56 protein-coding genes and 1 tRNA gene are annotated in these 51,942 nt (G+C 61.8%); 31 read left to right on the forward strand and 26 right to left on the reverse strand.

Going from position 1 to position 51,942, the window contains the following annotated elements; translation table 11 throughout:
- The 7 genes from HJC04_RS30060 to HJC04_RS30090 all read left to right on the forward strand — a co-directional run.
- On the forward strand, nucleotides 1-224 hold a 224-nt coding region (locus HJC04_RS30060), incomplete at its 5' end, for an aminotransferase class I/II-fold pyridoxal phosphate-dependent enzyme (RefSeq protein WP_221147753.1).
- A gap of 330 nt (nucleotides 225-554) precedes the next feature.
- Nucleotides 555-1,532, forward strand: coding sequence for a LacI family DNA-binding transcriptional regulator (locus tag HJC04_RS30065; protein ID WP_221147768.1), 978 nt, complete (start codon nucleotides 555-557; stop codon nucleotides 1,530-1,532).
- Nucleotides 1,533-1,586: 54 nt separating this feature from the next.
- Nucleotides 1,587-2,825 carry a sugar ABC transporter substrate-binding protein gene (locus HJC04_RS30070; RefSeq protein WP_221147754.1) on the forward strand — a complete coding sequence of 413 codons (1,239 nt, stop codon included), beginning with the start codon at nucleotides 1,587-1,589 and terminating at the stop codon, nucleotides 2,823-2,825.
- Nucleotides 2,826-2,898: 73 nt separating this feature from the next.
- Nucleotides 2,899-3,816: a carbohydrate ABC transporter permease gene (locus HJC04_RS30075; RefSeq protein ID WP_210632921.1), complete on the forward strand. Its 918-nt coding sequence runs from the start codon at nucleotides 2,899-2,901 to the stop codon at nucleotides 3,814-3,816.
- Nucleotides 3,813-4,676, forward strand: a complete 864-nt coding sequence (locus tag HJC04_RS30080; RefSeq protein WP_210632920.1) for a carbohydrate ABC transporter permease — start codon at nucleotides 3,813-3,815, stop codon at nucleotides 4,674-4,676. The genes HJC04_RS30075 and HJC04_RS30080 overlap by 4 nt, the downstream gene beginning before the upstream one ends.
- Nucleotides 4,677-4,811: 135 nt before the next feature.
- Nucleotides 4,812-6,734 (forward strand): glycoside hydrolase family 127 protein, encoded by a 1,923-nt coding sequence (locus HJC04_RS30085; protein ID WP_221147755.1) that lies wholly within the window; start codon nucleotides 4,812-4,814, stop codon nucleotides 6,732-6,734.
- Between the two features lie 11 nt (nucleotides 6,735-6,745).
- A complete protein-coding gene (locus tag HJC04_RS30090; RefSeq protein WP_221147756.1) occupies nucleotides 6,746-7,831 on the forward strand; it encodes an ABC transporter ATP-binding protein in 1,086 nt (361 codons plus the stop codon).
- Between the two features lie 18 nt (nucleotides 7,832-7,849).
- Here HJC04_RS30090 and dxr read toward each other — a convergent pair whose 3' ends face one another.
- Complete coding sequence (gene dxr, locus HJC04_RS30095) at nucleotides 7,850-9,040, reverse strand: 1-deoxy-D-xylulose-5-phosphate reductoisomerase (RefSeq protein WP_221147757.1); 1,191 nt, start codon at nucleotides 9,038-9,040, stop codon at nucleotides 7,850-7,852.
- 378 nt (nucleotides 9,041-9,418) lie between these two features.
- On the opposite strand from dxr, the gene HJC04_RS30100 reads away from it, so the two are divergent.
- Both HJC04_RS30100 and HJC04_RS30105 read left to right on the forward strand, forming a co-directional pair.
- Complete coding sequence (locus tag HJC04_RS30100; protein WP_210632916.1) at nucleotides 9,419-10,069, forward strand: hypothetical protein; 651 nt, start codon at nucleotides 9,419-9,421, stop codon at nucleotides 10,067-10,069.
- Nucleotides 10,070-10,129: 60 nt separating this feature from the next.
- Entirely contained in the window at nucleotides 10,130-10,420 is a 291-nt protein-coding gene (locus HJC04_RS30105; protein WP_221147758.1) for a BON domain-containing protein, read from the forward strand.
- A gap of 75 nt (nucleotides 10,421-10,495) precedes the next feature.
- On the opposite strand, the gene HJC04_RS30110 is transcribed toward HJC04_RS30105, so the two are convergent.
- Both HJC04_RS30110 and HJC04_RS30115 read right to left on the reverse strand, forming a co-directional pair.
- Entirely contained in the window at nucleotides 10,496-10,648 is a 153-nt protein-coding gene (locus HJC04_RS30110) for a hypothetical protein (RefSeq protein ID WP_210632914.1), read from the reverse strand.
- Between the two features lie 114 nt (nucleotides 10,649-10,762).
- On the reverse strand, nucleotides 10,763-11,020 hold the full coding sequence (locus HJC04_RS30115; RefSeq protein WP_210632913.1) for a hypothetical protein: 258 nt from the start codon (nucleotides 11,018-11,020) through the stop codon (nucleotides 10,763-10,765).
- Between the two features lie 146 nt (nucleotides 11,021-11,166).
- On the opposite strand from HJC04_RS30115, the gene HJC04_RS30120 reads away from it, so the two are divergent.
- Nucleotides 11,167-11,691, forward strand: a complete 525-nt coding sequence (locus HJC04_RS30120; RefSeq protein ID WP_221147759.1) for a DUF2937 family protein — start codon at nucleotides 11,167-11,169, stop codon at nucleotides 11,689-11,691.
- Nucleotides 11,692-11,783: 92 nt separating this feature from the next.
- On the opposite strand, the gene HJC04_RS30125 is transcribed toward HJC04_RS30120, so the two are convergent.
- Both HJC04_RS30125 and HJC04_RS30130 read right to left on the reverse strand, forming a co-directional pair.
- A tRNA-Arg gene (locus HJC04_RS30125) sits at nucleotides 11,784-11,860 on the reverse strand.
- A gap of 54 nt (nucleotides 11,861-11,914) precedes the next feature.
- Nucleotides 11,915-13,078 (reverse strand): M20 aminoacylase family protein, encoded by a 1,164-nt coding sequence (locus HJC04_RS30130; protein ID WP_210632911.1) that lies wholly within the window; start codon nucleotides 13,076-13,078, stop codon nucleotides 11,915-11,917.
- A gap of 157 nt (nucleotides 13,079-13,235) precedes the next feature.
- Here HJC04_RS30130 and HJC04_RS30135 point away from each other — a divergent pair, with 157 nt between their 5' ends.
- Both HJC04_RS30135 and HJC04_RS30140 read left to right on the forward strand, forming a co-directional pair.
- Entirely contained in the window at nucleotides 13,236-14,369 is a 1,134-nt protein-coding gene (locus HJC04_RS30135; protein WP_210632910.1) for a D-alanyl-D-alanine carboxypeptidase family protein, read from the forward strand.
- A 29-nt stretch (nucleotides 14,370-14,398) separates the two neighbouring features.
- Nucleotides 14,399-15,574 carry a GTP-binding protein gene (locus HJC04_RS30140; RefSeq protein WP_210632909.1) on the forward strand — a complete coding sequence of 392 codons (1,176 nt, stop codon included), beginning with the start codon at nucleotides 14,399-14,401 and terminating at the stop codon, nucleotides 15,572-15,574.
- Between the two features lie 60 nt (nucleotides 15,575-15,634).
- Here HJC04_RS30140 and HJC04_RS30145 read toward each other — a convergent pair whose 3' ends face one another.
- The 5 genes from HJC04_RS30145 to HJC04_RS30165 form a co-directional block, all read right to left on the reverse strand.
- Entirely contained in the window at nucleotides 15,635-15,859 is a 225-nt protein-coding gene (locus HJC04_RS30145) for a sulfurtransferase TusA family protein (protein ID WP_210632908.1), read from the reverse strand.
- Between the two features lie 5 nt (nucleotides 15,860-15,864).
- A complete protein-coding gene (locus HJC04_RS30150) occupies nucleotides 15,865-17,097 on the reverse strand; it encodes a murein L,D-transpeptidase family protein (RefSeq protein ID WP_210632907.1) in 1,233 nt (410 codons plus the stop codon).
- 196 nt (nucleotides 17,098-17,293) lie between these two features.
- Complete coding sequence (locus HJC04_RS30155) at nucleotides 17,294-18,247, reverse strand: acetyl-CoA carboxylase carboxyltransferase subunit alpha (protein ID WP_210632906.1); 954 nt, start codon at nucleotides 18,245-18,247, stop codon at nucleotides 17,294-17,296.
- Nucleotides 18,248-18,310: 63 nt separating this feature from the next.
- Nucleotides 18,311-19,264 (reverse strand): site-specific tyrosine recombinase XerD, encoded by a 954-nt coding sequence (gene xerD / locus HJC04_RS30160; RefSeq protein ID WP_210632905.1) that lies wholly within the window; start codon nucleotides 19,262-19,264, stop codon nucleotides 18,311-18,313.
- A 5-nt stretch (nucleotides 19,265-19,269) separates the two neighbouring features.
- Nucleotides 19,270-19,446 (reverse strand): hypothetical protein, encoded by a 177-nt coding sequence (locus HJC04_RS30165; RefSeq protein WP_210632904.1) that lies wholly within the window; start codon nucleotides 19,444-19,446, stop codon nucleotides 19,270-19,272.
- Nucleotides 19,447-19,594: 148 nt separating this feature from the next.
- Between HJC04_RS30165 and HJC04_RS30170 the strand changes: the two genes are divergently transcribed.
- From HJC04_RS30170 to HJC04_RS30180, 3 genes are read left to right on the forward strand one after another with little or no spacing between them, the layout of a single operon-like run.
- Nucleotides 19,595-20,182 (forward strand): shikimate kinase, encoded by a 588-nt coding sequence (locus HJC04_RS30170; protein WP_210632903.1) that lies wholly within the window; start codon nucleotides 19,595-19,597, stop codon nucleotides 20,180-20,182.
- Nucleotides 20,179-21,312, forward strand: coding sequence for a 3-dehydroquinate synthase (gene aroB, locus HJC04_RS30175; RefSeq protein ID WP_210632902.1), 1,134 nt, complete (start codon nucleotides 20,179-20,181; stop codon nucleotides 21,310-21,312). The genes HJC04_RS30170 and aroB overlap by 4 nt, the downstream gene beginning before the upstream one ends.
- Entirely contained in the window at nucleotides 21,309-22,622 is a 1,314-nt protein-coding gene (locus tag HJC04_RS30180) for an HlyC/CorC family transporter (protein ID WP_210632901.1), read from the forward strand. The genes aroB and HJC04_RS30180 overlap by 4 nt, the downstream gene beginning before the upstream one ends.
- 47 nt (nucleotides 22,623-22,669) lie before the next feature.
- Here the strand turns inward: HJC04_RS30180 and HJC04_RS30185 are convergent, their stop codons facing one another.
- Nucleotides 22,670-22,954, reverse strand: coding sequence for a BolA family transcriptional regulator (locus HJC04_RS30185; protein ID WP_210632900.1), 285 nt, complete (start codon nucleotides 22,952-22,954; stop codon nucleotides 22,670-22,672).
- 102 nt (nucleotides 22,955-23,056) lie between these two features.
- On the opposite strand from HJC04_RS30185, the gene HJC04_RS30190 reads away from it, so the two are divergent.
- The 5 genes from HJC04_RS30190 (at nucleotide 23,057) to HJC04_RS30210 (ending at nucleotide 28,566) form a co-directional block, all read left to right on the forward strand.
- The gene (locus HJC04_RS30190) at nucleotides 23,057-23,674 is read left to right on the forward strand and encodes a J domain-containing protein (protein WP_210632899.1); all 618 of its coding nucleotides are present in this window, start codon (nucleotides 23,057-23,059) and stop codon (nucleotides 23,672-23,674) included.
- Between the two features lie 309 nt (nucleotides 23,675-23,983).
- Nucleotides 23,984-24,976, forward strand: a complete 993-nt coding sequence (cobS, locus tag HJC04_RS30195) for a cobaltochelatase subunit CobS (protein WP_210632898.1) — start codon at nucleotides 23,984-23,986, stop codon at nucleotides 24,974-24,976.
- Nucleotides 24,977-24,989: 13 nt separating this feature from the next.
- Nucleotides 24,990-26,891 carry a cobaltochelatase subunit CobT gene (cobT, locus tag HJC04_RS30200; protein WP_221147760.1) on the forward strand — a complete coding sequence of 634 codons (1,902 nt, stop codon included), beginning with the start codon at nucleotides 24,990-24,992 and terminating at the stop codon, nucleotides 26,889-26,891.
- Nucleotides 26,892-26,915: 24 nt separating this feature from the next.
- Nucleotides 26,916-27,941, forward strand: coding sequence for an esterase-like activity of phytase family protein (locus HJC04_RS30205; RefSeq protein ID WP_210632896.1), 1,026 nt, complete (start codon nucleotides 26,916-26,918; stop codon nucleotides 27,939-27,941).
- A gap of 58 nt (nucleotides 27,942-27,999) precedes the next feature.
- Nucleotides 28,000-28,566, forward strand: coding sequence for an AAA family ATPase (locus HJC04_RS30210; RefSeq protein WP_221123582.1), 567 nt, complete (start codon nucleotides 28,000-28,002; stop codon nucleotides 28,564-28,566).
- A gap of 9 nt (nucleotides 28,567-28,575) precedes the next feature.
- On the opposite strand, the gene HJC04_RS30215 is transcribed toward HJC04_RS30210, so the two are convergent.
- Nucleotides 28,576-29,211, reverse strand: coding sequence for a VUT family protein (locus tag HJC04_RS30215; RefSeq protein ID WP_221147761.1), 636 nt, complete (start codon nucleotides 29,209-29,211; stop codon nucleotides 28,576-28,578).
- Between the two features lie 109 nt (nucleotides 29,212-29,320).
- Nucleotides 29,321-29,620 (reverse strand): 50S ribosomal protein L28, encoded by a 300-nt coding sequence (gene rpmB, locus HJC04_RS30220; RefSeq protein WP_003567078.1) that lies wholly within the window; start codon nucleotides 29,618-29,620, stop codon nucleotides 29,321-29,323.
- 237 nt (nucleotides 29,621-29,857) lie between these two features.
- On the opposite strand from rpmB, the gene HJC04_RS30225 reads away from it, so the two are divergent.
- Both HJC04_RS30225 and HJC04_RS30230 read left to right on the forward strand, forming a co-directional pair.
- Nucleotides 29,858-30,637, forward strand: coding sequence for a DUF3108 domain-containing protein (locus HJC04_RS30225; RefSeq protein ID WP_210632893.1), 780 nt, complete (start codon nucleotides 29,858-29,860; stop codon nucleotides 30,635-30,637).
- Nucleotides 30,638-30,667: 30 nt separating this feature from the next.
- Complete coding sequence (locus HJC04_RS30230) at nucleotides 30,668-31,558, forward strand: DMT family transporter (RefSeq protein ID WP_221123583.1); 891 nt, start codon at nucleotides 30,668-30,670, stop codon at nucleotides 31,556-31,558.
- 3 nt (nucleotides 31,559-31,561) lie between these two features.
- Here the strand turns inward: HJC04_RS30230 and HJC04_RS30235 are convergent, their stop codons facing one another.
- Both HJC04_RS30235 and gloB read right to left on the reverse strand, forming a co-directional pair.
- On the reverse strand, nucleotides 31,562-31,984 hold the full coding sequence (locus tag HJC04_RS30235) for a cupin domain-containing protein (protein WP_210632891.1): 423 nt from the start codon (nucleotides 31,982-31,984) through the stop codon (nucleotides 31,562-31,564).
- On the reverse strand, nucleotides 31,984-32,754 hold the full coding sequence (gene gloB / locus HJC04_RS30240) for a hydroxyacylglutathione hydrolase (RefSeq protein WP_210632890.1): 771 nt from the start codon (nucleotides 32,752-32,754) through the stop codon (nucleotides 31,984-31,986). The genes HJC04_RS30235 and gloB overlap by 1 nt, the downstream gene beginning before the upstream one ends.
- A gap of 53 nt (nucleotides 32,755-32,807) precedes the next feature.
- Here gloB and HJC04_RS30245 point away from each other — a divergent pair, with 53 nt between their 5' ends.
- From HJC04_RS30245 to HJC04_RS30260, 4 genes are all read left to right on the forward strand, one after another.
- Nucleotides 32,808-33,584: a class I SAM-dependent methyltransferase gene (locus HJC04_RS30245; protein ID WP_210632889.1), complete on the forward strand. Its 777-nt coding sequence runs from the start codon at nucleotides 32,808-32,810 to the stop codon at nucleotides 33,582-33,584.
- A gap of 110 nt (nucleotides 33,585-33,694) precedes the next feature.
- On the forward strand, nucleotides 33,695-34,804 hold the full coding sequence (hisC, locus tag HJC04_RS30250) for a histidinol-phosphate transaminase (RefSeq protein ID WP_221123586.1): 1,110 nt from the start codon (nucleotides 33,695-33,697) through the stop codon (nucleotides 34,802-34,804).
- Nucleotides 34,801-35,727, forward strand: a complete 927-nt coding sequence (locus HJC04_RS30255) for a prephenate/arogenate dehydrogenase family protein (RefSeq protein WP_221147762.1) — start codon at nucleotides 34,801-34,803, stop codon at nucleotides 35,725-35,727. The genes hisC and HJC04_RS30255 overlap by 4 nt, the downstream gene beginning before the upstream one ends.
- Nucleotides 35,728-35,736: 9 nt before the next feature.
- Nucleotides 35,737-36,156, forward strand: a complete 420-nt coding sequence (locus HJC04_RS30260; RefSeq protein ID WP_221147763.1) for a GNAT family N-acetyltransferase — start codon at nucleotides 35,737-35,739, stop codon at nucleotides 36,154-36,156.
- A gap of 28 nt (nucleotides 36,157-36,184) precedes the next feature.
- Here HJC04_RS30260 and HJC04_RS30265 read toward each other — a convergent pair whose 3' ends face one another.
- Nucleotides 36,185-37,201, reverse strand: coding sequence for a DUF2125 domain-containing protein (locus HJC04_RS30265; RefSeq protein ID WP_210632885.1), 1,017 nt, complete (start codon nucleotides 37,199-37,201; stop codon nucleotides 36,185-36,187).
- A 49-nt stretch (nucleotides 37,202-37,250) separates the two neighbouring features.
- Here HJC04_RS30265 and HJC04_RS30270 point away from each other — a divergent pair, with 49 nt between their 5' ends.
- Nucleotides 37,251-37,781 (forward strand): gamma-glutamylcyclotransferase, encoded by a 531-nt coding sequence (locus HJC04_RS30270; RefSeq protein ID WP_210632884.1) that lies wholly within the window; start codon nucleotides 37,251-37,253, stop codon nucleotides 37,779-37,781.
- Here HJC04_RS30270 and HJC04_RS30275 read toward each other — a convergent pair whose 3' ends face one another.
- From HJC04_RS30275 to ftsE, 4 genes are all read right to left on the reverse strand, one after another.
- Nucleotides 37,782-38,579 carry a 1-acyl-sn-glycerol-3-phosphate acyltransferase gene (locus HJC04_RS30275; RefSeq protein ID WP_210632883.1) on the reverse strand — a complete coding sequence of 266 codons (798 nt, stop codon included), beginning with the start codon at nucleotides 38,577-38,579 and terminating at the stop codon, nucleotides 37,782-37,784.
- Between the two features lie 87 nt (nucleotides 38,580-38,666).
- The gene (locus HJC04_RS30280; RefSeq protein ID WP_210632882.1) at nucleotides 38,667-39,383 is read right to left on the reverse strand and encodes a YdcF family protein; all 717 of its coding nucleotides are present in this window, start codon (nucleotides 39,381-39,383) and stop codon (nucleotides 38,667-38,669) included.
- A 66-nt stretch (nucleotides 39,384-39,449) separates the two neighbouring features.
- On the reverse strand, nucleotides 39,450-40,469 hold the full coding sequence (locus HJC04_RS30285) for an ABC transporter permease (RefSeq protein WP_210632881.1): 1,020 nt from the start codon (nucleotides 40,467-40,469) through the stop codon (nucleotides 39,450-39,452).
- Nucleotides 40,462-41,121: a cell division ATP-binding protein FtsE gene (ftsE, locus tag HJC04_RS30290; RefSeq protein ID WP_064805284.1), complete on the reverse strand. Its 660-nt coding sequence runs from the start codon at nucleotides 41,119-41,121 to the stop codon at nucleotides 40,462-40,464. The genes HJC04_RS30285 and ftsE overlap by 8 nt, the downstream gene beginning before the upstream one ends.
- Nucleotides 41,122-41,327: 206 nt before the next feature.
- Here ftsE and HJC04_RS30295 point away from each other — a divergent pair, with 206 nt between their 5' ends.
- The 3 genes from HJC04_RS30295 to HJC04_RS30305 all read left to right on the forward strand — a co-directional run bounded on the left by HJC04_RS30295 (nucleotide 41,328) and on the right by HJC04_RS30305 (nucleotide 43,148).
- A complete protein-coding gene (locus HJC04_RS30295; protein WP_221147764.1) occupies nucleotides 41,328-41,981 on the forward strand; it encodes a hypothetical protein in 654 nt (217 codons plus the stop codon).
- A 129-nt stretch (nucleotides 41,982-42,110) separates the two neighbouring features.
- On the forward strand, nucleotides 42,111-42,653 hold the full coding sequence (gene hpt / locus HJC04_RS30300; protein ID WP_064805282.1) for a hypoxanthine phosphoribosyltransferase: 543 nt from the start codon (nucleotides 42,111-42,113) through the stop codon (nucleotides 42,651-42,653).
- Between the two features lie 135 nt (nucleotides 42,654-42,788).
- Entirely contained in the window at nucleotides 42,789-43,148 is a 360-nt protein-coding gene (locus tag HJC04_RS30305; RefSeq protein WP_010028815.1) for a response regulator, read from the forward strand.
- A gap of 145 nt (nucleotides 43,149-43,293) precedes the next feature.
- Here the strand turns inward: HJC04_RS30305 and HJC04_RS30310 are convergent, their stop codons facing one another.
- From HJC04_RS30310 to argH, 4 genes are all read right to left on the reverse strand, one after another.
- Entirely contained in the window at nucleotides 43,294-45,963 is a 2,670-nt protein-coding gene (locus HJC04_RS30310; RefSeq protein WP_221147765.1) for a TIGR02302 family protein, read from the reverse strand.
- 268 nt (nucleotides 45,964-46,231) lie between these two features.
- Nucleotides 46,232-47,500 (reverse strand): diaminopimelate decarboxylase, encoded by a 1,269-nt coding sequence (lysA, locus tag HJC04_RS30315; protein WP_210632878.1) that lies wholly within the window; start codon nucleotides 47,498-47,500, stop codon nucleotides 46,232-46,234.
- Between the two features lie 12 nt (nucleotides 47,501-47,512).
- Nucleotides 47,513-47,707: an LPS translocon maturation chaperone LptM gene (gene lptM, locus HJC04_RS30320; RefSeq protein WP_003582619.1), complete on the reverse strand. Its 195-nt coding sequence runs from the start codon at nucleotides 47,705-47,707 to the stop codon at nucleotides 47,513-47,515.
- A 153-nt stretch (nucleotides 47,708-47,860) separates the two neighbouring features.
- A complete protein-coding gene (argH, locus tag HJC04_RS30325) occupies nucleotides 47,861-49,264 on the reverse strand; it encodes an argininosuccinate lyase (RefSeq protein WP_221147766.1) in 1,404 nt (467 codons plus the stop codon).
- 24 nt (nucleotides 49,265-49,288) lie between these two features.
- On the opposite strand from argH, the gene tlpA reads away from it, so the two are divergent.
- A complete protein-coding gene (gene tlpA / locus HJC04_RS30330) occupies nucleotides 49,289-49,951 on the forward strand; it encodes a thiol:disulfide interchange protein TlpA (protein ID WP_210632876.1) in 663 nt (220 codons plus the stop codon).
- 177 nt (nucleotides 49,952-50,128) lie between these two features.
- Here tlpA and HJC04_RS30335 read toward each other — a convergent pair whose 3' ends face one another.
- Nucleotides 50,129-51,010, reverse strand: a complete 882-nt coding sequence (locus HJC04_RS30335) for a 3-hydroxybutyryl-CoA dehydrogenase (protein WP_011426994.1) — start codon at nucleotides 51,008-51,010, stop codon at nucleotides 50,129-50,131.
- A gap of 147 nt (nucleotides 51,011-51,157) precedes the next feature.
- On the reverse strand, nucleotides 51,158-51,942 hold a 785-nt coding region (locus tag HJC04_RS30340), incomplete at its 5' end, for an electron transfer flavoprotein subunit alpha/FixB family protein (RefSeq protein ID WP_221147767.1).

Raw genomic sequence — 51,942 nt, forward strand, 5'->3', positions numbered from 1 at the left:
CGGTGATGGTCGGCGATGCCGCCAAGTGCAAGTGGATCTCCGACCTGCTGCTCGACAATTGCGGCGTCTATGTCCAGCCGATCAACTATCCCACCGTGCCGAAGAAGACCGAGCGGCTGCGCATCACTCCGACACCGCTGCATTCCGACGCCGATATCGCCCATCTGGTCGACGCCCTGCATTCGCTTTGGTCGCGCTGCGCGCTGGCAAGGCACGTCGCCTGATCTAACGATCGCCTGGGTTCTCACGCGACGAATCAGAACCTCCCATCGGAGGTTCTGACGCCGATTGTTGTTCGTATTCATTAGCTGGATAAGATTATCAGCGCTGCCCTCTAGGGGCGAATGACGCAATGCGGTCCCATGGATTCGCATCGGCCGTTTCCACGCCTTCCTTCCTGCGATCCACGCCTCACTGCTCCGTCTCTCGAAATGCATGAGAAAACCTTTTCTCACTTGACAGAGGGATTGGTAAAAGCTTTTCTCAAACCAATTCAGAAGGAGGAAGGCCTGAACATATCGGGAGGAAAAAGGGGCAGGATCACCATCCATGAGGTGGCGTCGGCTGCCGGCGTGAGCATCTCGACGGCGTCGAAGGCGCTCAACGACACCGGTCGGATGGGAGCGGAAACACGCGAGCGGGTGAAGCGGATCGCCGGCGAAATCGGATATCGGCCGAATGCGCTGGCGAGAGGTCTTCTCAGCAAACGCAGTTTCACCATCGGGCTGCTGACGAACGACACTTACGGCCGTTTCACGCTGCCTGTGATGGCGGGCATTTCTGACGCTCTCGTCGATCATGGCGTTTCAGTTTTCCTGTGCGCCATCGAAGACGATCCGGCGCTCGCCCAGATCCATGTCGACGCGATGCTGGACAAGCAGGTCGACGGAATCATTGCAACCGGCAAGCGGCTGGACAAACGTCTGCCCGTCGACCTGTCGAATTTGCATGTGCCTGTCGTCTACGCCTTTACGGAGGGGACGCAGAACAGCGTTACGTTTCGTTCGGATGATGAACAGGGTGCGAGGCTGGCGGTGGAATGGCTCGCGACGATCGGGCGGCGGCGGATTGCCCATATCACCGGGCCGGAAGAGTTCTTTTCGGTGCGGGAGCGGGCCGGCGCCTATCATCAGGTAGCGGGCCACCGCGAGCCGGTGCGCTATGGCGTCTGGTCGGAAAGCTGGGGCCATGAGGCGGTCGAACAGCTCTGGAAGAGGCCGGGAGAAAAACCGGATGCGCTCTTCTGCGGCAACGACCAGATCGCCCGGGGTGCGGTGGATGCGCTGCGCGAGCGCGGCGTCAAGGTGCCGCAGGACGTCTCGGTGATCGGCTTCGACAATTGGGAGATTGTCGCGGCCCAGACGCGGCCGCCGCTGACGACGGTGGATATGGAGCTGAAGGAGTTGGGGCGGCAGGCCGGATTGACGGTGCTGGCGCTTGCGGAAGGACGGCCTGTCGAGCCGGGAGTGAGGAAGTTGCCCTGCCGGCTCGTCGTCCGGCGGTCATGCGGAGGTAGGACCCCCGAGGAATGATAATCAGGGAAATGAACAAGGCGCGAGGAGATGCGCCATATTGGGAGGAGTGTCATGATCAAGCGTCTATTGGCGGCGACCGGCATCGCTACCTTGTGCCTGGTGTCGGCTGCATCGGCTGCCGAGAACGTCGAAATGTGGGTCCGATCGGGGATTGGCGATGCCTTTAAGAAGGTCGTCGAAGCCTATAATTCCAGCCATGAGAACAAGGTCGTGATGACCGAAGTGCCGTTCTCCGAGCTGGTGCAGAAATATGCGACGGCAATCGCCGGCGGACAGGCGCCAGATGCCCTGTCGATGGACCTCATCTACAATCCTGCCTTTGCCGCGGCCGGACAGCTGGAAGACCTGACGGATTGGGCGAAGTCGCTTCCCTATTTCAACTCGCTTTCGCCGTCGCATGTCCGCCTCGGCACCTATCAGGACAAGATTTACGGGCTGCCGCTTTCCGTCGAAACATCGGTCTTCGCCTGGAACAAGGATCTCTACAAGAAGGCCGGTCTCGACCCGGAAAAGGCGCCTGATAACTGGGACGAAATCACCGCCAATGGGGAGAAGATCCGGGCTCTCGGTGACGATACCTACGGCTTCTATTTCTCCGGCGGCGGCTGTGGCGGCTGCATGATCTTCACCTTCACCCCGCTCACCTGGGGTGCCGGCGCCGATATCCTGTCGGCCGACGGCAAGAAAGCGACGCTCGATACGCCTCAGATGCGCAAGGCCATCGATATCTACCGCAACATGGTCAAGAAGGACCTGGTGCCGGCGGGTGCGGCCAGCGACAACGGTACGAACTTCCTGACCTTCACCAATGGCAAGATCGGCCAGCAAAGCCTCGGTGCCTTCGCTATCGGCACACTGGTGACTCAGCATCCCGAGATCAATTTCGGCGTGACCCTCATTCCCGGCGTCGACGGCAAGCCGTCGTCCTTTGCCGGCGGCGACAACTTCGTCATTACCAAGGGCACGAAGAAGATCGACGCGGTGAAGGAGTTCCTTGAATATATCTATTCGATGGACGGCCAGAAGATCATGGCGAAATATGGCAGCCTACCGACACGCGGCGACATCGCCGACAAGGTGCTTGAGGGCCTCGACCCGCGAATGCAAGTCGGCCTCAAGGCGATCAGTGTCGCCAAGACCCCTTATACGCTGCAGTTCAACGACCTCATCAACAGCGCCAATGGTCCGTGGGCAAGCTTCACCAACGCGGCGATCTTCGGCGACGACGTCGACGGTGCGTTCTCCAGCGCCCAGTCGGAAATGCAGTCGATCATCGATAGCGGCCAATAACTCTCCCAAGGCCGCGGCCGGGGAGCGGTGGCAGCTTCCCGGCCAATTTCCATAGACAGATGCGGAGCGATTGATGACCGGTTCCGGTTCAGAGACCCTATTGCCTCGGCGCAAGCGTCGGCGCAGATCCAACTGGCGCGGCCTTGCCTACATCGCGCCGGCGATGGCGCTGGTCATCGTCTTCTTCGTCATGCCGGTTCTCTTCACTGGGTGGATGAGCCTTCATAACTGGCCGCTGATGGGAGCGTCGCGCTGGATCGGCTTCAACAATTATTTCCGCATGTTCAACGATACTCGTTTCATGGCGGCACTGAATTTCACCGCCTATTACACCGTGATCGTCACCATCGCGATCTTCGCCATCGCCTTTCCGCTGGCAATCTTCGTCGAGAGGGATAGGCAGTTCGTCAGCGCCTACCGCACGATCATCTTCCTGCCTGTTGTGGTCGGCCTTGCCACAGCCTCGCTGCTCTGGGTCTGGCTTGCCAATGTCGATAGCGGTTTCATCGGCCCGGCCTTGAAGGCACTCGGTCTTCTGGAAAAGAGCCCCAATCTGCTTGCGACCTTCGACACAGCCTTCCTGACTGTTGTGGTGATGGTCGTCTGGAAGATCGCCGGCTTCACCATGATCATTCTGCTGACCGGGCTGCAGGCCATTCCGTCCGAGCTGACGGAGGCAGCCCGCATCGACGGCGCCGGCCGCTGGCAACGTTTCCGGCATCTGACGCTGCCGCTGATGCGTAAGACGATCGCGCTGGCGTTGATCGTCTCGGTCACCGGCTCGATCCTCGCCTTCGACCAGTTCTACATCATGACGGCCGGTGGACCGCAGAACAAGATGATCTCGGTGGTCTATTACATCTTCAACCAGTCCTTCGTTTCGTTCAATCTCGGTTACGGCGCAGCGCTTTCGATCGCGCTTCTCGCCATCCTGGTCGCCATCAGCATCGTGCAGCTCTGGCTGCTTCGCGTCGGGGAGGAGCGTCCATGACGACGTCAAGGCAACGCCGCGCCCGCAAGGCCATCCGTACGAAATCGGCCTATCATCTCACCGGCATCGCCATCTCGATCTTTTTCCTGGCGCCCTTCGCGATCACGCTGCTCGCCTCCTTCCGGCCGGGTACCGAAGCCAGCCTGCCGCCCTTGCCGCCGTGGCCGACATCCGGCGTCAGCTTCGATGCCTATGCGCTGCTCGATACGTTCGGGGCCGGCATCTGGCAGCACATGATCAATTCGCTGTTCGTTTCGGTGGCGACCGTCGTGCTGACCGTCGTCGTCAGCCTGCTCGCCGGCTACGGTTTCTCGCGTTACCGGTTTCCGATGAAGAATGCACTCTTTGTGCTGATCATCGCCACGCTGATGATCCCGTTCCAGTCGATCCTGACGCCGCTCTTCATCATCCTGGCAAAACTCGGCCTCAACAATTCGCTGCTCGGGCTGACGCTCGTCTATGTGACGCTGCAGCTGCCCTTCTCCGTCTTCATGATGCGCAACGCCTTCGATGCTGTGCCGAAGGAGATCGAAGAGGCCGCCCGCATCGACGGCGCGCGCGACCTCAGGCTGCTGGCGCGCGTTCTGTTGCCGCTGGTACTTCCAGGCGTCGCGACGGTGGCGATCTTTGCCTTCCTCAATGCGTGGAACGAGTTTCTCGCCGCGCTCGTGCTGCTTTCCAGCAATGAGAAATACACCCTGCCGGTGCTGATGACGGCGGTCCGCGCCGGGCGGCTCGGCGCCATCAACTGGGGAGCGGTGCAGGCCGGTGTCGTCGTCATGACGATCCCCTGCCTGATCGTCTTCCTGCTCCTGCAACGCTACTACATGCGCGGGCTGATGGCCGGCGCGGTGAAATGACCTCGAACAGGATGATTTAAGGCCGGGTCGGTCCTTAAATTCGAATCCTGTTCTAAATTAGAGAGTTAGAGCATGATGTCGTCCGGAAAAACCGCTCACACTTTTCGGCATCATGCTCTAGGGAAAGTGGAGCCCATGACCAAGTCAAGCAACGACCGCCAGTTTCGCCCCGTCGCCGTTCCCGATGTCGAGCTCGGCGGCTTCTGGGGCAAGTGGCAGGATGCCGTCTGCAATTCGACCGCCGAGACCCTGCTCGACCGCTGCGTCGAAGCCGGGATGTTGAAGGCGATCGACGTCAGCCAGCCGAGCCCGGGCGTCGTCATTCCCATCCAGCCCTGGGGCGGGACGACGCAGATGTTCTGGGATTCCGACCTCGGCAAGTCGATCGAGACGATCGCCTATTCGCTTTATCGCCGGCCGAACCCGAAGCTCGAGGCGCGGGCCGACGAGATCATCGACATGTATGAAAGGATGCAGGACAAGGACGGCTATCTGAACGCCTGGTTCCAGCGCGTCGAGCCATCCCGCCGCTGGACCAACCTGCGGGACCATCACGAGCTCTATTGCGCCGGCCATCTCATGGAAGCCGCGGTCGCCTATTATCAGGCGACCGGCAAGCGCAAGCTGCTCGATATCATGTGCCGCTACGCCGATTACATGATCAAGGTTTTCGGTCATGGCGAGGGGCAGATACCAGGCTATTGCGGCCATGAGGAAGTCGAGCTGGCATTGGTCAAACTTGCCCGCGTGACCGGCGAGAAGAAATATCTCGACCTCTCGAAATTCTTCATCGACGAACGCGGCACCGAGCCGCACTTCTTCACGGCCGAGGCTGCTCGCGATGGCCGCAGCGCTGCCGACTTCCATCAGAAGACCTATGAATATGGCCAGGCGCACCTGCCGGTACGCCAACAGACGAAGGTCGTCGGCCATGCTGTGCGCGCCATGTATCTCTATTCCGGCATGGCCGATATCGCCACCGAATACAAGGACGACAGCCTGACGACGGCGCTGGAAACGCTCTGGGACGATCTGACCACCAAGCAGATGTACATCACCGGGGGCATCGGCCCGGCCGCGTCCAATGAAGGCTTCACCGATTATTACGACCTGCCCAATGATACAGCTTATGCGGAAACCTGCGCCTCTGTCGGTCTGGTCTTCTGGGCAAGCCGCATGCTCGGGCGCGGGCCGGACCGGCGCTATGCCGACGTCATGGAGCAGGCGCTCTATAACGGCGCGCTGCCGGGTCTTTCCACAGACGGCAAGACCTTCTTCTATGACAACCCGCTGGAAAGTGCGGGCAGGCACCACCGCTGGAAATGGCACCATTGCCCCTGCTGCCCGCCGAACATCGCCCGTCTGGTGACGTCGATCGGCTCATACATGTATGCAGTTGCCGATGATGAGATCGCCGTGCATCTCTACGGCGAAAGCACCGCCCGGCTGAAGCTTGCCAATGGCGCCGAGGTGGAGTTGGAACAGGCTACCAACTATCCGTGGGACGGCGCCGTCGCCTTCACTGCCAAGCTGAGAAAGCCGGCCCGGTTTGCGCTGTCGCTGCGCATGCCGGACTGGGCGGAGGGCGCAACCCTCAGCGTCAACGCGGCGATGCTCGACCTCGGTGCCCATGTCCGCGATGGATATGCGCGGATCGACCGCGAATGGGCGGACGGTGATAAGGTGGCCCTCTACCTGCCGCTGGCGCTTCGCCCGCAATATGCCAATCCGAAAGTGCGCCAGGATGCCGGCCGCGTCGCCTTGATGCGCGGTCCGCTCGTCTATTGCGTGGAAACAACGGACAATGGCAAAGATCTCAACGCCATCGTTCTGCCCCGCGAACTCCCGGCTGCCGAAACCGTCGTGCTGAAGGACCTCAATGATGCCGTCGCCCTCGATCTCAAGGTCGAGCGTGAGGAAACATCGAATTGGGGCAATTCGCTCTACCGCAAGGCGCCGGCCGAAAGGCGGGTCGCCACCGCACGCTTCGTGCCCTATCATCTCTGGGACAACCGCGCGCCCGGAGAGATGCTTGTCTGGGTCCAGGCGGACAAGTAGGTCGTTTGGGGATGACGAACGGTATGGGCAACAAGAGCGTCGTCCTTCAGGACGTGCGAAAGAGCTATGGCAATCTGCAGGTGGTGCACGGCATAGACCTGACGATCGAGGAGGGCGAATTCGTCGTTTTCGTCGGTCCGTCCGGCTGCGGAAAATCGACGTTGCTTCGCATGATCGCTGGCTTGGAGGATGTGACCGATGGGGAGATCGAGATCAAGGGACGGCTCGTCACCGATCTCGATCCATCCGAGCGCGGCATCGCCATGGTCTTTCAATCCTACGCGCTCTATCCGCATATGAGCGTGCGCGAGAACCTCGCCTTCGGACTGAAGATGGCGCGCACCAGTCCCGCCGAGATCGAGATGCGCGTCAAGGCAGCCTCGGCGATCCTGAAGATCGACCATCTGCTCGACCGACGCCCCGGACAACTTTCCGGCGGCCAGCGCCAGCGTGTGGCGATCGGCCGGGCGATCGTGCGCGAGCCGGATGTTTTTCTGTTCGACGAACCGCTGTCCAATCTCGATGCGGAGCTGCGTGTGTCCATGCGCATCGAGATCGCCCGCCTTCATCGCGAGCTCGGCAACACGATGATCTATGTCACGCATGACCAGACCGAGGCGATGACGCTCGCCGACAAGATCGTCGTGCTGCGCGACGGCCGCGTCGAGCAGGCCGGAACACCGCGCGAAATCTACGAGAATCCTTCGAATACATTCGTGGCGGGTTTCATCGGCTCGCCGAGGATGAATCTCCTGAATGCCCGATGGAGCGAAGACGGTCTGGTCGACGTTGCCGGCGGGCGCGTCGAAAGTGGCCTGCTGCCGAAAGAAAGGCCGGCCGGTGCAGCCGTGACGCTCGGTCTGCGGCCGGAGCATCTGAAGGTGGCGCCTGAGCTCACTGGCAGCCTGACGGCAAGGGTCGATTTTTCGGAATATCTCGGCGGAACGCAGTATCTCTACTGCCAGCTCAGCGATGGCCAGTCGCTCACCGTCGAGCACCGGTCGCCGACCAGCATTGCGGCCGGCGAAGAGGTCAGCCTGCAGTTCGAGCCGCCGAATTGCCGATTGTTCGACGAGGGCGGCAATCGGCTGCGTTAGCTGCGCCCAAGCGAGCTCTCACCCGACGAGATCGAGTTTCATCAGCGCCGCCGCTCGCTGCCGGGCTTGCCGGTCGGCGTTGAAAACGTCGTCCATGCCGGCAGCCGGCGGCAGGCCGGCCAGGTCGTCCATGACCCTTTCGGTGACTTCGGCCATGGCGAGGAAGGAGAGGCGCCCATCGATGAAGGCCTCCAGCGCCACTTCCTTGGCGCCGTTCAGCACCGCGCCCTGAACGCCGCCGCGCGTCATCGCAAGACGCGCCAGCCGCAAGGCGGGGAACCGCACCTCATCCGGCGCCTCGAAATCAAGTCTCGCGAGCCTGGCGAAATCCAGCCGCTCGACCGGCAGGTTCGGCCGGCGCGGAAAAGACAGCGCATAGCCGATGGCGGTGCGCATGTCAGGTGCGCCGAGCTGGGCCAGCACCGAGCCGTCGGTATAACCGACCATGGAATGAATGATCGACTGCGGATGGAAGATCACCTCGATCTGCTCGGGCCTCAGCCCGAACAGATGGCGGGCCTCGATCATTTCCAGCGCCTTGTTGAACATCGAGGCGCTGTCGATCGAGATCTTCAAGCCCATCGACCAGTTCGGATGGGCGCGGGCGGTTTCCACCGTCACATCGGCCATCTCCTTCAAGGAGGCGGTACGGAAGGGGCCGCCCGAGGCGGTCAGGATGACACGCTCGACGGCATGGCGCTGGTTTTCTTCCAGCACCTGGAAAATCGCATTGTGCTCGCTGTCGACGGGAAGCAGCCTGCCGCCGCCGGCGCGGATCGCCCCGATGAAGAGATCGCCGGCCGAGACCAGACATTCCTTGTTGGCAAGGGCGATATCGGCGCCACGGCGTGCAGCGGCAAGCGTCGGCGCAAGACCCGCGGTGCCGACGATTGCCGCCATCACCCAGTCGGCCTCTCGGTCGGCTGCTTCCATGAGGCCGGATTTTCCCGACGCGACCGCGATGCCGCTGCCGGAAAGTTCGCTCTTCAGCGCTTCATAATGCCGGTCGTTTGCGGTCACCGCCAGCCGCGCGCCGAAGGATCTGGCCTGCCGGGCGAGCAGCTGGACATTGCCGTTGCCTGTCAGAACGGAAATTTCGAAGTTCTCCCGCCCGCCCAGATGTTCGACAACATTGAGGGTATTACGGCCGATCGACCCGGTCGAGCCGAAGATGCTGAGGCGCCGCGGCGCGGTTTTGCCGGTCATCATTTGGAATTTCGCGAAAAATGTCTCTCGTGGGCTCAGGCTCTACTAGGGTTTGGAGGGTGCGGCAAGTGTGCGGTGCAGCAGATATCAGCCCTGTAGGGGTTTACAGAGCGGCAGCGGGATGGGATCCTTATGACATTCCTGAAGGGATGTGATTCCCCTGCGGCCTCTCGTCGGCGCATGGGTAATCGGGGCGCTGCGGCGGCTATTGAAAAACGGGCACTTGGCTGCCCTCGGCTTTTTCGGCCAACATTAAATCGAGGATGACATCGGGATGAACGGCTTGGCCGTGCTGCCCGTTCGCGTTCGCTGCGAGCACTTTGGTGCGGTATCGTGCCATTCGATGAGCCGGCACGTGTCAGGGCAAAACGATCGGATCACATGACGATATTCAGAATAGCCATCATTCTTCTTGCCACCGTGCCTTCGCTGAGCGTGGCTGCAAAGGCGGACGACCTGCTGATCTGGTCGCCTGCCAAAGTGTCGGATCGATCGTACAAGGCGACAATGGGTTTTCGTCTGCCGGCGGAATGGGAAACGAGCGCTGGTGCCGACGTCGCATTGGCAGCGACAAAAGCCGGTGCGCCGCTGCCCGATTCCGAACAGGCCATGCTCTGGGGCAGGATCACCAAGACGAGCGTCACGCCGGCAGGCCAATCGCAGCAGGGGGCCAGGGTCAGCGTCGATACGCTGCGCGGCAGCGGCGCGCTGACACTCAGCCGCTCGCGCAGCTGGATTCTCTCGGATTCGCTCGACATGCAATCGAGCCGCTCCGTCAGCGTCCGTTACGATCCGGTCGACGCCAGGGAGACTTCGGTGACGGCGTCACAGGCGCTGAAGCTGATCCATCCCTGGACTGGAACCTCGCTTTCGGCCGGCGCGGGCGTCAGCAATGCGAGCGGCGACTTCTCGAGCACGGTGGCGGTCAACCAGGCGATCCTGCCGAACCTCAACCTCGATGCCTCGGTCAGCAATCCGTTTTCTCCCGATGAGGCCGGCAGCGTCAATCTCCGTTATCGCGTCAGCTGGTAACGCAGGAAACCAAACGAGGCCGATGGCGTTTCTTCTTCAGGTCTTTCGGAGGAACGGAATATGGTTTTCAAAGAGCCGACATTTCACGGGCTTGCGCCCGAAGTGGAAGCGGAGATCGCCAATCGCGCATCTCTCGAGGCCGCCGTCGCCAATGCTTTGGCAATTGCCGGCGGCATCGATGCGTCGGATGTGGAAGTGACGATGGAGGAAGACCAGGTCGTGTTGACAGGCACCGTCGGTACTGTCGGGGAGATCGAGCGGGCAACCGCCGTCGCCAGGGCAGTCGAAGGCGTGACTGCGGTGCAGAACCGAATCCTGCTCGGCGGGTCTGCTGTGGGAGAGCCGCACTGACATTGTCGAAACTTGCCCGCGCTTGCGAGCGCCGGCCTTGCCGACGCTATCACGGCGTTACGCCGGCTTGGCCGGTTAACCGGCGAATCGCTCGACGAGGAAGGATGAGCCGGCCGAGCGATCGGTCTTCGCTGTTGTCACCGGTCCCTGCGGGTGATAGGCGATGGCGAGCAGCAGAGCGCTGACGGCGACATAGGCGATTGCCAAAAGAGTCATCTTGATACGCATGATGAGTTCTCCCGTTTTCGCGATAAACGCGGCCGATGTTGCGAAGTTCCTCTTGGCGAAATCAAAGGAAAAGCCCGACCCCAATGCCCGGGCTTTTCATGCATAGACACTGCCTTATCGGCAGATCCGGGTCTCCTTGATGATCGTATGGCCGTGACGGCGGATTCTTTCCGTCTTGGTGAAGCAATCCTCGGAGACGCGGCGCATCATGTGATGGCGGTAGTAGGGGCGGTAGCGATAATAGGGCCCTTCCGAATCGCTATAATAAGGACGCGGGTTATCCGTGGTGATAGTGACACTTGCCGCCTGGGACGGCATGGCGGAAAGGACGGACGCTGCAGCGAGCGTGCAAGCAAGAATGAGCTGTTTCATGACGAGCCTCTCTTTCTGAGTTGGTCATAGTTTCAACTCGCCGGAAGCGCCGCCGGTTCAATCACATAGCGTTACCGATTGTGTCGAAGGCAGAAACCTTTGCGGCCGCGGATCGTTAGCGCAGGGAACAGCCGGAGGCCACGATCGTGGGACAGATTGCAAGGATCATCGCCATTGCCGCCGGACTTGCCGGCGGCACGGTCTTTTCGCAGGCGCCGGAATTTGCGCAGCAATATCGCCAGCGGATCGGCGGGGCGATCGATGAACTGCGTATCATCGTCGAGGACTTCAACCGCCAAGCCGCTCAGCACCATCTCGACCGCCGGCAGGCGCTGAACGCCTATGCCCAATCCTCCGACGATTTCCTGCGCGACCGCGGCGTCTCGATGCAGAGCACGATTACCCGTTACGAAGCACTGCAGTCGCAGCAACTGAAACTCGGCACCGCCGCCCCGGTCGCCAAGCCCTTCGTGCTGCTGAGGAATGCGGATGATGTGGTTTTCGCCAATACCTGGCGCGACTTCGTGCCTGGAGTGCCGATGAGCTTTGCCGGCCTCGTCTGGGGCGTAATCGGTTTTGCCGGCGGATGGGTGGTGGCGGCGCTGCCGGGGCTAGGGGCACGGCGGATCATAAGGAGACGAGGAGCCTATCGTCAGGTACCGCGAGCTTAATACGGGGCAAAGCCGTTCGGCGGTGATCTACAAGACGAGATCAGTCATTCCACCCATTCCCGCAGTGGCCATATGGCTCATCGCTTGAAAAATGGTGATCCCGGCGCGATTCGAACGCGCGACCCCCAGATTAGGAATCTGGTGCTCTATCCTGCTGAGCTACGGGACCACTTGGATGCCATGCATACAAAAGGCTTGGCGCGAAGCCAAGCCTTAATTCTTGTCAAAGGCCGAGGCGTTGTTCGGCAAGGCGGACCCAGTAGGAGATGCCGTGGGCTATGGCTTCGTCGTTGAAGTCGTAGGCCGGGTTGTGGAGGCCGGCGCTGTCGCCGTTGCCGATGAAGATGAAGGCGCCAGGGCGGGCGTTCAGCATATAGGAAAAATCCTCGCCGCCCATCATCGGATCGATTTCGGCATTGACGTTCGCCTCACCGGCAATGGCGCTGGCGATGGCGACGGCATGCTCGGTCTCATCGGGATGGTTGATGGTGACGGGGTAGTTGCGATTGAAGCTGATCTCGGCCTCGGCGCCATGGGCTGCGACCAGGCCTTCGATAATCTGCCGGAAGCGCGTTTCGGCAAGTGTGCGCATGTCGGCGTCCAGCGTGCGGACTGTGCCGGCGAAGGTCGCGTCATTGGGGATGACGTTATGGGCAAAACCGGCATTGAACTTGGTCACCGAGACGACGACCGAGCTGATCGGATCGGCGGTGCGCGAGGCGATCATCTGCAGGTTGGCGACGATCTGGGCGGCGATGGCGATCGGGTCGATCGTCCGGTGCGGCTGGGCGGCGTGGCCGCCGCGGCCCTTGATGGTGACGGTGAATTCGTCGGTCGCCGCCATGATGGCGCCCTTGCGGATCGCAAACTGTCCCACAGGCAGGCCCGGCAGGTTGTGCATGCCGTAGACCTCTTCGATTTCGAAGCGCTCCATCATGCCATCCTTGACCATCAGATTGCCGCCGCCGCCGCCTTCTTCGGCGGGCTGGAAGATGACGGCGACATTGCCGTTGAAATTGCGGGTTTCGGCGAGATATTTCGCGGCGCCGAGCAACATGGCGGTATGGCCGTCATGGCCGCAGGCATGCATCTTGCCGGGTGTCTTCGAGGCCCAGGGCTTGCCGGTGACTTCGGTAAGCGGCAGGGCATCCATGTCGGCGCGCAGGCCGATCGTGCGGCGGCCTGCGCCGTTGCCTTTGATCAGGCCGACGACCCCGGTGCGGCCGATGCCGGTGACGATATCGTCGACCCCGAATTCCTTGAGTTTTTCAGCGACGAAAGCGGCCGTGTTTTCCACTGCGAAAAGAAGCTCGGGCCGGGCGTGGATATGGCGGCGCCATTCGGCGACTTCGTCCTGCAATTCCGCGGCTCTGTTCAAAATCGGCATATTGGCGTTCCTGTTATCAAATCCCGACAATCACTCGTCGCTTCAAAAGGGCGTGAGGCCCATGCAAATACTTCGTCAATGACCTTTGCCATGTCATAGCCATATAGGCTAGATAGATGAAGGTTGCGAGATTTTCCGGACATCTGAAGGACGAACCGTGTCGACGAGCCACTTCCGTTTGTTTGCCGCCATGCGGCCGTTTCGTTTCATGATTGCCGCGACTGCCGCTTTTGTCGCCTCGGTTTCGCTCGTTCAGGCCAATCCGCATATTCTCGTCGACGTGCAGACAGGCCGCGTACTCGAACACGAAGAAGCCTTCCGCAAGTGGTATCCGGCCTCGCTCACCAAGCTGATGACCGTCTATACCGTCTTCGATGCGATCCGCGCCGGTCAAATCAGCCTCGATACGCCCATCGTCATGAGCAAACGCGCCGCCGCCCAACCGGCCGCCAAGATGTATTTCAAGCCGGGCCAGAAGCTGACGCTCGACAGTGCCTTGAAGATCCTGATGGTGAAGTCAGCCAACGACATTGCGGTTGCGGTCGCAGAAGCCATTGGCGGTACGCAGGAAGGTTTCGTGACCCGGATGAACGGCGAGGCACTGAAGCTCGGCATGACGGATTCGCACTTCGTCAATCCGAACGGTCTGCCCGGCAAAGGCCAGTACACCACGGCGCGCGACCTTGCGGTGCTGACGGTGGCGCTGCGCCGCGAGTTTCCGCAATATGCCAGCTATTTCGCGCTTGAAGGATTCACCACCGGCCAGCAGAACGTCCCGAACCTCAACATGCTGATCGGCCGTTTCGCTGGCGCCGACGGCATGAAGACCGGTTTCATCTGCGCCTCGGGCTTCAACCAGATTGGTTCGGCGACGCGCAACGGCCGCACGCTTGTTTCCGTCGTGCTCGGCACGGACAGTCTCGCGGCGCGTGCCGATGCGACGGCGAACCTGTTGCAGAAGGGCTTTACGACGCAGTTTCCCGGCAGCGACACGCTCGGTTCGTTGAAGCCCTACGGGCCGGGACAAGACCAAGTGACCGACATCACCGCCGATATCTGTAGCGCCAAGGGCGCCAAGATACGCAGCGAAACGCGCGACGAGGTCGGCCGCATGAAGGTGCACTCGCCCTATATTCTGGAAATGGACCACGACCCGCAATTCGTCTTCGCCGGGCTCATTCCGGGGCAGGACCCGCAGCCGCCGCAGCAGCCGGAAAAGGTGGCGACCGGCGATACGGCTGGCGGCATCGCCAACGTGCCGGTGCCGCTGCCGCGCCCGACCGCGTTCTAAGACAAGATGGCTTCCAAGGTAAGGCAGATATGAGCGCGTTCAACGACAGGATTCCGGTCACCATTTTGACCGGCTTTCTCGGCGCCGGCAAATCGACGCTGCTGAACCGTATCCTCAAAGACCCCGACATGAAGGATGCGGCTGTCATCATCAATGAGTTCGGTGATGTCGGCATCGACCATCTGCTGGTCGAAAGTTCCGGCGATTCGATCATCGAATTGTCCGATGGCTGTCTCTGCTGCACCGTGCGCGGCGAGCTTGTCGATACACTGGCGAACCTGATGGACGCCGTGCAGACGGGCCGCGTCAAGCCGGTGAAGCGCGTCGTCATCGAAACGACTGGCCTTGCCGATCCGGCGCCCGTCATGCAGGCGATCATGGGCAATCCGGTCATTGCCACAAATTTCGAACTCGACGGCGTCGTGACGGTCGTCGATGCGGTCAACGGACTGCAGACGCTCGACAATCACGAGGAAGCACGCAAGCAGGCGGCCGTCGCAGACCGGCTGATCGTCTCGAAGACATCGATGGCCGGCGCAACGGCGGAGCTGGAACAGCGCTTGCGGACGCTCAATCCGCGCGCGGCGATGATGGATGCCGACGGCGCCGAGGCCGGCAGCGCCGCCGTGTTGGTGAACGGGCTCTATGATCCGGCGACGAAGATCGCCGATGTCGGCCGCTGGCTGCGGGATGAGGATGCGCATGAGGCGCATCACCACGCTCACGGCCACGGTCAGGCTCACGATGGCGATCACCGTCACCACCACCATGGCCGCCGCCATGATCACGGCCATGCGGGTCAGGATCCGCACGACGTCAATCGTCACGATGCTTCTATCCGGTCTTTCTCCATCGTCGAAGAGAAGCCGATCGATCCAATGGCGCTCGAAATGTTCGTCGATCTCTTGCGCTCGGCTCATGGCGAAAAGCTGCTGCGGATGAAGGCGATCGTCTCCGTCTCCGACCGGCCGGAACGGCCGTTGGTGCTGCACGGCGTCCAGAGTATCTTCCACCCGCCGGTGCGGCTGCCGGCGTGGCCGGATCCGCAAGACCGGCGCACCCGTATGGTGCTGATCACCAAGGACCTGTCTGAGGCCTTCGTGAAGGATCTCTTTGACGCCTTCCTCGGCAAGCCGCGGATCGACACACCGGATCGTCAGGCGCTGTCCGACAATCCACTCGCCATTCCGGGTTTGCGAATCTAATAGCGCGCCGCGTCGTTCCTATCGCGTCCGATTCTCAGGCCGATGCGCTGGCGACATGTTTTACCGCTTGCGGATCAGGAAGCGATGACCGCTCTCAGTCTTTTCCGTCTCGATCAGGTCGTGGCCGTCCTCATTGCAGAAATGCGGCATGTCGATCACCGCCAGCGGATCGCTGGTGTCGACGAGGATGAGCGTGCCGCTTGCCAGGGCGGCAAGCTTCTTGCGTGTCTTCATCACGGGCAATGGGCATTTCAGGCCGCGAAGATCATAGAGAACGGGGTTCAAGCCGTTCAGTTCCGCGCCCAGAATTTCCAGAACGGCTTCTTTGCCGCGGCTTCTGCCGTCTCCTGCGGTTCGGGCGCGGGCGCGGCATAAGCGAGCGGATTTTGCATCGGCACCGGCACGACCGCAGGTGTCGCGGCGGCGACGCTCGTTGCCTGCGGCTGGGCCGGCGTTGCGGGTGTGGCGCCGGCCGCGGAGTTGGCGGTGAGGCTCTGCGTCGTGCGCTTGGCCATCAGCTCTTCGAGTTCGGCGACCTTGACCATGCGGCCGGCTTCGAGCGAGGTGCCAGTCGGGGCATAAGCCAGTTCTCGGCCCTTGCGCGTCTTGGCGACCACGGCTTTGCGCTCGGCTTCGGACGGGTCGTACCAGGCCATGCCGTCATATTTGCTCATCGCCTTGGCATATTCGGCGTCATAGGTCTTGCCGTAGGAGGCAAGGGCTGCTGTCAGTGCCGGCGGCGTCGACATGGCAGGGCATTTGCCGGCGGCATTGAAGGCCCCGCCATCGGTTGCCTGCTGGTTGAAGACGTATTTCTTCTCGCAGACATTGACCTCGGGCGGGCGCTTCGTCACTTCGAAATTGTCGTAGCCGACCTTCAGCATCTTCCAGAAGTCATTGTTCGGGTCGAGACGATGCTTGACCATGTTTTCCGCCGTCATGCGGAACGGAAACGCCTGCAGCTGCACCGTCGACTGGCCGCCCTTGAAAGCGTCGCGGGCAAAGGCGTAGATCTCCAGCACCTGCTGGTCGGTCATCGAATAGCAGCCCGAGGACGAGCAGGCGCCATGGATCATCAGATCGGAGCCGGTGCGGCCGTTCACCGCGTCGTAGCGGTTCGGGAAGCCGGTGTTGATCGCCAGATAATATTTGGAATTCGGGTTCAGGTTGGCGCGTGTCAGCTCGTAGAAGCCTTCCGGCGCCTGCCGGTCGCCGGTCTTGACCTTCGGACCGAGGCGGCCGGACCAGGCGCAGATCTTATAATCGGCGATCTTGTCGAAACGGTTGTCGGTCTTCGCTTTCCAGATCTCCATTGCACCTTCTTCCTTGAAGATGCGGATCATGATGGGCGAATTGCGGTCCATGCCCTTGGCGGCCATGGCGTTGAGGATATGGGGAGGAAGCGGCTGCTCGACCTTGTTCTTGACCTTGGAGAGATCGACCTGCGCGGTTTCCAACGCGTCATTGCAGCCGGTGAGAGCCAGCGCCATGAGGGAAACATAGGCAAAATGACGTATGCGCATCCAAACTAGCCCATAAAGATAGTGCGACCCGGTCCGCCTATGGAGTTCGGGCATTGGAAGGAATCATAGGCGGCTTATACTTTATAAAACCTTACCAGCCTATGACGTGCCTCGAACATCCCCGCAAGCGCGAATGTTACAGATAATATCAATGTGGCCAAGATTTGGCCCCAATCGCTGAAAAGCGCAACTTGCCTTAGAGGTTGCGCCCCATATTGAGGAATTTCTGACGCCGCTCATTGCGCAGCTGTTCGCCGGAACGCGATGCCATTTCGCCGAGCGCATTGGCAATCACGTCGCCGGTTGCGGCGATGACGCTGTCGGGGTCGCGATGGGCGCCGCCGAGCGGCTCGGAAATGATGCCGTCGATGACGCCGAGCGATTTCAGGTCTTCGGCGGTGATCTTCATGTTGGTGGCCGCTTCTCGGGCGCGGGTGGAATCGCGCCAGAGGATGGAGGCCGCCCCTTCCGGCGAAATGACGCTGTAGATCGAATGCTCGAGCATATAGACCCTGTTGCCGGTGGCAATCGCGATCGCGCCGCCCGAGCCGCCCTCGCCGATGACGACGGAAACGAGGGGAACCTTGACGCCGAGACACATTTCCGTCGAACGGGCGATCGCCTCGGCCTGGCCGCGCTCCTCGGCGCCGACACCGGGATAGGCGCCGGCCGTATCCACCAGCGAAATCACAGGCAGGCCGAAACGGTCGGCCATTTCAAGAATGCGGATCGCCTTGCGGTAGCCTTCAGGGCGTGGGCTGCCGAAATTGTGCTTCAGGCGCGTCTTGGTGTCGTTGCCCTTTTCCTGGCCGATGACGGCGACGGGCTGGCCGCGAAAGCGGGCGAGGCCCGCCTGGATGGCGGCGTCCTCGGAAAACTTGCGGTCGCCGGCAAGCGGGGTGAATTCCTGAAACAGCGTCTTGGCGTAATCGATAAAATGCGGGCGCTGCGGGTGGCGGGCGACCTGCGTCTTCTGCCAGGCATTGAGCTTGGAATAGATTTCGACGATCGCCTCGCGGACGCGAACCTCCAGCCTTCCGATTTCATCGGTGGTGTCGATGCTCTCGTCTTCCGTTGCGAGCTTCTTCAGCTCGATGATCTTGCCTTCGAGGTCGGAGATCGGCTTTTCGAAGTCGAGATAATTGTGCATGAGGTGCGTTTCCGTTCCTTGTGCCGCGGGGCGTTTTCCTGGCTCCGCCCCTTGTCGCCGGTCCTATTCGTGCTTTTTCGCCTGTTTGGCAAGGGGGTGATGCGTCTGGACGAGCTGCTGCAGCCGCTCTTCGAGGACATGTGTGTAGATCTGTGTGGTCGAAATGTCCGAATGGCCGAGGAGTTCCTGCACGACACGCAGATCGGCTCCGTTGGCAAGCAGGTGGCTGGCAAAGGCGTGGCGCATGACGTGCGGCGAGATCAGCGACGGCGTCAGGCCGGCGCGGATCGCCAGGTTCTTGAGGTCGCGTGCGAAGACCTGGCGCGGCAGATATCCCTCCTTGGAGGCGGCGGGAAACAGCCAGGCGCTTTCCAGCGGCTCCTTCGCCGCGGCGGTTTCGGCCGCCAGCAGGCGCCCATACGACTTCAGGGCTGCGATCGCCGAATGCGACAGCGGCACCAGCCGCTCCTTGTTGCCCTTGCCGCGGATCATCAGGAAGCGGCCCTCCTGGTCGAGCACGCGGGCGGGAAGCGAGACGAGTTCGCTGACGCGCATGCCGGTGGCATAGAGCAGCTCCAGCAGCGCCAGCATGCGCAGGCGCTGCAACTGGCCGGGGGCCGGATCGTCGGCCTCGGCCTGCGCTTGGGACAGCAGGCGGCCGACCTCCTCGACCCCCATCGTCTTCGGCAGCGGACGCCCCTTCTTCGGCGCGTCGAGAACACCGGTGGGGTCGTCGGTCCGCAGGCCCTCGGCATAGAGGAACTTGTAGAATTGCCGCATGGCGGCAAGCCGGCGTGCCTGCGAGGAAGGCTTGAAGCCCTGGCGCGCCAGCGAGGCGAGATAGGCGGCCAGGTCGGTCGAGGCGGCTTCGGTCAACCTTATGCTGCGGCCATTCAGGAAAGCGCTGACATCGTCGAGGTCGCGCTGGTAGGATTGCAGGGTGTTGGCGGCAGCGCCACGTTCGGCGCTCATCATTTCCAGGAAGGATTCCACGTGGACGCGGCTTAGATCCATCATCTCACTCACTTCCCTGTCGTGTTGATCGTGCCCGTCGCCGGCGGGTTGACCCGCTCGGAGGGAATACGGATCGTCACGTCGCGCTGCTGCGGCTCGACGAAGGTCACGAGCGCCCACATCGCTCCGTAAACCGTCCCGGCGAGGATCGCGCAGAAGAACAGGAAACGGAACAGGGTCGGCATCCGGCAACTCCTTCATGCTCTGCTTCTGTTATAAGAAGCGTATTCGCAAGTGCAAGAAGCGCTATTCAAGCCATGATTCCCTTGTCCGCGACTTGACGCTCCACCTGCATTTGTCGATACGGTTTGCAAACAAAGTGTGAATGGACCGATGAGTGAACCGCTGCTGACCGTTGCTGACAGCCTGAAAGACAGAGCTCGCGCTGCGCTCGGTTCACGCAATCTGGTCCTCGTCGGGCTGATGGGCGCCGGCAAATCCTCCGTCGGGCGCATCGTCGCCAGCCAACTCGGCATTCCCTTCATCGACAGCGATCATGAAATCGAGCGGGTGTCGCGCATGACGATCGCCGAACTTTTCGCAGCCTATGGCGAAGAAGAGTTCCGGGCGTTGGAAACGCGGGTGATGAAACGGCTCCTCAAGGGTGGACCACGTGTCGTCTCCACCGGCGGCGGCGCCTTCATCAACGACCGCACGCGCAGGCATATCAAGAAGGGCGGCCTTTCGATCTGGCTGAAGGCGGACCTCGACGTGCTTTGGGAGCGGGTCAACAAGCGTGACACGCGGCCACTGCTCAAGACCGAAAATCCGAAGCAGACCCTCGAAAACCTGATGAACGCGCGTTATCCGATCTATGCGCAGGCAGATCTCACCGTACTCTCGCGTGATGTGCGCAAGGAAATCATGGCAGACGAGGTGCTGAAGGCCGTGGTCGAACAGAAAGAAAGTGCAGCATCATGAATGCGATAAGCTCCACCTCATCAGTCCAGACGGTGCATGTGCCGCTCGGCGAGCGCGCCTATGACATCCTGATCGGGCCGGGGCTGATTGGGCGGGCCGGCGCCGAGATCGCCTCGCGTCTCAAGGCCCGCAAGGCGGCGATCATCACCGACGAGAATGTCGCACCGCTCTATCTCGAGACCCTCGCCGCAAGCCTGAATGCGGCAGGTATTGTCTCGGCCGAGGTCGTGCTGCCGGCCGGCGAAAAGACGAAGAGCTTCGAACACCTCATCGATGTCTGCGACAATGTGCTCGAAGCCCGCGTCGAGCGCAACGACTGCGTGATCGCGCTGGGCGGCGGTGTGATCGGTGATCTCTCTGGCTTTGCGGCCGGCATCGTCCGCCGCGGCGTGCGCTTCGTGCAGGTGCCGACTTCGCTGCTGGCGCAGGTCGATTCCTCCGTCGGCGGCAAGACCGGCATCAATTCCCCTCGCCATGGCAAGAATCTGATCGGCGTCTTCCATCAGCCGGACCTGGTTCTGGCCGATACGGAGGTGCTGAATACACTGAGCGAGCGAGAATTCCGCGCAGGTTACGCCGAGATCGCAAAGTATGGGCTGATCGACAAACCGGATTTTTTCGCCTGGCTGGAAGCGAACTGGAAGTCGGTGTTTACAGGCGGCTCCGCCCGCATTGAGGCCATCGCTGCCAGCTGCCAGGCGAAAGCCGATGTCGTCGTTGCCGACGAGCGGGAGACCGGCCAGCGGGCGCTGCTCAATCTCGGCCATACGTTCGGCCATGCGCTGGAAGCGGCGACCGCCTATGACAGCCGCCGCCTCGTGCACGGTGAAGGCGTGTCGATCGGCATGGTGCTGGCGCATGAGTTTTCCGCACGAATGAATCTTGCGAGTCCCGACGATGCACGGCGCGTCGAGCGGCATCTGAAGGAGGTCGGCTTGCCGACTACCATGGCCGAAATTCCTGGCGAGCTGCCGCCGGCGGAATCGCTGATGGAGGCGATCGCACAGGACAAGAAGGTCAAGAGCGGCAAGCTCACCTTCATCCTGACGCGCGGTATCGGCCAGTCCTTCGTCGCCGACGATGTTCCGGCATCCGAAGTGCTCAGTTTTCTCAGGGAAAAACATCCTTGACGACGATCGAAGGCGTTCTGACATTTGTCGCGGCCTATTGGCCGGAGATCCTTTCGATCATGGCGCTCGTACTGATGTCCGCCTTCTGTTCCGGCACGGAGACTGCGCTCACCGCCGTTTCGCGCAGCCGTATCCACACGCTTGAGGTCAACGGCGACGAACGCGCCGGCCTCGTCCGTCAGCTGATCGAACGGCGCGACCGGCTGATCGGTACGCTGCTGATCGGCAACAATCTTGCCAACATCCTCTCCTCCTCGATCGCCACCAGCCTCTTCCTCGGGCTGTTCGGCAGTTCGGGCGTGGCGCTGGCGACGCTCGCCATGACCATCATCCTCGTCATCTTCGCCGAAGTGCTGCCGAAGAGCTGGGCGATCTCGGCGCCGGAACGCTTCGCGCTTGCCGTCGCATTTCCCACGAGACTCTTCGTCGCCATCGTCGGCCCGGTGTCCTCCTTCGTCAACGCGCTTGTGCGGCGGATCCTGGCGCTGTTCGGCATCAATCTTTCGCGGGAAGTTTCGATGCTGACGGCGCATGAGGAGCTGCGCGGCGCCGTCGATCTCCTGCACCGCGAGGGATCGGTAGTGAAGGCCGACCGCGACCGCCTCGGCGGCGTGCTTGACCTCAGCCAGCTGGAACTCTCCGACATCATGGTCCATCGCACCAAGATGCGGGCGATCAATGCCGACGATCCGCCGGAAGCGGTGGTGCGCGCCATTCTCGAAAGCCCCTATACGCGCATGCCGCTGTGGCGCGGCACGATCGACAACATCATCGGCGTCGTCCACGCCAAGGATCTCTTGCGGGCGCTTGCCGAACCGCACATGGAGCCGCAGAATCTCGATATCGTGAAGATCGCGCAGAAGCCCTGGTTCGTGCCGGACAGCACCAATCTCGAGGACCAGCTCAACGCCTTCCTGCGACGCAAGCAGCATTTCGCCGTCGTCGTCGACGAATATGGCGAGGTTCAGGGCATCGTCACGCTGGAGGATATTCTCGAGGAAATCGTCGGCGACATTTCCGACGAGCACGATATCGAGATGCAGGGCGTGCGCCAGGAGGCGGACGGCTCGGTCGTCGTCGATGGCAGTGTGCCGATCCGCGATCTCAACCGCGCGCTCGACTGGAACCTGCCCGACGAGGAGGCGACGACCATCGCCGGCCTCGTCATCCATGAATCGATGACCATCCCGGAAGAGCGTCAGGCCTTCACCTTCTACGGCAAACGTTTCGTCGTCATGAAGCGGGAGAAAAACCGCATCACCAAGCTGCGCATCCGCCCCGCGCAGGAAGACGATACGAAACCGGTGTGATCCGGTTGGATTGCCTGCGCCTTATACCCATATAGGCTGCTGGGCCGCTACCAGCGGGTGGGTTCACCCGGTGCCGCCGGTTCGACGGCCAGCGCGTGCAGGCCGGCATCGAGCTCCGGTTTCAACAGGTCGGTGATCGCCCGGTGGCGCGCCAGGCGGGAGAGGCCGGCAAATTTTGCCGAAACGATCCTCACCCGCATGTGGGTTTCGCCGGTGCCTGTGATGTCAGGCTGGTGGCCGGCATGCAGATGGCTTTCGTCGATGACGCTCAAGCGTTCGGGTGCGAAGGCTTCGACAAGTTTTTCTTCGATGCGGGATCGCAGGGTCATCATCCGGTCTTGCTGCTTCGCGAAAAGGGTTCCCACCAAGCCAGCAACATTCCCATTTGTCAATTCTTGTTGTCGCCTCGCGACAGCCTCATAATTAGCGCCGCCATGAGACTTGATTCCAAATATTTCGATCGCATCCGCACACGCCGCAAACGCGAGCAGGAGGCAGAGCAGGCGCCGCCTACCTGCCAGTGGGACGGCTGCGACAAAAAAGGCTCGCATCGCGCTCCGGTAGGGCGCAATGCGGAAGGCCAGTTCTTTTTGTTCTGCTTCGAGCACGTCAAGGAATACAACAAGGGCTACAATTATTTCTCCGGCCTTTCGGACGGCGAGATCGCGCGCTACCAGAAAGAGGCGATCACCGGCCATCGGCCGACATGGACCGTCGGCGTCAACAAGGCGGCGAAGGACAGTCCGCTGCATTCCGAGGTACGCTCCGGCGCCTATACACGCGTTCGCGATCCCTTCGGCTTCGTCAAGGAAGGCGGCAAGGGCAACGGCCCGCGCTTTCCCCAGGCACGCAAGCTGAAATCGCTCGAAAGCAAAGCCTTCGACACGATGGGTCTGCATGCCAACGCGACGTCGGCAGAGATCAAGAGCCGCTACAAGGAGCTGGTCAAGAAGCACCATCCGGATGCCAATGGCGGTGACCGCGGCTCGGAAGAGCGCTTCCGCGCTGTCATCCAGGCCTATCAATTGTTGAAGCAGAACGGTTTTTGTTAATTCCCGTCCTTGCTCTTGGGCTTCAATCGGGTATGGTCCAAATCGGCTGAGGCCGCAGGCAAACGCGGCTCCTATCTGCGTGTTTTCCCGACATCGCCTCGGCCGACCTTCCGGACGCGGCGTTTCTTGTCCGGGACTCTTTCAAGAATGCTCGCACGCGGTCATCATCCCGCCGAGGTTTCGTTTCAGTCCCGGAGAAGTATCGCCGACGTTCCGACCTGGACGGGCGCGGAATAAAATCGCGGCGTCACGGTTGCGACATGGCCTGAGACAGTTTGGCCGGGTGGCTTCACCCGCCTTGGAGACATGATGAGCAAGATCGACCTCGATATTTCAGAACTGCCCGACACCACCGTTTCGGTCCGCGAGACCTTCGGCATCGATTCCGACATCCGCGTTCCCGCCTACAGCAAGGGTGACGCCTATGTGCCGGATCTCGATCCCGACTACCTGTTCGACCGCGAGACGACGCTCGCCATTCTCGCAGGCTTCGCGCATAACCGTCGAGTGATGATCTCCGGCTACCACGGCACGGGCAAATCCTCGCATATCGAACAGGTGGCGGCGCGCATCAACTGGCCTTGCGTGCGCATCAACCTCGACAGCCATGTCAGCCGTATCGATCTGGTCGGCAAGGACGCGATCGTCGTCAAGGACGGGCTGCAGGTCACGGAGTTCAAGGACGGCATCCTGCCCTGGGCCTATCAACACAATGTCGCGCTCGTCTTCGACGAATATGATGCCGGCCGTCCCGACGTGATGTTCGTCATCCAGCGCGTGCTGGAATCGTCCGGCCGCCTGACGCTGCTCGACCAGAGTCGCGTCATCCGGCCGCACCCCGCTTTCCGCCTGTTTGCCACTGCCAATACGATCGGCCTCGGTGACACCACAGGCCTCTATCACGGCACGCAGCAGATCAACCAGGCGCAGATGGACCGCTGGTCGATCGTGACGACGTTGAACTACCTGCCGCATGATCACGAAGTGAACATCGTCGCCGCCAAGGTGAAGAGCTTCGGCAAGGACAGGGAAGGGCGCGATATCGTCTCGAAGATGGTTCGCGTTGCCGATCTCACGCGCGCCGCCTTCATGAACGGCGATCTTTCGACCGTCATGAGCCCGCGCACGGTCATCACCTGGGCCGAGAATGCCGAAATCTTTGGCGACCTCGCCTTTGCCTTCCGCGTCACCTTCCTTAACAAGTGCGACGAGCTGGAGCGCCCGCTGGTCGCCGAGCACTATCAGCGCGCCTTCGGCGTGGAGCTGAAGGAAAGCGCCGCCAACATCGTCCTCGGAGCCTGAGGCCCGACCGACCATGGCAGCTCGCGGTGACAATTCGAAAGCAAAGCCCGGTGCGCCCGTCGACGTCGAGCCGTTGCGCCGGGCGATATCCGGTTGCGTCCGCTCGATCGCCGGCGACGGCGATGTGGAGGTGACCTTCGCCAATGAACGGCCTGGTATGACCGGCGAGCGCATCCGGCTGCCGGAGCTTTCCAAGCGGCCGACGGCGCATGAGCTGGCGGTCACCCGCGGGCTCGGCGATTCCATGGCGTTGCGCCTCGCCTGCCATGACGAGAAGATGCATACGACCATGGCGCCGCAGGGCTCGGACGCCCGGGCGATCTTCGATGCGGTCGAGCAGGCGCGTGTCGAATCGATCGGCACGCTGCGCATGGAGGGCGTGGCGGCGAACCTGCGCTCCATGACGGAAGAGAAATATGCCAAGGCGAATTTCACCGGTATCGAGCGCCAGGAAGACGCGCCGATCGGCGAAGCCGTCGCCATGATGGTGCGCGAGAAGCTGACCGGCCAACGTCCGCCTGAAACCGCCGGCAAGGTGCTCGATCTCTGGCGCGGTTTCATCGAAGACAAGGCGGGGGCTGAACTCGCTAACCTGTCGGGCGCGATCAACGACCAGCAAGCCTTCGCCAAGGTCGTCCGCAACATGCTGTCGGCGATGGAGATGGCCGAGGAGTATGGCGACGACGACAGCGAAGCCGACAATGACGATCAGTCGGAGCAGGAAGAACAGCCGAGCGGCGACGAGCAGGATCAGGACGAAGTCGACGAGGATGCCGGCACCGATGCCGCCCCCGTCGAGGACAGCGAAGTCTCCGACGAGCAGATGGAGGACGGCGAGACTGAAGGCGCCGAAATCTCCGACGACGACATGATGGAAGAGGGCGAGGACGATTCCGAAACGCCGGGCGAGACCCGCCGTCCGAACACGCCTTTTGCCGATTTCAACGAAAAGGTCGATTATCACGTCTATACCGAAGAGTTCGACGAGATCATCGCCGCCGAGGAACTCTGCGACGCCGCCGAGCTGGAGCGCCTGCGCGCCTTCCTCGACAAGCAGCTGGCGCATCTGCAGGGCGCGGTCGGGCGTCTTGCCAACCGGCTGCAGCGCCGCTTGATGGCGCAGCAGAACCGCTCCTGGGATTTCGATCTGGAGGAGGGTTATCTGGATACGGCCCGGTTGCAGCGCATCATCATCGATCCGATGCAGCCGCTCTCCTTCAAGATGGAGCGCGACACGCAGTTCCGCGACACTGTCGTCACGCTGCTCATCGACAATTCCGGTTCCATGCGCGGTCGGCCGATCACCGTGGCTGCCACCTGCGCCGACATTCTCGCCCGGACGCTGGAACGCTGCGGCGTCAAGGTCGAGATTCTCGGCTTTACGACAAAAGCCTGGAAGGGCGGGCAGGCGCGTGAAACCTGGCTCGCCGGCGGCAAACCGCAGACGCCCGGTCGTCTCAACGACCTGCGTCACATCATCTACAAGTCGGCCGACGCACCCTGGCGGCGCGCACGCGCCAATCTCGGGCTGATGATGCGCGAAGGGCTGCTCAAGGAAAACATTGACGGCGAGGCGCTGATCTGGGCGCATAACCGCCTGCTCGCCCGCCGCGAGCAGCGCCGCATTCTGATGATGATCTCGGACGGGGCGCCGGTCGACGATTCGACGCTGTCGGTCAATCCGGGCAATTATCTCGAACGGCATCTGCGCGCCGTCATCGAGCAGATCGAGACGCGCTCGCCTGTCGAAATGCTGGCGATCGGCATCGGTCATGACGTGACACGCTACTATCGCCGAGCCGTGACGATCGTCGATGCGGACGAGCTTGCCGGGGCGATGACCGAACAGCTTGCCTCACTCTTCGAAGATCAATCCGCCCAGCCGCGCGGCGGCCGGTTGCGCCGTGCCGGCTGACGCTCCTGCAAGGAAACACGTGGAATGATGGTCAAGCGCCTCTGCCGCGCGGCATCGGTCTCGCTGTGCCTCGCAGGGGGCGCTCCCGCGGCGATGGCCGGCGACGAAATCCCCGTCATTAGCCGGCAAATTACCGATTTCAGGATCGGATCGTCGCAGACGAAGTTCGGATCGCTGGAATTTCTCGGTGGGCTGGAGATGGTTTCCAGCCGCGCGCTGTTCGGGTCGCTGTCCTCAATCCGTTTCCGGCCGGACCAGAAACACTTCGTCGTCGTGCTCGATACCGGCCAGTGGCTGACCGGCAGCATCGAGCGCGATGCCGGGGGCAGGCTTTCGGGCCTTTCTCAGGTCGAGATTACCCCGATGAAGAACCGCGCCGGCCGCAGCCTCGAGGGCAAGGGCTATATGGATGCCGAGGGCCTGGCGCTCGACGGCGACCGCATTTTGGTCTCTTTCGAGCAAGATCATCGCGTCGACGCCTATCCCGATCCCGGCTTTGCGGAATCGCGCGCGATCGCGACCCTGCCGATCCTCATCCCGCGCACGATGCTGAGCGATAATCGCGGTATCGAAACCATTGCCGTGGCGCCCGCCTCCAGTCCGTTGAAGGGCGGCATGGTCATTGTCTCCGAGCGCGGTCTCGATAGCGAGGGCAACCGGATGGCGGCCATTCTCAGCGGCCCGCTGAAAGGGGTGTTCTCGATCAAACGCGACGGCAGCTTCGACGTTACCGACGGCGCCTTCCTGCCGGACGGCGACCTGCTGCTCCTGGAGCGGCGGTTCAATATGGCCGAAGGCATCGGCATGCGGCTTCGACGCATCAAAGGCGCCGATATCCGGCCGGGGGCCGTCGTCGATGGCGAATTGCTGATCGAAGGCAATTTCAACTCACAGATTGACAATATGGAAGGACTTGACGTGTTCCAGGCCGCCGACGGCACGGTCAATATCATTATGGTGTCGGACGACAACCACTCGATCCTGCAGCGCAATCTGATGCTGGAATTCCGGCTCTCCGATCGCCACGTGCTCAGCGCGGCGTCAGATTGACGTCACATGCATCGGCTATCCCATGGTCGCATCGAGAGCAGTTTTCGGAGGGACAGTCGTGGTGCATGTTCATATCATGGGTGCCTCCGGTTCCGGCACGACATCGCTCGGCCATACGCTTGCCGAACGGCTTGATATCGCCCATCTCGATACCGATGATTTCTTTTGGCTGCCGACCGATCCGCCATTCACGACGCCGCGCGACGCCGAAGAACGCATAAGACTGCTTCTTGCCGAGGCGGCACGGCATGACGGCTGGATCCTCTCCGGATCGGCGCTGAAATGGGCGAGGCAGATCGAGCCGTTCTATGATCTGATCGTGTTCCTCAGGATTGAGCCGGAGCTGCGGATGGCGCGCATCCGTGCGCGGGAGATTGCCCGCTACGGAGACAGGATCGGGCCCGGCGGCGATATGGAAATCAAGAGCGGGGAATTCATGGAATGGGCGGCAAGTTACGACACGGCTGGCCCGGAACGTCGCAGCCTCGCGGCGCATGAGCAATGGTTGGAAACGCAGACGGCCCCAGTCCTGCGGCTCGATTCGTCACGAGAGATCGATGATCTGGTTGCAGAGGTTCTGCTGCATCCCGCCATCGCCGCCGGCGCGGTCCGGCAGCGTCGTTGAAACCATCGTTTAGCCGACGCGCACAGGCTGCATCGGCCGCAACACGTTCATGAGCGCGCCATAGGGCAGCAGCATGACGAGGCCCACGATCATCTTGACGGCGAAATCGCCGAGCGCCCAGGAAATCCAGCGCGGGGCCTCAGTGGAAAATACACCGAGGATCGGGGCCAGCTCGAGCGCGAACGGCTCGTTCGGACCGAGGAAGACGAAAAACGCGGCGAAGGACAGCGAGAAGAACATCACCGTATCAAGCGCCGAGCCGATCAGCGAGCCGACGAGCGGCGCGCGCCACCAGGCCTGGCGGCGAAGGCGGTTGAAGACGGCGATATCGAGCAGCTGGCCGGCGAGATAGGCCGAGCCGGAAGCGATGGCGATACGCGGCACTGACGTAAAGAAGGAGAGCGTCACGCCGACGACGAAGCCGGCAAAGACGACCTTGCGGGCTGCCTGCGGGCCGAACTGGCGGTTGGTCAGGTCGGTGATCAGGAAGGCGACCGGATAGGAGAAGGCGCCCCAGGTCAGGATGTCGGCCAGGTTGATGCCGGCGACTTCGGCGTTCAGCGGAAACTGAACGAGGAAGTTGGAAGCGACGACGACAAGCGTCATCAGGGCGACATAGGCAATCGTATAGCGCGTCTTCAGCATTTTTTTATCCTGGGTGATGCCACCAGTTGGAGTGCTCAGGCAAAGCAAAAGGCCTGACCGGGTTTATCCGTCCAAGCCTTTCGAAGCCGTATGAAAGAAGGGCAGAAGCTTAGGCAGCAACAGCCGCTTCGGCGGTCTTCTTGACGATCTGACGGCGCAGCAGGCGCGCGCGCATCGACAGTTCGTTTTCGCTTGCCTTGATCAGGAAGGCATCGAGGCCGCCACGATGCTCGACGGAGCGAAGGGCAGCAGCCGAAACGCGAAGACGATAACGCTGGTTGAGAGCGTCGGAAATCAGCGTTACCTGGCACAGGTTCGGCAGGAACCGGCGCTTGGTCTTGTTGTTGGCATGGCTGACATTGTTACCAGTCAGGACGGCCTTGCCGGTCAATTCGCACACGCGGGACATTGAACACCTATTCTTGTTTTCTCGGGCCATCGAATTGCCATCCCCGGCAAAACCGGGCTCGCAATCCAACAGGCATGATTGGAAAGTTGCGGTTCTATAGTCAGAGAGGCTGCGCGCGTCAAGCCAAACCTTGGTCTTTCCCGCAATTCCGTCAAAAAGCTGCTGTTTTCTTCCCTTCAAGGCAGGAGTATAGAACTCCCGACAGGGCTGCCGGCGCGGCAAGACAAGGCTTCACTCATGGCTCATTCGGGCAGACGCATTTTCATTTCGGCTATCGCCGCACTGCTTGCCATACCGGCATCGGCGGCCGAGGTCCAGCATCAGACGGTCTATCGGGTGACGCTTGCCGGCCTGCCGATCGCGCGCGCGGCGTTCCTGACGCAGATCGAGGACGATCACTCTTACAAGATCGCCGGCGATATCAAATCCGCCGGCCTTGCCGATCTCGTCAAGACCATCTCGGCTAAGACCAGCGTCACCGGCGTTGTCCGTAATGATCGGCTGCAGGCGCTGAAATATTCGCTCTATTACAAGAGCGGCAAGAAGGCCCGCGTCTACGAGGTCAGCTACCGCAACGGCGACATCATATCGGCGACGACGACGCCGCCGCCGAAAAGGCCGAAGAACTGGATCGACGTCACGCCGGGCGACATGCGTTCGGTGCTCGATCCGATCTCCGGCCTTGTTTTCACCGGGGACACCAAGGTCTGCGCGCAGACGCTGCCGATCTTCGACGGCGAGACGCGCATGGACCTGGTGCTTTCGCCGAAAGGCGACGAGGATTTCAAGACCGATGGCTTCAAGGGCAAGGCGGTCGTCTGCGGCGTGCGTTTCGTGCCGCGCTCAGGCTACAAGAAGGGCCGCAAGGACATCGACTATCTCAGCAAGAGCGACCGCATGGAAATCTGGTTTGCCAAGTCGGACGCGGCAAATGTATATGCTCCTGTTTATGTGCGCATTCCGACCGAATATGGAATGGTGACGATCACTGCCGTCAAATACGGCAGCGTCGGCTGACGGAGCTTTCGCCTCCGTGAAGGAGGACAGGTGAAATTTCGCGCGACGCTGATCGGTTTTACGGCCATTCTGATGTGGTCGTTCCTGGCGCTGTTGACGGCCGGCTCCGGCAAAATGCCGCCCTTCCAGCTGTCGGCCGTCTGCTTTGCGATCGGCAGCATTCCCGGCCTCGTCATGCTTGTCCTCAACCCGGCGCGGCTGGCGTTGCTGAAGCAGCCGCCAAAGGTCTGGATAACAGGTATTGCAGGCTTGTTCGGCTATCATTTCCTCTATTTTACGGCGCTCAGGAACGCGCCGGCGGTGGAGGCGGGACTGATCGCCTATCTCTGGCCGTTGTTGATCGTGGTCGGCTCGGCGCTGCTGCCGGGCGAACGGTTGCGCTGGTATCACGTGGCGGGCGCGCTCGCCGGGCTTTGCGGCACCTTCCTGATCGTCGGCCGCAACGGCATCGATTTCGACGGCGCCTACGCGGTCGGTTATGGGGCGGCCTTCCTCTGCGCCTTCACATGGTCGGGCTATTCGCTGCTGACCAGGCGTTTTGAAGCCGTTTCCACCGATGTCGTTACCGGCTTTTGCCTTGTCACTTCCGTCCTGTCGCTCTTCTGCCATCTCGGCCTGGAGGCGACCGTCTGGCCGGCGACGATGTTCGAATGGGTTGCCGTCATCGGGCTCGGGCTCCTGCCCGTGGGGGCTGCCTTCTACGCCTGGGATTATGGCGTCAAGAACGGTGATATCCAGATTCTCGGTGCGGCAAGTTATGCCGCGCCGCTGCTGTCGACGCTCATCCTGACGCTGTTCGGATTTGCCGAGCCGAGCTGGCGCATTGCTCTCGCCTGCCTGCTCGTCACCGGTGGAGCGGTGCTCGCTGCCCAGGAAATGTTCCGCCGCAAGATTCCGGCGCAGCCTGCGGCAGCCGAGTAGCCCTCAGTCGCCAGGTTTCCAATCCGCCGGCGCCATCTCGAAGCTCGAAAATTCGAAGCCGGGCGAAACAGTGCAGCCGACCAGGGTGAAATCGCCGAGCGATTCGGCCGATTGCCACCAATTGGCGGGAATGATTGCCTGCGGCCGCTCGCCGGCAGGAAGGTTTGTTCCGAGCGTCAGCGTCTCGCTTGCCATCCCGTCCTGCGAGCGGTGCAGCGCCAGCGGCGCACCGGCGTAATAATGCCAGACCTCGACCGCGTCATGGACGCGATGCCAGTGCGAACGCTGTCCCTTTGTCAGCAGATAATAGATCGCCGTCGAATGGCCGCGCTCTCCACCCGCCGTGTCGCGGAATGTCTGCACGTACCAGCCGCCTTCGGGATGCGGCTGCATGCCGAGCTCGCGAATGATCCCCTCAGGCGACATCAGAAATTGTCCTTGCGCTTGCGGATCTCGGCAAAGACCTCCTCATTCGTCTTGCCTTCCATGATCAGATTGCGGCGGATCGCCGGATCGGCGGCGCGCAGAAACGGATTGGTTTCCTTCTCCAGCCCGAGCGTCGTCGGGACGGTGAATTTGCCCTCGGCGCGCAAGGCTTCGATCTCGGCGGCGCGGCTCTTCAGGCGCTCATTGTCGGGATCGACCGTCAGCGCGAAGCGGGCGTTGGACAATGTATATTCGTGGCCGAAATAGACGGCGGTCTCGTCCGGCAGCACGGCGAGCTTCTGCAGGGAATGCCACATGTCGGCGGCGGGGCGTTCGAAAAGGCGGCCGCAGCCGAGGGCAAACAGCGTGTCGGCGGCAAAGAGCAGCTTGTCGTCGACGAAGTGATAGCAGATGTGACCGGCAGTGTGACCGGGGGTCTCGATGACCTTGACCGTGTGATCGCCGAAAAGGAAGCTGTCGCCATCGGCCATCGTCCGGTCGAGACCGGGAATGGCGATAGCCTCGTTGATCGGGCCGATGATCTCGCAGCCGAACTGCTCCTTCAGCGCCAGGTTGGCGGCGACGTGATCGGTGTGGTGATGGGTGGTGAAGATGTGGGTGATCTTCCAGCCGCGCCGTGTCGCCGCTTCCAGGATCGGCGCCTCCTCCGGCGCGTCGATCGCCGCGGTATATCCCGTCTCCGGATCGTGTACGAGCACGCCGAAATTGTCGGTGCGGCAGAGAAAAACGTCTAATTCCAAAGGTTTCATCTTCAAACAATCCCTTATCCCACGACTCTCGCGGGAATGTAGAGAGTCCGGCCTTGAAGTCCAACCGCCCGCTGATAACATTTATCGCAATGCACGCGGATATCGTCGACCTACGCCAGTTCTATCACTCCGACCTCGGGCGTCTTGCCGAGCAGTCGATCGCCATGGCGCTCTCGTCGCTGTGGGTGCGCCTGCCGCAGGAGCGTCTCGTCGGTCTCGGTTATGCCGTGCCTTTCCTCGATCGCTTCCAGGCCGATACCGAACGCACCTTCGCCTTCATGCCGGCCGGACAGGGCGCGGTGAACTGGCCGATGGGCTCGCTGTCGTCGACGACGCTGATTTTCGATGAGGAACTGCCGCTGCCGGATTCCTCGATCGACCGAGTGCTGATGGTGCATTCTCTCGAGTTCGCGGAAAGTCCGCGCGAGACGCTGAAGGAGCTCTGGCGGGTGCTGGCGCCGGGCGGACGGCTTGTCATCGTGGTGCCGAACCGGCGCGGGGTCTGGGCCCGCATGGAACACACGCCCTTCGGTTCGGGCCGGCCCTATTCCCGCGGTCAGCTGACGCATCTGCTGCGCGAGACGAATTTCACGCCAGGTGCGACCGCCGAAGCGTTGTTCTTTCCGCCCTCGAAACTCAGGACCATCCTGCGCCTACGCCGCGCCTTCGAGCGGATCGGCCGCACCTTATGGCCGGCTTTTTCGGGTGTCATCATCGTCGAGGCGCAGAAGCGGCTCTATCAGGGGTTGCCGGTGGCCGCCCGCGCTTCCCGCCGCGTCTTCGTGCCTGTTCTCGCGCCGCACGGCGTGCCGACCGCACGCAACGGATGAAGTTAATTCCGTCATTCTCCTTACACTTGTGTCACGCCCATACCTCTCGACAACAATCACATTCCGCTTTAATGCCACTTGGTCATTTTCCGGAAATCCAAGGTCGACCCATGAGCGTTGAGATCAGCAAGCCCGTTCCGCGTCCCGGTATTCTCGATATCGCATCCTATGTGCCGGGCAAGGAACATGCGCCGGGTGTCGCCCGCGTTTACAAGCTCTCCTCCAACGAAACGCCGCTCGGCGCCAGCCCGAAGGCGATCGAGGCCGTCAAAGCAGCTGCCGACAATCTGGGACGTTATCCCGACGGGCAGGCGATCGAACTGCGCGAAGCGATCGCCGCTGTGCATGGCCTCAATCCGGCAAACATCCTTTGCGGCAATGGTTCCGACGAGCTGCTCGGCCTGCTGTGCCATGTCTATCTGGGCGCCGGCGATGAAGGCATCATCACCGAGCATGGCTTCCTCGTCTACAAGATCCAGATCATGGGCACGGGCGCCACGCCCGTCGTCGTCAAGGAGAAGGACTATACGGTCGACGTCGACGCGATTCTGGCGGCGGTGACGGAAAGGACGAAGATCGTCTTCATCGCCAATCCAGGCAACCCCACCGGTACATACGTTCCCGTCAGCGAAATCCGCCGTCTGCAGGCCGGGCTGCCGAAACACGTCGTCCTTGTGCTCGATGCGGCCTATGCCGAATATGTGCGCCGCAACGATTATGAAGCCGGCATAGAGGTCGTGTCTTCCAGCTCCAACGTGGTGATGACCCGCACCTTTTCGAAAGCCTATGGTCTTGCGGCTCTGCGCGTCGGCTGGATGTATGCGCCCGCCGAGATCGTCGATGCCGTGAACCGTGTCCGCGCTCCGTTCAACCTGAATGCGGCCGCGATCGCCGCCGGCGCCGCGGCCATCCGCGACCAGGCCTTCGTCCAGCAGGCCGTCTCTTTCAACCAGATGTGGGTGGAGACGCTCACCGAGGCCCTCGAAGCGATCGGGCTGAAAGTGACGCCCTCCGTCGCCAATTTCGTCCTCATTCATTTTCCTGACGTCGACGGCAGGCGCGCGGCCGATGCCGACGAGCTCCTGACGAGCCGCGGCTACATCCTGCGCGCCGTGCGCAGTTACGGCTTTTCCAATGCGCTGCGGATGAGCATCGGTCCTGAAGAGGCCAATCGCGGCGTCATCGCCACGCTGCGTGAGTTCATGGGACGGCAGGCATGAGCGTGCTGTTCGATCGCATCGCGCTGATCGGCATCGGGCTGATTGGCTCCTCGCTTGCCCACGACATCCGGCGGCTCGGGCTTACCAAAGAGATCGTCGTCGCAACGCGCAGTGCCGAGACGTTGAAGCGCGCCGAAGAGCTCGGCCTCGGCGACCGCTATACGACCTCTTCGGCCGATGCTGTTCGAGATGCCGACCTCATCATCGTTTCGGTGCCGGTCGGCGCTTCGAAAGGCGTGGCGAAGGAAATCGCCGGCAATCTCAAGCCCGGCGCTATCGTCACCGATGTCGGATCCACCAAAGCGTCTGTGATCGCGCAAATGCAGCCGCATATGCCTGACGACGTGCATTTCATCCCCGGCCATCCGCTGGCCGGCACGGAAAAATCCGGCCCGGATGCCGGTTTCCCCGGCCTCTTCGAAGGCCGTTGGTGCATCTTCACGCCGGTTCCGGGTACTGACGAGACGGCGCTGAAGCGGCTGCGCGGCTTCTGGGAAGCGGTCGGATCGAAGGTCGACGAGATGGATGCGGAGCATCACGACAAGGTGCTCGCGATCGTTTCGCATCTGCCGCATATCATCGCCTACAACATCGTCGGCACCGCCGACGATCTGGAGACGGTGACGGAGTCCGAGGTCATCAAATATTCGGCATCCGGCTTTCGCGATTTCACCCGTCTCGCCGCTTCCGACCCGACGATGTGGCGCGACGTCTGCCTGCACAATCGTGATGCCATCCTCGAAATGCTGGCGCGCTTCTCGGAGGATCTCGCCTATCTGCAGCGCGCGATCCGCTGGGGCGAGGGCGACAAGATCTTCGAACTCTTCACCCGCACGCGCGCCATCCGTCGCTCGATCATCCAGGCTGGCCAGGATGTCGACGCGCCCGATTTCGGCCGCCCCCACGCGCTTGATAAGAAGTAGCGGCTAACGATGGCGGAGGTGGCGAGCGCGAGCCAGGCGGAGGTCGACTGGTTGACGCGCGAGGATGCCACTGCAGGAAAGGCATGGGTCTCGCGATGCGTGGCGTTCGGTGAATATCTCGTCGCCAGGCAGGCCGGGGAGATCGTCGGCTTCCTGCGTTTCTCCCGCTTCTGGGGCAGGACTCCCTATATGGAAATGATCCGCGTCCTGCCCGAATACCGCCGGTCGGGCATCGGCACCGCGTTGTTTCTTGCTTGGGAAGGAGCGATGCGCGGTGAGGGCGCTCGCCTGCTGATGACGTCGAGCGAATGCGACGAGAGCCGGCCGCAGGACTGGCATCGCCGCAATGGATTTGCCGAAATCGGCGCGATCGAGCTGCCTGGCCTGCAATCGGTGCCTGAGGTGTTTTTCATGAAGCGGATCGATTAGGACCTTCCAGCACTCTGACCCGGAAGTCTTAGATCGGCGGGATCTGGCCGAGCGGAATGAAGCCGCTGACGGTGGCATTGCCGCGGTCGACGACGAGATCGACCGAGACCTTGTCTCTGCCGCCGGCCAGCGCCTTCAGCATCTTCGTCGCCGTGTTGACGGTCGAGGCAATATCCGGGAAGGCCTGTTTCAGGCTGTCGCCCCAGGGGCCGAGCCGTTCGATTTCCAGCTTGAATTTTCCGGAGAGAAAGCCCTGCTCGTCGAAGGAAAAGGGGCCGGTGAGCGTCATCACCTTACCGTCGCCGATATCGGCAACGATGCGACGCAGTTCGCCGGCTGAACCATTGAGGCCGTTCGGGTCGCTGCCGTCGATCAGGCCGGCTTTTCCGGCAATCGTGAGATCGATACTGGCGGAGAGTTTCGGGAAGAGCTGCGGCCAATCCTTGATCGCCGTGTTCGCATCCTGCACCGAGATTGCACCGTCGAGATCGGCGCCGTTTTGGCGCAGGTGAATTTCGGTGCGAGCTGCATCGAAGCTGATGGTCTGACCGGTATAGGAGGAAACCGCCGTCGCCTTAAGACCCTCGATGACGGTGGAGCTGTGATCAACGCCCTGCAGCTTGGTCGTCAGGCTCGCCTGCAGATTCGCCCATTGGGCAGAGACCGAAAGGCCGTTTGTGGTGCGGATTTCGGCCGGCGAATCGAGCTCCCAGACGATATGGCTCGGCGCATAGACCTGTGCGGCGGAGCGCAATGCGCCAAAGGTGGCGGAGACGCCGTTGACATTGTCGTCGACATCGACCTTGGAGCAGAACAGACCGATGCGGAAAGGATAGCCGCGGAATTCGATATCGGAGCATTCGCCGGTGACGCCTGCCTGATCGCGCGGCGCGATTGCTTTCAGCACCGTCGCTTTCAAAGCCGATGCGGCATAAAACCAGCCGCCGGTATAAAGCGCGATCACCAGGAGGATGCCTCCGCCCAGCAACGAGAATTTCTTGCTGTTGCCGGTTTGGCTGCTGCCGGATCGGCTTGACGCTGCCATGATGTTCTCCAATGGTGAATCGCAAAGTGATTCCGGTCTGGCGTGCGATATGGACGAATTTTGGGTGTTTGGCTACGGCTCGCTGATGTGGAATCCGGGCTTCGAGTTCCTGGAGCGGGCAGAAGCTCTGGTGCATGGTTACAGGCGTTCGCTATGCGTCCGATCCTTCGTTCATCGCGGCACGCGCGACAATCCGGGCCTGGTGCTCGGTCTCGACAGGGGCGGAGCTTGCCGCGGCATGGCGTTCCGTGTTTCGGCGCACAAATGGGGCGAGGTGATCGATTATCTCCGCGCCCGCGAACTCGTCACCAATGTCTATCTGGAGCGCCGGGTTCGGCTGCAGTTTGCCGGCGGCCGCCGAACGGAAGCGGTGACCTACATCGCTGATCGCGACCACGAGCAATATGCCGGCACGCTCGACGCGGTTGCGGCCGCGCGGGTGGTGAACGAAGCCAGGGGGCAGTCAGGCCCTAACGATGCCTATGTCTTCAACACACTTGCGCACCTGAAACAGATGGGCATTCGCGACCCGTGGCTGGAGCAGGTCGGCAACGAGGTGGAGCGGCTGCGGGCCGGCTGATCAGACCGTCGCCGCCTTCACTTTGCGCAGCTCGGCCAGCCGAGCGATCGCTGTCGGCGGCAACGGCAGATGCGGATTGCGTTCGATGGTATCGATGAGGAGCTCGTCGCTCGCCCGCTCCGTGACCTCGATCAGCTGAGCGAAGAAAGCATCCGGATCCATTCCCGGCATGATCGGCGGCAGGATCCTGACCTTGAAATGGCCGGGATAACGACGGACGCTCCGCCGCGGCCAGAAGAGGCCGGGATGCATCGCAACCGGCACGACGGGAATGCCAAGATCGCGGTACATGCGGGCGATGCCGTATTTATAGACCGGCTCCGCACCCGGCGGGCGGCGGGTGCCCTCAGGATAGATGATCAGCTGGCGGCCGGTCGAAAGCTCTTCCCTAGTGCGTTTCAGCACCTCTACCATCACTTTGCCGCGGGCGCCGCGATCGACCGGGATCATGCGCTGCTTCTTCGCATACCAGCCAAAGAGCGGAATCCACATCAGCTCGCGCTTCAGGATGTAGACCGGATCCTTGAGGTTGGGCAGCAGCGCATAGGTGTCCCAGAAGGACTGGTGCTTCGGCGCCAGGATAAAACTGCCCTCAGGCAGGTTCTGCAACCCCTCGATCTCGAAGGTCGTCCCGACGATCATGCGCATCAGCCAATGGTTGGAGCGCGCCCAATTCTTTGGAATCGCGTAGGCCGTCAGGCGCGGCACCACGAAATAATAGGGCGAGAGCACGATCATCCGGATGATGAGATTGGCATAGAAGATCGTGTTGAAGAGGACGGAACGCAGGGCGATCATGAAATTATCCCGAGGCATGCTCATGCGACCGGCCTACACGATATTGCCCGTCATAAAAAGCGTTTGATGCCGCCGTGATGCAAAAGCTCAGTCTGAGGGGGATACGGCTGCCGAGCGCAGTCCGGTATGGCGGCCGAAGCCGGTGATGTTGCGGGCGCCTGTTAACAGCACCTTTGCATATTCGGCGAGCATGACGCGCATTGCGTTCGGGTCGGTAAACCAGTTGCGGGTCTTCAAATCCGAATTGACCACCGGATAGGGGATGAATTCGATGTCCGGATCGACATAGGAGAGTTCTGCGAGGCTGCGCGGCATATGATAATTGTTGGTGACGACGAGAATGCTTCTGTATCCCCTGGCGTGGATCCAGTTGGAGGTTTCCTCGGCGTTGCCGATCGTGTCTATCGCATCATGGCCGATATCAACGCAGCAGGAGAAAAGATCGGCCGAGCCTTGCGTCATCTTGCGAATCTGCGCTGGCGTGGTCGTCGGGTGGACGCCCGAGATCAGCAGTCGTTTGCCTGCCCCCTTCTGCAGCAATTCCACGGCCTGGTCGATGCGCTGGTAGCCGCCTGTCAGCACGACGATCGCATCCGCCTTCGGCTCGACCGGGGGCCTGAGCGTTGTCACGGAATCGGCAAACCGCAGAAAGCCGCCGAACACCAGAGCGATCGCCAGAACGCAGCCAAAGCCACCCCAGCGCAGCAGGCGGCGGATTGGACCACGCCGCGGCGGCAGGCCCGCCGGACGATCAAGCTCCGGGTCCTGCCGAATCGGATTGCGTGTCGTATCGCCCATGGTCATGAATCGTGATTATACGCTGATTGCGGCGCGGAACAGACGCTTTCACGATAAAACGGCATGGCACGATCAACTTGCGATGCCGTCGGTGCGTGTCGGATCCGAACGCAATGTATCGATTTCATAGATCGTCCGCATGACGGTCAGCCGCGCCGTGACGGTCGTCAGGAGCGCGATGACGATCATCGTCGCGAAGATGCCGGCATAACCGAGTACGCCGACGGAGAAGGTGCCGAACAGCGCCGTTGCCTGATCTGTTTCCGGTGTTGCCAGCGTGCGGCTCTGCCAGAAGCCGGCGGTGGCAAAGAAAAGAGCCGCAAGCGCGCTGCCGATCGCCGAGCCCTTGAAGCTGATCTTCAGAAAATGCTTCTGAAATTCGGTAGCGACGAAGGAGCTCTCGGCACCGACGAAATGCAGCACTTCGACGATGTGGCGGTTGCCCGACAGTGCACCGCGCGTGGCGAAGACGACGGTCAGCACCATTGCCGAGAAAACCAGGAGCAGGACGCCGGTGCCGATCAGCACCGTCGTGTGCGCCATGGAGACCAGGCGGTCGACCCAGGTGCGGTGATCGTCGAGGCTCGCCTGCGGGATGCTGTCCTTCAGGAGGCTCCGCATCGCGTCGAAATCCGGCGGATTGCTTTCGTCGATCGTGATGACGACGAGACGGGGAACAGGCAGATCCTTGAGATCGAGGCCGGGGCCGAGCCAAGGTTCGAGCAACCGGGCGGTGGCTGCCTCGTCGACGATCTGGCCGCTCTTGGTGCCGACGAATGTCAGCGCCAGGTCGCGTGCCTGCGTCAGCGCCTTTTCCATGTCGAGATTGTCGTCCGGCTTGATCTGGATGGTGATCTCGCGGGAGATCTGGCTCTCCCAGCTTGCTGCCGTCGAACGCACCATGCTGACGCCGCCGAGCGTCAGGCAGGCGAGAAAGGCCATGATCGATATGACCACCATCAAGGCGTTGCCCTGGATATTGGAAGGCGGAAGGATCGGCGCGGTCGGGCGCACGCGCATTTCCGGGCGCTTCTGCTGGGCGGCAGGCTGGGCTGGCGCCTTCTCTCGGTTCCTGGACGGGGGCTCAGTCATAGATATCGAGATGCCCCTCCGAGAGGATCATACGGCGGGCTTCCACCTGTTCCATCAGCGTCAGGTCATGGGTGGCGATGACGACAGCCGTACCAAGCCGATTGAGTTCGAGGAAAAGATTGAGCAGGCGCCTCGCCATCGGCGGGTCGACATTGCCCGTCGGCTCGTCGGCCAGCAGGACTTCCGGCCTGTCCATCAGCGCCCGGGCGATAGCGGCGCGCTGCTTCTCTCCGCCGGAGAGGACCGGCGGCAGCACGTTGATGCGTTCGCCGAGGCCGACCCATTTCAAGAGTTCCAGAACGTCGGTCTTGTAGGAGCTTTCCTCCTTGCCGCGCACCCGCAAGGGCAAAGCGACATTCTCATAGGTCGTGAGATGGTCGAGCAGGCGAAAATCCTGGAAGACGATGCCGACGCGCCGGCGTAGCAGCGGCAACTCCGGCCGGGGGATTTCGGAAATGTCGCGCCCGAACATGCGGATCAGGCCACGTGTCGGCTGCAGCGACATGAAGAGCAGCCGCAGCAGCGAGGTCTTGCCGGCACCGGATGGGCCGGTCAGGAACTGAAAGGATTTTTTCGGAATGTCGAAGGTCAGGTCCCGGAGGATTTCCGGGCCCATGCCATAGCGCAAACCGACATTCTCGAAGTGGATCAACGGGCAACTCAGTCTGTTCTTGGTTTCACCGCGTGACTTGTTAACCAACACCGTTAACAGCCGGTAAATTTTGCCGGAAAGACGCCCGTTTGGCGGCAATCTTTGCGAAGCATTAACCATTAAAATTTACGACTGAGGAGGATTCGTTTCAATGCCAAGATTTCTTGCGGCAGCGAAACCATGTGGACATCTGCGGGGCAGCCACCATGGAAGCATCCTCCTTCAGCCGCCGGACACCGGGTCAGGCCTATGATTTCCTGCCGCCCGAACCCGCACGCCGCCAGTATCGTTCAACACGTTCTGCCGACGTTTCCGACGCCGAATTCGTGACGGTCGGCAAAACCCGGCCGAAGGACTTCGGCCCCAGGATCCATAACGACAACAGCAGGCGCATGGCGGCAGCGCGCGTTACACCGCCGCCGCTCCTGCTGGCGATGGCTGCTTCCGCTCTGCGAAGGGCGGAATCCTGGCTGCAGCGGGCGTCGCTGCGCAGCTTCGCGGGACTGGTGCTGGCGCTCGCCGTGCTCGCTTTCGGGCTCGCAGGCGGCTTTTCCGGCCTTTCCGCCGCGGGGGCCTCCTCCGGAGCGCCGCTGCATTTCACCCATGTCACCGTGACACCGCGTGATGCGAACGGCATGCGCGTGCTCGTCATCAACGGCATCATCGAAAACGAAAGCGGCACCACGCAGACGGTGCATCCCATTCGCGCCGATCTGGTGGCGGACGAACGGCTGACGGCAAGTGTCGTCATCGACCCGCCCGCCGACGTCATCTACGGCGGCCAAAGCCGTGGCTTTTCGGCCCGAGTCCAGCACGCCGGCGGAAAATTGCCGGAGGTCCGGCTTTCCTTCCTGCCGTAGAAATAACGCGATTCGTGATGGCTTTCCGCCGCAAGATGCGCCGATCCCGTTGATTTCCTGACCGGCGAGGCTGTTTCAGGCGCGCATATGTGCTAACGGCTTACCCTTCTTTTCATGGAGCAAGCCCTTATGCCTGTTGTGCGCGGAAAAAATATCGAGCCGCTCTTCACCGCCGAGCAGATCGCGGAGCGCAATCATGCCATGGCGCGGGAGATCGCCAACGGGCCGACCAAGGACCTGCTCGTCATTGCCGTGCTCAAGGGCTCCTTCATCTTCGCCGCCGACCTGATCCGCGCCCTGCACGACACCGGGCTTGCCCCCGAGGTCGAGTTCATCACGCTGTCGAGCTACGGCACCGGCACGGTTTCGCAGGGCGTGCGCATCGTCAAGGATATCGACAGCGACGTGCATGGCCGAGACGTCCTCCTGATCGACGATATTCTCGAGTCCGGCCGGACGCTGCTCTTTGCCAAGGAACTGCTCTTCGAACGTGGCGCGCGCAACGTGACGATCGCCGTGCTGCTCGACAAGCGGGTCAAGCGCAAGGAAAAGCTGGAGGCCGATTATGTCGGCTTCGAATGTCCCGATTACTTCGTCGTCGGCTACGGTATGGACGTTGCCTACGCGTTTCGCGAACTGCCCTTCGTCGGCGTGGTGACCGGCGACGCCTGAGGAATGCAGGCGTCGCTCCCTTGCCGCGTGAAGACGGGTTGTTAACCATCTCGTCCATCGCTTCACCATCTTTACCGATCGAAAAGGAAAGTCTGGTGATTTCCGTCGCGGGGCTGAAGACGGAGCAATGCACATATGGCAAGAATTCTGATTACGGAAGACGAGGACTCCCTGCGGTCTTTCGTAGCCCGGGCCTTGCGGCTCGACGGTCACGAGACCGATGAGGCGGCCGACGGCGCCGAGGGGCTGGAGAAGCTGAAGGACGGGGTCTACGATCTGCTGCTGTCGGACATCCGCATGCCCGTGATGGACGGAATCGAACTCGCCCATCAGGCGAAAGACGCCTTCCCCGCTTTGAAGATCCTGCTGATGACCGGCTATGCCGAGCAGCGCGAGCGCGCCGACGACCTCGCAGAAAAAATCATCGACGTCGTCGCCAAGCCATTTGCGCTTCCCGATATTCGCAAGGCTGTCGCCCGGGCACTCGTCGCTTAACCTGATATTGATGACGCAAGAGCGGTTCAGCTTTTTCTGAAGCGCAGAACCGCTCTATTCTTTTGGACTTAAGCAATTCCCGGCAAAAGCGCTTCGCGCTTTGCCTGGGAAAACCGCTTTGTACTTTTCCTGGAATTGCTCTCGCCTACTGGATATCCAGGAGCCGTTCGAGATATCGCCGTTCCATCTCTTGCGGCGGATTGTTGCCGAGCTTCTCGCGAATCGCATCGAGGATTTCCCGCGCGCGCTGGACGTCGATCTCATCCGGCACCTTCACACCGTCGTCGCCGAGATAGCCGTTGCTCATGCGCGGTCGTCCCAGTGGATCGCGGCCGTTCTGATCGCCTTGGCCGACTTGGCCATTCGGGCCCTGTCCCTGCTGGCCCCGTTGCGCCTGCATCATCTGGTTCATCATGTCGCGGGCCCCCTGGCGAAGGGCTTCAAGCGCGCGGCCCTGGTTCTCGACGGCCGTGTCGCCGCGGCCCTGGCCGAGTTCGCGGCCGGCGCCCTCCATCTCGCGTTGAGCCTGGCCGAAGCCGGGACCGGGCTTCATGCCCATTTCGCCGAGTTTTTTCTGCAATTCGCCGAGCTGCTTGCCGAGGCCATCCTGCCGGGCGCGCAACTGTTTCAGCGCTTCCCTGAGCTGCTCGGCCGTCATCTGGTCGGAAGGTCGCTGGCCCTGACCTTGCTGGCGCTGGTCTTGCTGCCCTTGCTGCTGATCCTGCGGCTCGCCATTCTCTCCCGGCATCATCTCGTCGAGCAGCGGATCGTTTTCGCCCATATCGGATTCGCCACGCTGCATGCGGTCCTTGAGCTGCTGATCGAGGCGGAAGGTTTCTTCCATCAGCTTCTGCTGATCGCGCAGGATCTCGCCGAGCTTATCGATCTGCTTGCGGGCTTCGCTGTTTTCCTGACCCTGCTGGCCCCGCTGCGGCCGGCCGGCCTGCAGGTTGTTCATCATGCGCTGCAATTCCGACAGCATCTGCTGCGCCGCGTCGCGATTGCCGGAGCGGGCGAGATTTTCGATCTGGTCCATCATCCGTTCCAGATCCTGCTGGCGCAGGATGTTCTGCGCATTCTGGTTCGGCTGCATCGTCGGGGCGTTCTGCATGCGCTGGGCAAGCTCGCTCAGGTAATCCTGCATCGCCTTGCGCAGCTCGTCCATCAGCTTCCTGATCTCTTCGTCGGGGGCGTTGCGGTTCAACGCATCGGCAAGCTTCTGCTGGGCGTCGCGCAGCTTGCGTTCGGCAAGCGAAAGATCGCCGTCCTCCATGCCGAGCGCAATCTCCCAGAGATATTGGGCCGTATCCTTCAGCGCCTCCTCGCCTTTTGCCAGCTTCATGCGGGCCAAGGCCGATTGCAGCAGCAGGTAGTTGGTAAGCTTGGGGATGGTCTCCTCGGGACGGATGGTCAGCGCCTCGTTCAGCGCGATCGCCTGCGGCATCTTACGGGTATCGAGCGCGAAAACCTGCCGTTCCTCGGCGACGGCTGCGGCAAGCGGCTCGCTGAAAGGCCGCGAGGGCAGCGTCATCTCATAGGGCGGGCTGCGGCCGGTCTGGCCGGCGGCATCCTTGGCGACGAGGGTAATGCGCACCGGCTTGCCGGCAAGCGGATGTTCGGTCAGATTCCGGCTGGTCACGCCCTTGGCGTCGCGGGCGTTGCGGCGGGGAATATCCAGCCGGTACTCCGGCAGCGGATAGAGCGGCGTCGCCGTCGGATCGGCCTCGACGGGAATAATCTCCGCATGGGCCTCCTGGACGCCGTAGTCATCCTTGACGGTGAAGCCGATTTCCAGCGCGCCATTGACGCTGACCTTCGGCATGCCATCAAAGGCGATTTCGGGTGCCTTGTCAGGCAGCACGTCGAAGCTCCAGCGGCGACCATTGACCTCGAGCGCGCCGTTTTCCTCAAGCTTCATCACATGCGTCTGCGCGACGAGGGCATTGTTGGCAGGCGCGCCGGCCGTCGGCTGCTCGCCGGCAGGTGCAGGCACCTGCGGCGGCTTTGCGTCGGCCTGCAGGGCGATATCCCGCGCCTCGCCGTTCGCCTTGCGGAACACGACCTTTTCAGCCGTCTTTCCGCCGCTGACACGCACGGTGAGACCGGAAAACTGCGGAATGCCGATCGGTCCCTGTTCGCTGCCGTCCGCGGTCAAGTAAATCGGCGCGCGACCGGTATAGGAGGGCGGCGTCACCCAGGCGTCGATGCGCACCGCCGGATCGACCGCCACCTGCTCAGGCGCTGACTGCAATGCGTCGCCGATCGAGCCGCCGTTGAGCGACAGTGAATAGCCAAAAGCGGTGAAGAGCAGCAGAGCAGGGATGGCGCGCAGGGCGAAGCGGTCATGTGCGGCGATATCAGGCCGCGGCATGCCGGCGTCGAGTGCTGCGATATTTTCGGCCATGCGCACCTGGTGCTCACGCCAAAGTGCCCGCGAAAATGGCGTGTCGTAGGCCGGTTCGTCTTCCTGGACGGCAACTGGCTGGTGCGGCAGGCCGTTGCGCTCTTCCAGCATGCGATCGGCTTCAGCGGTTTTCGGCCAGCGCAGATGGCGGAAGGGGACAAGCGAGACGAGGAACGCCGCGGCAAAGGCGATCAGCAGCAGGATGCGCAGCCAGTCCGGTACGTTGCGGAAGATGCCGAACCAAGAGGCTGAGAGATAGAGGGCGACGATGCAGAGGACCGGCATCAGCAGCGGCAGCAACTGCTCGAAGAAGAGCACGGTGCGCGCCAGCAGGCGTTTCGTCGTTACCAGCCGGGCAAGCGAGGGCCGGAGCACAAATGCACCCTTGTTCCGCCTCGAGGGGCTTGTCATCGGGCCGGTCTCCGCGCTCTGGCGTTCTGGTACAGAGGGCGCTTCCGGCGATTGCGGGGCAATACGCTCATGAATGAAAGGATAACACTCTTTGTGGCGAAGGCGAGGGCGAACGGGCAGGAATACCGCCTTTTCACGTTTATTCGCCGAAAAGTGATGGCGCTGCTAAAGCGCGTCGCGATCATTCAGATTCGCTTCTTGCGCTTTAGCTCTTTGTTTTACGCATGTCGCTATCGCAAAACCGCTTCACACTTCTGCGCGACATGCTCTAGTCGAGCCAGGCCGGAACGGAATCCAGGCTGATCAGCTCAGCATAGGTCCTGCGCGGGCGAATCACATGAAAATCGCTGCCCTTGACCAGAACCTCGGGCACCAGCAGACGGCTATTATAGGTGCCGGCCTGCACCGCGCCATAGGCGCCGGCAGTGCTGACGGCCATCAGGTCGCCGGGCTTCGGCATCGCCATTTCGCGGTCGAGCGCCAGATAATCGCCCGTCTCGCAAACGGGGCCGACCACGTCGGCGCGGATGCGCGGCGCGTTCGCTGCCGAAATCGTCACTGGACGGATCTCGTGATAGGCCTCGTAGAGTGTCGGGCGGATGAGATCGTTCATCGCACCGTCGACGATGACGAAGGTCTTCTCGCCGCCGTCCTTCACGTACAGAACTTCGGTCACGAGGATGCCGGCATTCCCGACGATCAGCCGACCGGGTTCGGTGACGATCTTGCAGTTCAGGCCGCGCAGCTGGTTCTTAACGATCGCCGCATAGGCATCGGGCAGCGGCGGCGGATTGTTGTCATCCTTGTAGGGAACGCCAAGGCCGCCGCCGATGTCGACGTGATGGATGGAGTGGCCGTCGGCACGCAGCGTCGCGACGAGATCGCGCAGCAGCTTGAAGGCGTCGTCGAATGGCTGCAGCTCGGTGATCTGGCTGCCGATATGCATGTCGATGCCGGTGACTTCGATGCCGGGCAGCTTGGCGGCATGGGCATAGATGGCGCGGGCGCGATCCCAGGAGATACCGAACTTGTTTTCCTTCTTGCCGGTCGAGATCTTCGCATGGGTCTTGGCATCGACATCAGGATTGATGCGGAAGGAGACCGGCGCCTTCTTGCCGACGTTGACAGCGCGCTGGTTGAGAATCTCGAGCTCAGGTTCGGATTCGACGTTGAAGCAGTAGATGCCGGCCTCGAGGGCGAAATCCATCTCCTGCGGCGTCTTGCCGACGCCCGAAAACATGATGCGGCTGGCCGGAATGCCGGCAGCAAGCGCACGGCGCAGTTCGCCTTCCGAGACGACGTCGATGCCGGCACCGAGGCGTCCCAGGGTCTTCAGCACGGCTTGGTTCGAGTTCGCCTTCATCGCGTAGCAAACCATGGAGTCGACATCGGCGAAGGCTTCCGAGAAAACGCGATAGTGGCGCTCCAGCGTTGCTGTGGAATAAACGTAGAACGGCGTGCCGACCGCCCTGGCGATCTCGGGAACGGGGACGTTCTCGGCGTAAAGGATGCCGTCGCGGTAATCGAAATGGTTCACGGGGTGCGCGCCTTAAAGGAGGGGGTCAAGAAGGAAGGGCTTATCAACGGTGCCGGGCTGTTTCGTCGGCTTGGAAACGTCGCCTTCCTTCGTCGCCGCAGCACTCGGCGGATCGAGATCACCCTTGCGTCCGCATCCGGCAACGGCAAGGCCGATGACGGCGAGCACCGCCGTCAGGCGGATGAGGTGCGGCAAGCTCTTCTGCATGGATATCCTCTTGTGCGGCGTATGGCTGATATCGTTCATTTCGAACGACGGGATCTTCATAGCGAAGTTTGTCCGCCTTGTGCACCCTGATTGTTGGACGGCATTCCCGCGCTTGCAGCAAGGGGGAGGCGGCTTTCAGCCTCCCCCTATCTCTCAATTGCGGGCGCGCCAGAAGGCAATCTGCTTGCGTACCTCGGAGGGCGCCGTGCCACCGAAGCTCTTGCGGCTGGCGACCGAGGCTTCCACCGTCAACACGTCGTAGACCTTGTCGGTGATCGCGGAATGGATCGCCTGCAGATCGGAGAGCGGCAGCTCGGCAAGATCGCAGCCCTCGCTTTCGGCGAGCGCCACGGCGCGACCGGTGACGTGATGGGCGTCACGGAAGGGCAGGCCCGCTTCGCGCACCAGCCAGTCGGCAAGATCGGTCGCCGTCGAAAAGCCGGAGCCGGCCGCCGCCTTCATGCGCGCTGTATTGACGGCCATGTCGCGCACCATGCCGGTCATGGCGGCGATTGCCAACTCCAGGCTCTCGGCCGCGTCGAAGACCTGCTCCTTGTCTTCCTGCATGTCCTTGGAATAGGCGAGCGGCAGGCCCTTCATGATCGTCAGCAGCGCGATCAGCGAGCCATTGATGCGGCCGGTCTTGGCGCGCACCAGTTCGGCCGCATCGGGGTTCTTCTTCTGCGGCATGATCGAGGAGCCGGTCGAGAAAGCGTCGGACAGGCGCACAAAGCCGAATTGCGGGGTCGACCAGATGACGATCTCTTCGGCGAGGCGCGACAGATGCATGCCCGTAATCGCGGCGATCGACAGGAATTCGATGGCGAAGTCGCGGTCGGAGACGGTGTCGATGGAGTTGCGGGTCGGCTCGCGGAAACCAAGCGCCTTGGCCGTCATGTGGCGATCGATCGGATAGCCGGTGCCGGCAAGGGCGGCCGCACCAATCGGGCTTTCGTCCAGGTGCTCGATGGCGTGGCGCACGCGCGAGCGGTCACGGCCGAACATTTCGACATAGGCCATGCAGTGATGGCCGAAGGTGACGGGCTGGGCGGTCTGCAGATGGGTAAAGCCCGGCATGACGCTTTCGGCATGTTCCTCGGCGCGGTCGAGGAAGGCGGCGATCAGGCCGGTGAGCATCTTCTCGGTCTTCTCGAGTTCTTCCTTCACCCAGAGGCGGAAGTCGAGCGCCACCTGGTCGTTGCGCGAGCGGGCGGTGTGCAGCCGGCCGGCCGCCGGTCCGATCAGCGTCGCCAGGCGCGCCTCGATATTCATGTGGATGTCTTCGAGCCGGCGCGAGAATTCGAAATTGCCGCTTTCGATTTCTGACAGGATCGTGTTTAGCCCGTGAACGATCTTGTCCCTATCGTCTGATGAAATGATCCCCTGATGGGCGAGCATCGTCGCATGGGCGACGGAACCGCGGATATCCTGCGCGAATAGCTTCTTGTCGAAACCGATCGAGGCATTTATCTCCTCCATGATCGCGTCCGGGCCGGAGGCGAAGCGCCCACCCCACATCTGGTTGGAGGATTTGGTGTCCGTATTGTTCTCGGCCATAAGATGCCCGTCCTGGAGAATGAAATGACGACGAAAAAACCATTCGGCCTGCCGTCCGGAAAACTGATCGCAATCGCCGCCGTCGCAGGTGTCGTTGCAGGTGCGGCAGCGGTATACGTGAAGGAGACGGGCATTGGCAATGGCATCGCCAGCAGCGCTTCAGCCGAATGCGCGCTGGCAAAGGAGCGCGCCGCCAATCTGGCGCCGCTCATGAAGGGGCAGGTCGCCGCCATGGTTGCCGCCAACGAGCCGCGCAAGCTGACCGCGGTTTCCTTCAACGAACCGGACGGTAAACCGCTGACGCTCGATCATTTCGCCGGCAGGACCGTTCTTCTCAATCTCTGGGCCACGTGGTGTGTGCCCTGTCGCGAGGAGATGCCGGCGCTGAACGCTCTGGAAAAGGAGATGGGCAGCGACAAGTTCCAGGTCGTGCCCGTCAATATCGACACTGGCAATGATGAAAAGCCGAAGAGTTTCCTTGCCGAGACCGGTGTCGATGCGCTGCAGCTTTACCGAGACAATACGATCGGCGTCTTCAACAGCTTGAAGAAGGAAGGTCTCGCTTTCGGCCTGCCGGTGACGCTGCTGCTCGACGACAAAGGCTGCCTGATCTCCGCCATGAACGGGCCTGCCGCCTGGGATAGTGAAGATGCAAAGGCGCTGATCAAGGCTGTGATCGGGTCGTGAGGATATTGCTCAGGAGTCTCCATCTCCTCTTATGAGGAAGACGCCCGCGAGTCCGATCAGGACGCAGCATTGCAGCAGGAACATGGGTGTTTCGGTCGACATGGCATTCCTCCCGTTCTCGGCAAGGAAAGCATTTCGCGGGCGTGCGGTCCACTCGCCCTTTCTGATGATGTCTGCTTATCGCGTCGGGACGGGCACTTCGCCACGATAATCATAGAAGCCGCGGCCGGATTTGCGTCCGAGCCAGCCGGCTTCGACATATTTCACCAGCAGCGGGCAGGGGCGATACTTCGAGTCCGCCAGGCCGTCATGCAGCACCTGCATGATCGACAGGCAGGTGTCGAGGCCGATGAAATCGGCAAGCTGCAGCGGCCCCATCGGATGGTTGGCGCCGAGCTTCATCGCCGTATCGATGGCGTCGACGGTGCCGACACCTTCGTAGAGCGTATAGATCGCCTCGTTGATCATCGGCAGCAGGATGCGGTTGACGATGAAGGCCGGGAAGTCCTCGGCGACGGTGACGGTCTTCTCCAGCGAGCCGACGAACTCCTTGGCGGCGGTGAAGGTCTTCTCATCGGTCGCAATGCCGCGCACCAGCTCGACCAGCTTCATGACAGGCACCGGGTTCATGAAATGTATGCCCATGAAGCGCTCGGCGCGGTCGGTGGCGGCAGCAAGCCGGGTGATGGAAAGCGAAGAGGTGTTGGTGGCCAGCAGCGCTTCCGGCTTCATCACCGGACAAACCTGGCTATAGATCTTGCGCTTGACGCTTTCGTCCTCGGTGGCCGCCTCGATGACGAGATCGGACGGGGCGAGATCGTTGACATCGGCGGAGCCTGATATGCGCGACAAGGTCGCCTTGCGTTCCTCGTCGGTCATCTTGCCGTTCGTCACCAGGCGGGCGAGATTGCCGTTGATGGTGGCGAGGCCGGATTCGATGCGGTCCTGTGAGAGATCGTAGATGTGGACCCGGTAACCTGCGGCGGCCGAAACATGCGCGATGCCGCAGCCCATCTGGCCGGCACCAATGATACCAATATTCTTCAACACCGCACTCATCTCCAAACCCCCGCTCGGCATTCGCCCCCGCGCTGCCGCATTATTAGCAATACTGCCGGACGAAGGATCGTCCGGCAGTATGTAGTAGACCGATAAAAGACAATTTTCCAGTCATTCGCAAGTGCGAAAGAAAGGCATTTGCCTCGCTCAGAGCGCCTTTTGCAATTCCGGCAGTGCTTGGAAGAGATCGGCGACGAGGCCATAGTCGGCGACCTGGAAGATCGGCGCCTCCTCGTCCTTGTTGATGGCGACGATCACCTTACTATCCTTCATGCCGGCGAGATGCTGGATGGCGCCGGAGATGCCGCAGGCGATATAGAGATCGGGCGCCACCACCTTGCCGGTCTGGCCGACCTGCCAGTCGTTCGGGGCATAACCGGCATCGACGGCGGCACGGGATGCGCCGACGGCGGCGCCGAGCTTGTCGGCAACCGGCAGGATGACTTGCCTGAACTTCTCGGCCGAGCCGAGCGCCCGACCGCCGGAGATGATGACCTTGGCCGAGGTCAGTTCCGGCCGTTCCGAGGCCGACAGCGCATCGGAGACGAAACGCGACAGCCCCGGATCGGAGACCGCCGGGATCGCCTCGACAGAGGCAGAGCCGCCTTCAGCCGCAGAGGCAAAGGAAGCGGTGCGCACGGTGATCACCTTCTTGGCATCGCTTGATTGCACCGTCTGGATGGCGTTGCCGGCATAGATCGGCCGCTTGAAGGTGTCGGCGGAAACGACCTCGATGATCTCCGACACCTGGGCGACATCGATGAGGGCGGCCACCCGCGGCAGCACCGTCTTGCCGACCGAAGTGGCGGCCGAGACGATCGTGTCATAGGAGCCGGCAAGCGAGACGATCAGATCGGCCAGCGGTTCGGCGAGATTGTTGGCAAGCGCGTCGCTTTCGGCGAGCAGCACCTTGGAGACGCCGGAGAGTTTTG

The sequence above is a fragment of the Rhizobium sp. NLR8a genome (assembly GCF_019685235.1).
In the GTDB taxonomy this organism is placed as follows: domain Bacteria; phylum Pseudomonadota; class Alphaproteobacteria; order Rhizobiales; family Rhizobiaceae; genus Rhizobium.

Excerpts from the sequence above, each read along its gene's own strand:
- HJC04_RS30070 (WP_221147754.1), top strand. The coding sequence starts at position 1,587 with ATGATCAAGCGTCTATTGGCGGCGACCGGCATCGCTACCTTGTGCCTG.
- HJC04_RS30075 (WP_210632921.1), top strand. The coding sequence starts at position 2,899 with ATGACCGGTTCCGGTTCAGAGACCCTATTGCCTCGGCGCAAGCGTCGG.
- HJC04_RS30080 (WP_210632920.1), top strand. The coding sequence starts at position 3,813 with ATGACGACGTCAAGGCAACGCCGCGCCCGCAAGGCCATCCGTACGAAA.
- HJC04_RS30085 (WP_221147755.1), top strand. The coding sequence starts at position 4,812 with ATGACCAAGTCAAGCAACGACCGCCAGTTTCGCCCCGTCGCCGTTCCC.
- HJC04_RS30090 (WP_221147756.1), top strand. The coding sequence starts at position 6,746 with ATGACGAACGGTATGGGCAACAAGAGCGTCGTCCTTCAGGACGTGCGA.
- dxr (WP_221147757.1), bottom strand. The coding sequence starts at position 9,040 with ATGATGACCGGCAAAACCGCGCCGCGGCGCCTCAGCATCTTCGGCTCG.
- HJC04_RS30100 (WP_210632916.1), top strand. The coding sequence starts at position 9,419 with ATGACGATATTCAGAATAGCCATCATTCTTCTTGCCACCGTGCCTTCG.
- HJC04_RS30105 (WP_221147758.1), top strand. The coding sequence starts at position 10,130 with ATGGTTTTCAAAGAGCCGACATTTCACGGGCTTGCGCCCGAAGTGGAA.
- HJC04_RS30110 (WP_210632914.1), bottom strand. The coding sequence starts at position 10,648 with ATGCGTATCAAGATGACTCTTTTGGCAATCGCCTATGTCGCCGTCAGC.
- HJC04_RS30115 (WP_210632913.1), bottom strand. The coding sequence starts at position 11,020 with ATGAAACAGCTCATTCTTGCTTGCACGCTCGCTGCAGCGTCCGTCCTT.
- HJC04_RS30130 (WP_210632911.1), bottom strand. The coding sequence starts at position 13,078 with ATGCCGATTTTGAACAGAGCCGCGGAATTGCAGGACGAAGTCGCCGAA.
- HJC04_RS30140 (WP_210632909.1), top strand. The coding sequence starts at position 14,399 with ATGAGCGCGTTCAACGACAGGATTCCGGTCACCATTTTGACCGGCTTT.
- HJC04_RS30150 (WP_210632907.1), bottom strand. The coding sequence starts at position 17,097 with ATGCGCATACGTCATTTTGCCTATGTTTCCCTCATGGCGCTGGCTCTC.
- HJC04_RS30155 (WP_210632906.1), bottom strand. The coding sequence starts at position 18,247 with ATGCACAATTATCTCGACTTCGAAAAGCCGATCTCCGACCTCGAAGGC.
- xerD (WP_210632905.1), bottom strand. The coding sequence starts at position 19,264 with ATGATGGATCTAAGCCGCGTCCACGTGGAATCCTTCCTGGAAATGATG.
- HJC04_RS30165 (WP_210632904.1), bottom strand. The coding sequence starts at position 19,446 with ATGCCGACCCTGTTCCGTTTCCTGTTCTTCTGCGCGATCCTCGCCGGG.
- HJC04_RS30170 (WP_210632903.1), top strand. The coding sequence starts at position 19,595 with ATGAGTGAACCGCTGCTGACCGTTGCTGACAGCCTGAAAGACAGAGCT.
- aroB (WP_210632902.1), top strand. The coding sequence starts at position 20,179 with ATGAATGCGATAAGCTCCACCTCATCAGTCCAGACGGTGCATGTGCCG.
- HJC04_RS30185 (WP_210632900.1), bottom strand. The coding sequence starts at position 22,954 with ATGATGACCCTGCGATCCCGCATCGAAGAAAAACTTGTCGAAGCCTTC.
- HJC04_RS30190 (WP_210632899.1), top strand. The coding sequence starts at position 23,057 with ATGAGACTTGATTCCAAATATTTCGATCGCATCCGCACACGCCGCAAA.
- cobS (WP_210632898.1), top strand. The coding sequence starts at position 23,984 with ATGAGCAAGATCGACCTCGATATTTCAGAACTGCCCGACACCACCGTT.
- cobT (WP_221147760.1), top strand. The coding sequence starts at position 24,990 with ATGGCAGCTCGCGGTGACAATTCGAAAGCAAAGCCCGGTGCGCCCGTC.
- HJC04_RS30205 (WP_210632896.1), top strand. The coding sequence starts at position 26,916 with ATGATGGTCAAGCGCCTCTGCCGCGCGGCATCGGTCTCGCTGTGCCTC.
- HJC04_RS30215 (WP_221147761.1), bottom strand. The coding sequence starts at position 29,211 with ATGCTGAAGACGCGCTATACGATTGCCTATGTCGCCCTGATGACGCTT.
- rpmB (WP_003567078.1), bottom strand. The coding sequence starts at position 29,620 with ATGTCCCGCGTGTGCGAATTGACCGGCAAGGCCGTCCTGACTGGTAAC.
- HJC04_RS30225 (WP_210632893.1), top strand. The coding sequence starts at position 29,858 with ATGGCTCATTCGGGCAGACGCATTTTCATTTCGGCTATCGCCGCACTG.
- HJC04_RS30235 (WP_210632891.1), bottom strand. The coding sequence starts at position 31,984 with ATGTCGCCTGAGGGGATCATTCGCGAGCTCGGCATGCAGCCGCATCCC.
- gloB (WP_210632890.1), bottom strand. The coding sequence starts at position 32,754 with ATGAAACCTTTGGAATTAGACGTTTTTCTCTGCCGCACCGACAATTTC.
- hisC (WP_221123586.1), top strand. The coding sequence starts at position 33,695 with ATGAGCGTTGAGATCAGCAAGCCCGTTCCGCGTCCCGGTATTCTCGAT.
- HJC04_RS30255 (WP_221147762.1), top strand. The coding sequence starts at position 34,801 with ATGAGCGTGCTGTTCGATCGCATCGCGCTGATCGGCATCGGGCTGATT.
- HJC04_RS30260 (WP_221147763.1), top strand. The coding sequence starts at position 35,737 with ATGGCGGAGGTGGCGAGCGCGAGCCAGGCGGAGGTCGACTGGTTGACG.
- HJC04_RS30265 (WP_210632885.1), bottom strand. The coding sequence starts at position 37,201 with ATGGCAGCGTCAAGCCGATCCGGCAGCAGCCAAACCGGCAACAGCAAG.
- HJC04_RS30270 (WP_210632884.1), top strand. The coding sequence starts at position 37,251 with ATGGACGAATTTTGGGTGTTTGGCTACGGCTCGCTGATGTGGAATCCG.
- HJC04_RS30275 (WP_210632883.1), bottom strand. The coding sequence starts at position 38,579 with ATGATCGCCCTGCGTTCCGTCCTCTTCAACACGATCTTCTATGCCAAT.
- HJC04_RS30280 (WP_210632882.1), bottom strand. The coding sequence starts at position 39,383 with ATGACCATGGGCGATACGACACGCAATCCGATTCGGCAGGACCCGGAG.
- HJC04_RS30285 (WP_210632881.1), bottom strand. The coding sequence starts at position 40,469 with ATGACTGAGCCCCCGTCCAGGAACCGAGAGAAGGCGCCAGCCCAGCCT.
- HJC04_RS30295 (WP_221147764.1), top strand. The coding sequence starts at position 41,328 with ATGGAAGCATCCTCCTTCAGCCGCCGGACACCGGGTCAGGCCTATGAT.
- hpt (WP_064805282.1), top strand. The coding sequence starts at position 42,111 with ATGCCTGTTGTGCGCGGAAAAAATATCGAGCCGCTCTTCACCGCCGAG.
- HJC04_RS30305 (WP_010028815.1), top strand. The coding sequence starts at position 42,789 with ATGGCAAGAATTCTGATTACGGAAGACGAGGACTCCCTGCGGTCTTTC.
- HJC04_RS30310 (WP_221147765.1), bottom strand. The coding sequence starts at position 45,963 with ATGACAAGCCCCTCGAGGCGGAACAAGGGTGCATTTGTGCTCCGGCCC.
- lptM (WP_003582619.1), bottom strand. The coding sequence starts at position 47,707 with ATGCAGAAGAGCTTGCCGCACCTCATCCGCCTGACGGCGGTGCTCGCC.
- argH (WP_221147766.1), bottom strand. The coding sequence starts at position 49,264 with ATGGCCGAGAACAATACGGACACCAAATCCTCCAACCAGATGTGGGGT.
- tlpA (WP_210632876.1), top strand. The coding sequence starts at position 49,289 with ATGACGACGAAAAAACCATTCGGCCTGCCGTCCGGAAAACTGATCGCA.
- HJC04_RS30335 (WP_011426994.1), bottom strand. The coding sequence starts at position 51,010 with ATGAGTGCGGTGTTGAAGAATATTGGTATCATTGGTGCCGGCCAGATG.